The organism is Roseateles sp. SL47 (genome assembly GCF_026625885.1).
GTDB lineage: Bacteria > Pseudomonadota > Gammaproteobacteria > Burkholderiales > Burkholderiaceae_C > Roseateles.
In genome coordinates, this window is record NZ_CP113068.1 from 1539225 (window position 1) to 1596895 (window position 57671).

The following is a 57671-nucleotide window of genomic DNA, read 5'->3' on the forward strand; positions in this document are numbered from 1 at the left end:
GTCACCCGTCTGATCGCCGACCTGGAAGAGCATCTGGGCGCACGGCTGCTCAACCGCACCACTCGCCGCCTCTCGCTCACCGACGTGGGCGAGTCCTATCTGGAGCGCTGCCGTCGCATCCTCACCGACATCGAAGAAGCCGAGGCCCTGGCCTCGGCGGCGGTGAATGAGCCGCGTGGCAACCTGCGTGTGCTGATGCCACCCGCCATTGCGGTGCACCAACTGGCGCGCCACATGCAGCGCTTTCATGCGCGGTATCCGCATGTGAGCCTGGAACTGGCCGTGCCGGGCCCAGTGAGCGCCCTGGACGAAAGCTTCGACCTCACCGTCATCAGCACCCGGGCCGAGCTGCAGGGAGACTTCATCGCGCGGCGGCTGGCCCGTACCGAGGTGATTCTTTGTGCTGCGCCGGAATACCTGGCACGGCATGGACGGCCGGAGCATCCCTCCGAGCTCAAGCAGCATGCGCTGATGCTGCCGCCCATCCATGAGATGTCCCGGGGGGTGACCTTCGAGCGCTGCGGCCTGGACGGTCAGCCGCTGGAGAGCTACTTCACCATGCCCTCCCGGCCGGTGGTGGCCACAGCCTCGACCGACACCAAATATGCCTGCGCCCTGCATGGGCTGGGCATTGCCGGGCTGCCGTCCTTCGTGGCCGGTGACGCACTGGTGGAACACGCGCTGGAACGGGTGCTGCCCCAATGGCGGCTCTACAGCTTCACCTTGTGGGCCGCCATGCCCAGTCGCAAGTTCATGCCGGCCCGCACGCGGGCGTTCATGGACTTTCTGCTGGAGATCTTTGGCGGCAAGGATGAAGACCCCTGGCTGGCCGCAGCCGGTTGCCCCACCTCGCGCCCGGCGGCGCCGGAGGCGGATGCTGCGGCAGCCGTGCCGAGCGGCGATTGAGCCCCCACCGCCACCGCTGCCCTCACCGCAGCCCGTAGAAGCCGTTCAGCGCAGGCTGAACCCCGTCTGCAGCAACTGCGGTTGCAGGTCTTCCATCAAGCGCAGCAGCGGCGACAGCTCCACATAACGGGTGGCCGTCTTCACCACGTAGGCATAGAAGCGGGGCAGATCTTCCGCATAGTGCGGCTTGCCGTCCCGATGCTTCAGGCGGCAGAAGATGCCCAGGATCTTGAGATGGCGCTGCAGCACGGTCCATTCCAGCGCGCGCCAGAACAGTCCGAAGTCCAGGGCCATGTCGTGCGGGTCTTCGCCGTTGGCATCCATGCCAAACAGGCCGGCGCGACGCGCCCCCTCCCAATACCGCACCGCCCAGTCGAGCTCTTCAGCCTCCTCCCAGGAGAGGAAGGCATCCCGCAGCAGCGATCCGATGTCGTAGGTGATGGGGCCCAGCACCGCATCCTGGAAGTCCAGCACCCCGGGGTTGCCCTGGGTCGCATCGCAGACCATCAGGTTGCGCGCCATGTAGTCCCGGTGCATGGGCACCACCGGCTGCGTGGCGATGTTGGCGGCCAGCGCGGTGACGGTGCGGTCCCAGTAGCCTTGTTGTTGGGGTGTCCACTGCTTGCCGTGGTGGGTGACTACGCACCAGTCCACAAAAATCTGCAGTTCGCGGCGGACAAACGCCTCATCGAAGCGCGGCAGGTCCGGGGCGTTCCCCGCCTGGCCGCAGGACTGCCAGCGCAGCAGGGCGGTGGTGGCATCGCGCATCAGGGCCTGGGCGGCGGGCAAGTCCTGCGCTTGCTGGGCCTGGCGCAAGGCCTGCAAATAACTGGTGCTGCCCAGGTCTTCGAGCAGGGCAAAACCCAGTGCCTCGTCATGGGCGTGAATGGTGGGCACATGCAGACCACAAGCCGCCATCTGGAGACCGACCGCCACAAACGGCGCCACCTGATTGGGGGTGGCAGGCGCATCCATGATGATGAAACTGTGGCCGGCCTGCGCCTGGATGCGCAGATAACGGCGGCTGCTGGCGTCGCTGCTGGCGCAGGCCAAGGTCTGCGGCAACAGGCCGTGCGGGCCCACCAGCGGGGCCAACCACTGCTCAAAGAGGGTGGCGCGCTGCGGGTCTGGCCAGATTTCCGGTGGGGCGGAATGTGTCATCGAGGAAAAGTTCAAGCGTGAGGGAGGGCGCTGCCACCGATACCAGCGTAGTCCCGTGCCGGCGCGGCCGCCAGCCTCGTGGATAATGATTCTACAAACCCTGGGCAGCGCCTCGCGTTCCGCGTGGCTGCCTGACTTTCGCAAGACGCCGCCCTGCTTGATGCGCTCAACGGTTTTTCGACTCCGCCCCTTGCCCCTGGCAGCCCTGCTGGCTGTGGCCCTGCCCGCAGCGCCCAGTGCCTTTGCGCAAGAATCCGCCGGCGAACCGCTGGCGCTGAAGCCGTCCAAACAGCTGAACCAGACCCGCCGCAAGGATGTGCGTCCGGCGATGGCGTTGCAGGCGGATCGCATCACGTCCGAAGTGGACCAGCTCTCCACCGCCGAAGGCGATGTGCAGCTGCGTTACGGCGGCATCCTGCTCAAAAGCCGCACCCTGCGCTATGACCATGAGCAGGATCTGGCCACCGCCGAAGGCAATGTGGAGCTGAGCCAGAACGGCGCCTTGCTGCGTGGCCCGTCCCTGAGCCTGTTCGTTGACCGGTTTGAAGGTCAGATGGACAGCCCGAACTATTTCTTCTCCACCACCGGCGGCAGCGGCAGTGCCAAGGTGCTGCGCTTCATCGGCGAACAGCGCATGCAGGCCGATGAGGCCACCTACAGCACCTGCCCGGTATCGGAGGACGGTGAGCGCAAGCGGGATTGGGTGCTGATCACCAAGAGCCTGAAGCTGGACTTCGAGGCCGGTGAAGGCGTGGCGACCGGCGCCACGGTGCAGTTCCTGGGCGTGCCGATTCTGGCGGCCCCCTCGCTGAGCTTCCCGCTGGGGGATCAGCCGAAGTCCGGTTTGCTGCCGTCCAATGTCAACATCGACAACCGCAGCGGCTTCGAATTCGGTCAACCGTATTACTGGAGCATCGCGCCCAACCGCGACGCCACCTTCACCCCCTACGTGATGACCAAGCGCGGGGCCGGCATCGACAGCGAGTTCCGCTACCTGGAGTCAGAGCATCGCGGTTCGATGAGCTTCGCCTGGCTGCCCAAGGACCAGGTGGCCGGTCGCTCGCGCTGGGACCTGCGCCTGCTCAACCAGGGCGATCTCACCGACACCTGGCGTTATGAGATCAATGCGGAGCGGGTGTCCGATGAGGACTACTGGAAGGACTTCCGGCGTCGCATGAGCACCCAGACGCCGCGTCTGCTGCAACAAGACTTCAAGACGCAGAAGGACTACACCTTCGGCTGGGGCGACGTGCAGACCTATGCCCGTGTGCAGCACTGGCAGGCATTGCAAGTCCCGGAAGCGGACGATCAGTTCAGTTCCCCCTATCAGCGCTCGCCACAGATCGGCATGCGGTTGCAGACCGGTGCGGATGATTCGGTGCTCGCGGGTTATCTGCCCACCGGCCGCCGTGCGCGTCTGGAAGGTGGGGTGGAGGTGGAATACAACCGCTTCGATCTGCCCACCGGCTCCTTGTCCACCCAGACCCAGACCGGTGAACGGGTACACATGCTCGGCCACGTGAGCCTGCCCTTCAGTGGTGCGGCCTGGTGGCTGATCCCGAAGGTCTCGCTCAATGCGGCCAGCTACCGCACCGACCAGCCGCTGCTCAATGGTGAGCGGTCGATCAGCCGCACCATCCCGACCTTCAGCATCGACCACGGCTGGATCCTGGAGCGTGACACCACGCTGTTTGGCCAGAATGCGCGCCAGACGCTGGAGCCGCGCCTGCTCTACGTCAACACACCGTATCGTGACCAGTCCAACGTGCCGAATTTTGATTCGGCGCCCAAGGACTACAACTTCGATTCGGTGTTTGCCGAGAACCAGTTCTCCGGTGTGGACCGCGTCAGCGATTCGCACATGGTGGCCTTCGGGGCCACCACCCGCTGGATCGAAGACGAGCGCGGCGAGGAGCAACTGCGCCTGGGCATGGTGCAGCGTTATCTGCTGCGCGACCAGAAAATCACCCCGGACGGCACGCCGCAGACCCACCGCCTTTCCGACGTGGTGCTGCTGGGCTCCGCCCACCTGAACCAGGCCTGGTGGACCGACAGCACGCTGCAGCTGAATTCTTCTGACGGCAAGGTCGAACGGACCGTGCTGCGCCTGCGTTATTCCCCCGGCCCGTTCCGCACCCTGAGCGCCTCGTATCGCCTGGCGCGTGGGCAGAGTGAGCAGCTGGAGCTGGCCTGGCAATGGCCGCTGTTTGGTCCGGACCGCAAGGCGGTCAGCGGCGGGCCGGGCTGCCAGGGCGCCTGGTATGGCGCCGGCCGTCTGCAATATTCCATGCGTGACAAGCGCTTCACTGATTCCGTGGTGGGCGCGGAATACGACTCCGGTTGCTGGATTTTGCGCATGGGGGTGGAACGTGAAGCCACCGGCCGTGCCGAAACCAACACCCGCCTGATCCTGCAGTTGGAGCTCGTTGGCCTGTCGCCGCTGGGCTCCAATGCGCTGAAGGTGTTGAGAGACAATATCCCTGGTTACCGTTCGCTGAGCTCGGAACGCTCGGCCTTTGGCACTTATGACTGAACTGCGTTCGATGCGAAAACTGAAGCCTTTGGCCGCTGCCACTCTCCTCTGTCTTGCGGCCACCGCCGGATCCATCGCCTATGCGCAGAGTGGCGAATCCGCCGCAGCCAAGGCGGCGGCTCGCGGGGCGGCTGCCTCGGCGCCTGCCGCTGCCGCGTCGGAACCGGCGGCACCGGCCTCTGCCGTCCAGCAGGCAGCCGCGCGTCCTCCTGTTGAACAGCGTACGCTCAAGCCCGGCGACTACATCGCGGCGGTGGTCAACTCCGACATCGTGGCGGCGTCTGAGGTGGTTCAGCGTCAGGAGCGCATGAAGGAAGAGGCCCGTCGCCGCAACGAAACGCCCACCAGCGAACTGATCCACAAGCAGGCGCTGGACAGCCTGATCGACGAGCGGGTGGTCACCACCTACGCTCGCGAAAATGGCCCGCGCGTGGATGAACCGGAACTGGACCGGGTGGTGGCCAACGTGGCCACGCAGAACAAGCTGACGATGGAAGAGCTGCGCAAGCGGCTGGCGACCGAAGGCATTGATTTCAAGCGCTTCCGCGAGAACCTGCGCGACCAGATGCTGAGCGAGCGGGTGCGTGAACGTGAGGTGCAGGGGCGCATCCGCGTGACTGACGGCGAGATCGACAAATATCTGGACGAGCGCCAGGCTGCTCTGCAGGATCGTGCCCAGCTCAACATCGCCCAGGTGCTGGTGCCCGTGCCCGAGAACGCGCCGGCGGCGGTGGTGGAAGAACGCCGCGCCCGCGCCGAGGCGGCGCTGCAACGCATCAAGAACGGTGAAGAGTTCGGCAAGGTGGCTCGTGAGGTGTCCGAGGACGCCAACAAGTCCAAGGGCGGTGAGATCGGTCTGCGGTCGGCCGACAAGCTGCCGGATGTGTTTGTGGATGCGGTGCGGGACCTGAAGTCCGGTGACCTGCGCCCGACGCTGCTGCGTTCGCCCGCCGGTTTCCATGTGCTCAAGCTGGTGGAGCGCCAGGCGGGCAAGGCCTCCATCAACACCATTGTGCAGACCCATGCGCGGCACATCCTGCTGCGGCCGTCCGAGCAACTGACGCCGGACCAGGCGGCGCGTCGCCTGTCGGAATTCAAGCGTGCCATCGAAGCCGGCCGCGCCACCTTCGAGCAACTGGCCCGTGCCAACTCGGAAGACGGCAGCGCGCAGGACGGCGGCGACCTCGGCTGGGTCGGCCCCGGCAGCTTCGTGCCGGAATTTGAAGAGGCGATGGACCAACTGCCGCTCAACGGTATTTCCAACCCGATCGCCTCCCGTTTCGGTATCCACCTGATCCAGGTGCTGGAGCGCCGCGACGTGGTGCTGGACAGCAAGCAATTGCGTGACCAGGCCCGCATGGCCCTGCGGGAGCGCAAGTATGAAGAAGCCTATTCGGACTGGATGAAGGAACTGCGCGCACGCGCCTTCATCGAGACCCGCGAATGGCTGGATTGATCGGCTGACATGGCACACATTGCGCGGAAGCGCTTCGGTCAGCACTTCCTGACCGACAAGGCTGTCATTGACGCCATCATCGATGCCATCGCCCCTGGTGAAGACCAGGCGATGGTGGAGATCGGCCCCGGCCTGGGCGCCATGACGCTGCCGCTGCTGCAGCGGCTCCCGGCCAGCAGCCAGCCGCTGACGGTGGTGGAGCTGGACCGCGATCTCGCCGCCCGCCTGCGCAAGCGGGGCGACCTGACGGTGGTGGAGTCCGACGTGCTGAAGGTGGACTTTGGTGCGCTCGCGCAGGCACGGGGCCAGCGGATCCGGGTGGTGGGCAACCTGCCCTACAACATCTCGTCGCCCATCCTCTTTCACCTGCTGCAGTATGTGGACCAGGTGGTGGATCAGGTCTTCATGCTGCAGAAGGAAGTGGTGGACCGCATGGCGGCCGGCCCGGGCGGCAAGGACTATGGGCGCCTGAGTGTGATGCTGCAGTGGCGGTATGACGTCGAGGCCTTGTTTGATGTCCCGCCGGAAGCCTTCGACCCGCCGCCGCGGGTGGATTCGGCCATTGTCCGCATGACCCCCTGGGCCACACCGGCGGCGCTGGATGAACAGCTGCTGAGTGAGCTGGTGCAGTCGGCGTTTTCGCAGCGCCGCAAGCTGCTGCGTCACAGCCTGGGCCGCTGGTTGGAAGCGAGGGGCTACACCGGTGATTTCGATCTGCACCGCCGCGCCGAAGAAGTACCGGTGGCGGAGTTTGTGGCGCTGGCGCAGTCGCTCTGAGCGTTGGATGGCCGTGATGGCCGGGAACCCATAAAAAAGGCCTTCCGTTTCCGGAAGGCCTTTGGTTTTTTAAAGGGCTGTGATGGTCACGCCCTGTGCAGCGTCAGGCTTCGTGGGTCACGCGGCGTTGAGCCACATGGACGTGTCGAAGGCGCTACACATCATCGGCATGTTCATGCCGAAGTTGGGGTTTGGATTGGTCTTGGTGCTCTTGAGCACCGGCTTCTCTGCGGGGGCCACCTCAGTCGCCCGCTCCCATGACCCGATTTCTTGGGAGCGGGCTACTGAAAAGAATAAAAACACCGGAAGGGGATTTTGCGTTCTCCCCAGAAGTCAGCCGCTTCGCGGAAGACGTCGAGCAATTGTTCGCGGGCTTCGCGGTCGAACCGGGCGTGGTCCGGCAGCTGATCCAGCACCACCACGAAACCGGGCTGGCTGCCTGATTTGTGGACCAGGTCCGTCATGCAGTCGTAGAGCGCATCGAGGTTCTTGCCGAAATGCGCCGGGAACAGGAAGGCGCTGGCGATCATTTCCAGCACGTCCTGCTTGGTGTCCGCTGCCGCCAGGCTGGCGTACAGGAAATGCTGGCCGGCATCCTGAGCAGCCTGCATCAAGTCCTCTACCCGGTAGGCTCTGATCGCCTGCACGATGTTGGGACGGACTGTCTGCAATTGCATGGTCGCGTTCCTCCTAGATGGTCACAGATTGCGGTTCCGCCGGGTCACGGCGTGATCTTCGAGAAGCTCACGTAGTGGTCGTCGGTGTAATAACAAACATCAGGTTTCGTGGGGGGCTCACCACCACAAACCAGGCGCCTGGCACCGCGATTGCGGGCCTTGGGCTTCTGGACGGTGTATTCGCGGTAATAGCCGCGAGCCTTGGCGGGCAGTTGCCGCTCCCGATTCCCGAAGACGGTGCCGTCCTTCTCGTAGGGGAAGGGGCCACCTGACAGCACACGCTGATAGGTCGTCTGGGCTTCGGCCGGAAGCGCCTGCAAGGCCACCGTGTCTCCCCACCGTTCGCGGGTGGTGGAAGCGTTGTCGCGGGCGAAGGCGGCATTGGCACCCAAGAGTGCCGCTGTCAGCGTGGCGGTAGCTGCCATGGCTGACCAGACGGAATGCCATCCTCGGCGGAGCCCTTGGACGCGTGTGGAGCGAGGTGCGGGCGTTTGCCCGGAAGGCTCACTCACCGACTGCCCGACCACCGCGCCAGGCGCTCCACTGCGCCTTTGATTGTGCGAAAACACGGGTTTACCCTGAATCCTGAAGCCGAAATGGTACAGAAAGGGCCATCAATGCTCAAGCCAGGGTCTGCCGCAATGCCTGAAAAAGCGGCATTGTTGGCACGTGCTCACATCCAACAAGATCATTAGCCAGCCTCAGTTTCATTGGCTTGTTATCTGGTGGTGAGCCTCTACAAACTTTTTCTGAAGGGCGATCCCCGATTTCCCCGTAATACCCTTAAAAGGGCATTCCCATGCCCATCCCGGGCTCCCGCCGCGCGCGCGGCCTCGCTCACCGCACCTTGCGGCACGCAGTCGCACGAACCCGCGCAGCGCCGTTCAAGCGGGGCTGCTGGTGAGCGCGGGGGGGCCGAACGCCGGGCCGCCCCAAGTCGGCCCATTGCCCCGTCGGGGGGGCGTATTTGATGCGCCTTAGGCGCATCAAACCGGGGGCCCACACCTGATCCCCTTCACGGCTCCTGGCGGCACCTAGTCGCATGAACGCGCGCAGCGCCGTTCAAGCGGGGCTGCTGGTGAGCGCGTGGGCCGAACGCCGGGCCGCCCCAAGTCGGCCCATTGCCCCCTCGGGGGGCGTGTTTGATGCGCCCTAGGCGCATCAAACCGGGGGCGCACCTAGTCGCATGAACGCGCGCAGCGCCGTTCAAGCGGGGGTCTCACTGAGCGCGGGGGCCGCCGCCGGGCCGCTCCCAAGGCGGCCCTTGCCCCCTCGGGGGGCGTGTTTGATGCGCCCTAGGCGCATCAAACCGGGGGCACTCTCACCGTGCCGCGTTCGCGTCCGCCACCACCATCGCGGTCATGTTCACGATCCGACGCACCGTGGCGCTCGGCGTCAGCACATGCACCGGCTTGGCGGCGCCCAGCAGCACCGGTCCGATCGCAATGCCGCCACCCGCAGCCGTCTTCAGCAGGTTGTAGCTGATGTTGGCCGCATCGATGTTGGGCATCACCAGCAGATTGGCTTCTCCGCTCAGCGTGCTGCTGGGCATCAACTGCTGGCGGTAGTTCGGGTCCAGCGCGGCATCGCCATGCATTTCCCCATCCACTTCCAGCCACGGAGCCGTCTCCTGGATCAGCGCCAGTGCCTCCCGCATCTTCACCGCCGACGGGCAGTTGCTCGATCCAAAATTGCTGTGCGAGAGCAGCGCCGCCTTCGGCTTCAGACCAAATCGCATCATTTCCTCGGCGGCCATGATGGTGATTTCGGCGATTTGCTCGGCGGTGGGGTCGTAGTTCACATGCGTATCCACCAGCATCACCTGGCGGCCGGGAAGAATCAGCCCGTTCATGCAGGCAAAGTTCTTCACCCCGGGGCGCTTGCCGATCACCTGATCGATGTACTGCAGGTGCATCGCCGTGTTGCTCCAGGTGCCGCAGAGCATGCCGTCCACTTCCCCCTTGTGCAGCAGCATCGAGCCGATCAGGGTCAGACGGCGGCGCATCTCGATCTTGGCCAGTTGCTGGGTCACACCCTTGCGCTGTGTCATCTCGAGATAGGTCTGCCAGTAGTCGCGATAACGATGGTCAAACTCGGTGTTCACCACGTCGTAGTCGCGGCCTTCCTGCAGGCGCAGGCCAAAGCGCTCGCAGCGCTGGGCAATCACTTCCGGACGGCCGATCAGGGTCGGCCGTGCCAGGTTCTCGTCCACCACCACCTGCACCGCACGCAGCACCCGTTCTTCCTCGCCTTCCGCATAAGCGACACGCTTGTGCATCGCTTTCTTGGCGATCTGGAAGATCGGCTTCATGGTCGTGCCGGAGGCATACACAAAGCTCTGGAGCTTCTCCAGATAAGCCGTCATGTCCTGGATGGGACGCTGGGCCACGCCCGAGGCCTCCGCAGCCTTGGCCACGGCCGGCGCGATCTTCATCATCAGGCGCGGGTCGAACGGCTTGGGAATCAGGTATTCCGGGCCGAAACTCAGGTTGGCCCCGGCATAGGCCGCAGCCACCACCTCGCTCTGTTCCGCCTGTGCCAGCTCGGCAATGGCATAGACGGCGGCGATTTCCATCTCGTCATTGATGGTCGTCGCGCCGCAGTCCAGGGCTCCGCGGAAGATGTAGGGGAAGCACAGGACGTTGTTGACCTGGTTGGGGTAGTCCGTCCGGCCCGTGGCCATGATGGCGTCATCCCGCACCTGCTTGACCTCTTCCGGCAGGATTTCCGGTGTCGGATTGGCCAGTGCGAAGATGATCGGGTTGGGCGCCATCGAGCCGACCATGTCCTGCTTCAGCACACCACCGGCGGACAGGCCCAGGAAGATGTCGGCGTCCTTGATGACGTCGCGCAGGCTGCGGGCGTCGGTCGGCTGGGCGTATGCGGCCTTGTCCGGATCCATCAGCTCCGCACGGCCCTGGTACACCACGCCGGCCAGGTCGGTCACCCAGATGTTTTCGCGGGGCAGGCCCAGCTTCACCAGCAGGTTCAGGCAGGCCAGCGCTGCCGCACCCGCACCGGAGGTCACCAGCTTGACCTTCTTAATGTCCTTGCCCTGCACCTTCAGACCATTGATGAGCGCAGCGCCCACCACGATGGCGGTGCCGTGCTGGTCGTCGTGGAACACAGGGATCTTCATCCGCTCGCGCAGCTTGCGCTCCACGTAGAAGCAGTCCGGCGCCTTGATGTCTTCCAGGTTGATGCCGCCGAAGGTGGGCTCCAGCGCGGCAATCACATCGACCAGCTTGTCCAGGTCGTGCTTCTCGTCGATCTCCAGGTCGAACACGTCGATGCCGGCGAACTTCTTGAACAGCACCCCCTTGCCTTCCATCACCGGCTTGGACGCCAGCGGGCCGATGTCGCCCAGGCCCAGCACGGCGGTGCCGTTGGAGATCACGGCCACCAGGTTGCCCCGGGAGGTGTAGCGGAAGGCATTGGCCGGGTCGGCCACGATTTCCTCGCAGGCGGCAGCCACACCCGGCGAGTAGGCCAGGGCCAGGTCACGCTGGTTGATCAGCTGCTTGGTGGCCGCAATGGCCACTTTGCCGGGCGTCGGAAACTCGTGATACTCAAGAGCGGCCTTGCGCAGTTCAGCGCGTTTTTCTTCGGACGTGGACATGAAGGACTCGGTCTGGTTGGGGCCTCGACGCCAGGTCTCGATACATCTCGAAAAGCCCGGCCGTAGCTGATTCAGCAATGGGTTGGGTGGGCGATTGTAGGAGCCCGCCCGCGCACGTTCACGACGTACTATGCATATCCTGCATGCAAGCGTGCAAGCAGCAGATACGCGAAACCGCGCATCCGCCAGGGCTGCAGCGGGCGCATACTGCCTGCCTTCCTCAGGCAGGCCTCGGGGAGGAAGCGGCTTTTTGCGCCCATCCGAGCGGATCGTGCCCCTTCCTGCCCGTTCCTGACGCTTCCTGGCCACTTCCTGCCGTTCATGCCGTCCACCTTGTCCCCCACCAGTCTGTCGCCGCCGGTGTCCCGGCCGCGTCGCCGGCGCCGCGCTTTGCTGTGGGGAGCGCTGGTTGCATTGCTGCTGATCGCACAGTCCTTGCTGCTGGCGTTGACCCTGAGCCACGAAGCCTCCCGTGCCCAGGAGGCAACCGAGCAGGCGGCAGCGGAGGTGGCGGCGCGAGGCAAGCAGTTGCTCAGCCGGGATCTGCAGGGCTTGCAGGGTCTGATGTGGGCCCATGAAACCGAGTGGCGCGGCAATGCGGCCGAGCTGCTGCGGCAGACCCGGGTGATTCTGCGCATCGAGTCGCGCGATGCGCAGCGCCGCATCGAACGCGTGGCGGAGTCCCCCTACCTGCCGCCGCTGTTTGCGCGCCTGGGCCGCGAGCAACTGCAACTGGAGACTGAACTGGCCTGCGCGGGCGCCCTGCGCCAGGGGACGCCCCTGTTCTCACGGTCGTACTTTGTGCCGCTGCCCGGTGGGGAAGGGCTGGAAGTGACCGACCTCTGCCTGCCGCGGGTGCGTGCCGGGGAGCCGCCGTCCTACGTGGTGGCCACGGTCGGACTGCGCGCGCTGCTGGAAGAGTCCACCTCCCAGGAGCAGGTCCGGCAGTTCGAAATGTCCTTTGTGGAGGGGGACGGCACCCGACTGGCCCGCACCGGCCTGATCCGGGGCAGCGGCTTCTACATGGCCGAGCGTCTGCTGGATCTGCAGGGCATGAGCCTGCAACTGCGGGTGGACAGCGGCTCCGGCAAACCCAAGCTGATCCCCAACCTGGCCACGGCCCTGGTGCTGGGTCTGTCGCTGGCGTTGCTGGCGCTGGTGCTGATCCTGGCTCGGGATGGCCGCCGCCGTGCGCAGGCAGAGCATGCGCTGGCGGAAGCCCTGGCCTTCCGGCAGGCGATGGAGAACTCACTGATCACCGGCCTTCGGGCGCGGGATCTGGACGGCAACATCAGCTATGTGAATCCCGCTTTCTGCGCCATGGTCGGTTATGCCGCCGAGGAATTGGTCGGTACCGGCCGACCGCCGGAGGCGCCGCCCTACTGGCCGCCCGAGTTCACCGAAGAATACTGGCGTCGCCATCATGACCGCGAAGCCCGATGGGAAGCGGGCCTGCCGCCGCGAGAGGGGTTCGAGACCGTCTTTGCCCGCAGCACGGGGGAACGTTTCCCGGTGATGATCTACGAGGCCCCGCTGCTGAATGCGGAAGGCCAGCAGACCGGTTGGATGAGCGCGGTGCTGGACCTGAGCGCTCAGCGCAAGGTGGAGGAGCTGTCGCGCCAGCAGCAGGAGCGGCTGCAGGCCACGGCACGTCTGGCCACGGTCGGCGAGATGGCTTCGCTGTTGAGCCATGAGCTGAACCAGCCGCTGTCGGCCATTGCCAGCTATGCCACCGCGTCGCTCAACCTGATGGTGCGCGAAGCCGACGATCCGCAGACGCCCGACATGGTGCGCCAGGCCGTCACCCGGATTGCCGAGCAGGCCGAGCGTGCCGGCCGGGTGATCAAGAGCGTGCATGACTTCGTGCGCCGCCGCGAGCAGTCCCGCGAGTGGGTGAAGGTGGCGCAGCTGATGGATGCCGTGTTGCCGCTGGTGCGGCTGCAGGCGCGCAAGAGCGGTGCGCGCATCGAGCTGGACCTGCCGGACTCGGTGCCGCGGGTGCGTTGTGACCGCACGATGGTGGAACAGGTGCTGCTCAACCTCACCCGCAATGCCATCCAGGCCATGGACGGACCCACGCCGCTGGCCGAGCGCTTGCTGGTGATCCGGGTGCGCCCCCTGCAGCCGCGCTGGCTGAGCATGTCGGTGATCGATCGTGGGCCGGGCATTCCGCCCGAGGTGGCTCGGCAACTGTTCACGCCCTTCTTCACCACCCGTACCGAAGGCATGGGCCTGGGTCTGAGCCTGTGCCGCACCGTGGTGGAACAACATGGGGGCGCGATGGACTTCGACAGCCGCGTAGCGCCCGACACCCCCACCGGCACCGAGTTCCGCTTCAGTCTGCCGTGCGAGGATACGGCCGGTGGACATCGGTCCACGCTCAAAGGAGAAACATCCGCATGAAGCCGCAGTCCCTGCCGATGGTCTATCTCGTGGATGACGAGGATGTGGTGCGCGACGCGCTGTCCTGGCTGCTGCGCTCACGTCGTCTGCTGTCGGAAGGTTTTGGCAGCGCCGAGGCCTTTGAATCCATGCTGGACGCTTTGCCCCGCCAGGGGGTGGACTGGCCGAACGCGCCCAGTTGCCTGCTGCTGGATGTGCGCATGCCAGGCATGAGCGGCCTGGCCCTGTTTGAGCGCTTGGTGGAGCGCGGGCTGCTGCGCACGCTGCCGGTGATCTTCCTGACCGGTCATGGGGATGTGCCCACGGCGGTGGCGGCGGTGAAGCAGGGCGCCTACGACTTCGTGGAGAAACCGTTTTCCGACAACGCGCTGGTGGACCGGGTGGAGCAGGCGCTGGCCCGCAGCGCTGAGGCCATCGACGCACGCGGGGTCAAGGCGGCACTGGGGCATCGGGTGGGGGAACTCACCGAACGCGAGCGGGAGGTCATGCAGCTGGTGGTGCAGGGCCTGCCCAACAAGCTGATTGCGGACCAGCTCAACATCAGCGTCCGAACGGTAGAAGTCCATCGGGCGCGGGTGTTCGAGAAGATGGATGTGAAGTCGGCGGTGGAGCTGTCCAACCTGCTGCGAGGCGATGGGGCGGCCTGACGCGACGGGCGCCTTCATCGCCCAGCCCACAGGCAACTGATCAGCCAGCCCACCGCCACGGCGGCCTGCACCGGGTCGCTCAGCAGCGCGTCGCCGGGCGACTCGCCCTGCTCCTGGATTTCCACCAGCTGCCAATAACGGAAGAGTCCGAACAGGGCGAATGGGAAACTCACCGCCAGTGCGGGCCGTTGCGTCAGGATGTAGAGGGCATAACAGGTCAGGGCGCTGGCGGCGCTCAGTTCGGCATAACGCACCAGCAGCGCATCGCTGTAGCCGCTGAGCACCTCTCTGGCCAATGAACCGTAGCGGCGCAACTCCCGCAGCCGCTTGAGGCTGCAGAGAAACAGCGCCAGGCTCAGCACCGAAATCCCCATCCAGGCGGACAGCGTCAGCCCCAAGGCCGCGCTTCCCACCCACGTGCGCAGCACAAACCCGCTTGAGAGTGCAAAGAGATCCACCACCGCGACCCGCTTGAGCCAACGTGAGTAGGCCAGGCTCAGCACCAGATAGGCCCCGAGCCCCGCCGTGACCCTCCACTGCCACGCGGATGCCGCGATCAACACGCTCAGCAGCACCAGGCCCAGCCCCACGGCCTGCGGCACGGTGAGGTGACCGGCGGCGAGGGGGCGCTTCAGGCGCTTGTCCGGGTGCCGTCGGTCGTTCTCGATGTCATGCAGATCGTTGATGACATAGCAGAGCGACGCCGCCACGCAGAACAGCGTTGTGGCAATGCCGACAGTGAGCAGGTCGTCCCAGTGTTTCCAGCGCCCGGAGAACAGCACCGGCATCATCACCAACAGGTTCTTGATCCACTGACGGGGGCGCGCCAGGCTCCATAGCGCACGCATCACGCCAGGTCGAACCACCGGATGGGCAGTGATGCTCATCGTGCGTAGCGTTCCGAGACCGGGCAGACACCGTGACGCAGCAGGCCGGGCAATTGATAGAAGCGCGTCAACACCTGGCTCAGCACCTCTTGCCGATAACGCTCGTATCGGAAGCCCTGCCCGCGCAGCACCGGATATTGCAGACCCTGGTGGGTGATCGATTCCATGTGGATGTTGTCGAAATACGGGGAGAGCGGGGCGAGATCCTGGGGACGTCCGGGCTTGGAGAGGATCAGGAGGTCCTGGCCGGCCAGGCGGCGGAAGTCGGTGTCCAGATCATCCTGGCGCGCATGGAAAGAGCCGGTGCCGAACACGATCACCGGGCGATGCGTGTGATAGGCCAGCGTGGCCGACTGGGCATAACTCAGTGTGGCCAGGGTGGCCGTCGGTCCCAGGCGGGAAAGCGCCTGGGCCAAGGGTGGGGTGTCCAGATACAGCGCCAGGGACGGAAACTGCGCCAGTTCCCGCCAGGCGCTCATGGGCATGAGCAGCACCAGGCTCACCACCACCCCATGGGCCATCGCCAGGCCGGCCAGAAAGAAGCGCCAGGTCCGAAATGCCGGCCGCCCGTGCTGCAGCAGTGCCAGCAGTGCGAGGGGAAGAAAGGCCAGCACCCAATGCAGCCCCACGGGCTTCACCAGCGACAGCAGCCCGAAGGCGGCCAGGGGCACCACCGCCAGCACTTGCAAGGTCCGAGGTGCCTGCGGGCCTGGACGCGGCGCCACGCGGGGCAGTAGCGGGGCCACGGCCAGCGGGGTGAGGCTGTAGAGCAGCACGCCGACATAGGCGACGGGATGTTGCCAGCCGGGGCCGATGTCCGCATTGCGGTTGATGAAGTTGAACATCAGGTTGGGCCAGCAATGCTGGCTGTTCCACCAGCCCATGAGCAGAAGCGGCGGCACGCAGGCCAGGCTGACCGCTGCCAGCGCGCGCCACGGCTTGCGGCCCTGCGTGGTGAGCGTGTCCACCACATAGGCCAGCCACAGCAGCGCAGCGAAATACTTCGAGAGCACGGCACCGGCCAGGCCGACCGCCGCCAGGGCCAGCGACAGGTGGCCCCCCCCTGCGCGCACACGCAACCAGGCAAGGCCGGACAGCACGCTGAAGTAGATGAGCGGTGTGTCGGTGGTGATGAGCACATTCCAGACATTGCTGGGAAGCAGGGGGACGAGCAGGGCTGCCGCCTGGTAGCAAGTGCCGCCAGCGGCATCCGCCGACGAGCGCCCCACCGACGAGGCGTCCGCCCGTCGGCCCGCCACCAGCAGCATCAGGCTCAGCACAAACGGCAGCAGCACCGCGCTCAGTCGCAGCCACAGGGGATGGTCGCCCAGCGTCAGCTGCGCGGCGAGCCACCAGCCGACCATCGGTGGATGGTCGTAGAAGCCCCAGTCCGGATGCCGGCCCCAGCCGATGAAATAGGCTTCGTCGCCGGTGATGGGCAGGGTGGCGGCCACCCAGCAGCGCCAGAGCAGCAGGGCCGTCAACAAGCCGGCCATCAGCGTCATCTGCAGCTGGCGCGGATACGGGGCGGAAGCTTGCCGCTGTCGCCGGAACCCGGCGATACAGGAGCGGAGGAAAGGTGTGGGCAAGGAGACCGGCCTTCGGCGGCATTGCCGTCGTGAGATGGAAAGGCGCTCGATTCTTCTCACGGCCCAACGGCCGACAATCACCGAGACCTGCACGGTCAGCGCCCCTTGCACAAAGGGGAGTCAGGCGCCCCTCACCCTTGTGGCATCCCGAGGCGGCGACAATGCGACCCATGGGTGAATTTGATCTGATCGCACGTTATTTCACGCGTCCGGCACCTGCGCCCGGCCACACGGTGGCCCTGGGGGTGGGGGACGACTGTGCAGTGCTGACACCAACACCGGGCCACCAATGGCTGGTGTCTACCGACATGCTGGTGGAAGGGCGGCATTTCCTGTCGACCGTGCAGCCGCAGCGCCTGGGCCACAAGGCCCTGGCGGTCAACCTGAGCGATCTGGCGGCCAGCGGCGGCACGCCCCGCGCCTGTTTCCTGTCGCTGGCGCTGCCGCGGCTGGACGAGGCTTTTCTGGCCGGTTTCTCAGAGGGCTTGTTCGCCTTGGCCGATGCTCATGGACTGGTGCTGGCGGGCGGGGACACCACGGCCGGCCCCCTGAACATCAACATCACCATCATGGGTGAAGTGCCCCAGGGGCAGGCCCTTCTGCGTTCCGGTGCCCGGGCGGGGGACGACCTCTGGGTCAGTGGCACCTTGGGGGATGCCAGACTGGCGCTGGAGGTCTTCCGCGGCCATGTGTCGCTGCCGGGCGATCAGTTCGACTCGGTGCGCCTGGCGATGGAGCTGCCGCAGCCACGTGTCGCCCTGGGCCGTGCGCTCCGCGGTCTGGCCAGCAGCGCCATCGACGTTTCCGATGGCCTGGCCGGTGACCTGGGTCACATCCTGCATCGTTCGGCCGTGGGGGCCCGTCTGCATCTGGCCGACCTGCCACGCTCCGCTGTTCTCGGCGCCATGCCGGAGGACCTCCAGCGGCTGTGCCTGCTGACCGGGGGCGACGATTACGAGCTGGTCTTCACCGCCCCGGCCGAGGCCCGGGACCGCGTGCTGGAGGCGGGCCGCCAGTCGGCCACCCCGGTCTACCGCATTGGCCGCATTGAGCCGCAGCCCGGCTTGCGGCTGGTGGATGGGGAGGGTCGCGAGCTGGATCTCGCGCTGCAAGGTTTTGATCACTTCAAGTCATGAGCCATCCGTCTACCGATGCTTCCGAGGGAACGCCCGCTGCTCCGACCGCGCCACGCCGCGCCACCCTCGCCTTCATGGTGCGCCACCCGGCCCGCTGGCTGGCATTGGGCTTCGGCAGTGGTCTTGCACCCAAGGCCCCAGGCACCGTCGGCAGTCTGTGGGGCTGGGCGGGCTTCCTGCTGATCAACCCCTGGGTGACGCCCCTGCAGTGGGCGGGTGTGCTGGTGGTGGGGTTGCTGGTCGGCTGGTGGGCCTGCACGGTGACGGCGCGTCACCTGGGCGTCTGCGATCCGGGTTCGGTGGTCTGGGACGAGATCCTCGCCATGTGGATCATCCTGTGGCTGCTGATGCCGGCCAGTCTTTGGTGGCAGGCCGCTGCCTTTGGCGTGTTCCGCTACTTCGACGCGGTCAAGCCCGGCCCGGTGCGCTGGGCCGACAGCCTTTTCAAGTCACCGCCGGGCGCCCCCGTGGGTGCGCGCCAGGGCTTCGGCATCCTTTTTGACGATCTGGTCGCGGCCGGATGTACGCTGCTGGTGTTGGCGGTGGCGCGCCATCTGCTGCATTGACCCAGGAGATCGACATGGTGCTAGCTGAAGAATCCGAGCTGATCCAACGCATTGCCCTGGCCCTGATCCAGCGGCGCGAGCGCATGGGGACGGCGGAGTCCTGCACGGGCGGCCTGATCGCAGCGGCGTGCACCAGCCTGGCGGGCTCCAGCGAATGGTTCGAGCGCGGCGTGGTCAGCTACAGCAACCAGTCCAAGACCGAGTTGCTGGGGGTGCCGGCCGCGATGATCAGCCTGCATGGCGCCGTCAGCGGCGAAGTGGCCGAGCAGATGGCCCGCGGGCTGGTGGCGCATTCGCCGGTGGACTGGGCGCTGGCGGTCACTGGCGTGGCCGGCCCCGGTGGCGGCAGTGAGGCCAAGCCGGTGGGCACGGTGTGGCTGGCGCTGTTGCATGGCCGCACGCCGGTTCGGGTCTGGAAAGAGCTGTTCAGCGGGGATCGGCATGCGGTCCGTACCCAGACTGTGCGTGTGGGCCTGCAGGCGCTTTGCGACGCTCTCGAGGATCGTGATAGCTGACTGTTGGCTGCTGACTGCGGAGCCCCCATCCCCTCGGCGTTGAACCGCCGGCCCCAGGCTCAGAGCCCGGCCAGCACCGTATTGGCCACCGCATCCCCCAGGTCCGGCGGCTCCCAGCCGCGCAGCCATTGCGCGAACTGGTCGCCCGGCATCGGCCGGGCCAGGAAGTAGCCCTGGGCCTGATCGCAGCCCAGGGTCTCCAGCAGGGTCCAGGCCTTGCCCGTCTCCAGGCCTTCGGCCACCACCCGCAGGCCCAGGTTATGGGCCAGCTCAATGGTGGAGCGGACGATCTTGGCATCGTCCAGGTCCCGCTCCATGCCCATCACGAAGCTACGGTCGATCTTGAGTTCATCCACCGACAACTGCTTCAGGTAGGCCAGCGACGAATAGCCGGTGCCGAAGTCATCAATGGACAGCTTGAAGCCGAGCGCATGCAACTGCTCCAGCGTCTGCAGCGCCCGCTGCGGGTCGTCCATGATGGCGCTTTCGGTGATCTCCAGGCACAGCGCCGACGGCGGCACGCCGGCCGCCAGGTCGGCAATCTTGATGGGCAGGTCCTGGTCCATCAGGTCACGTGTCGACAGGTTGACGCTGATGGGGACGGCCAGCCCCTGGCGTTGCAGGTCCAGCCAGGCCTGTGCAGAGGCCCGCAGCATCCAGCTGGTGAGCTGGCGGATGAAGCCGGTCTGCTCCGCAAACGGAATGAAGTCCATCGGTGGCACCAGACCCCGCACGGGGTGCTGCCAGCGCACCAGCGCTTCGGCCCCACCAATGCGTTGTGTGGCCAGATCCACCTTGGGCTGCAAATACAGCCGCAGCTCATTGCCGTCGATGGCCTGCCGCAATTCGCTGATCAGCGACAGCGATTCCTGGCTGGCCGCATCCATGCTGGGCGAATAAATCTGGAAGCCCGACTGGCTGCGCTTGGCCGCATGCATGGCCAGCTCGGCATGCCCCATCAGCTCGCTCATGTCGCGCCCATGCTGCGGATACAAGGCGATGCCCAGGCCGGCGGACAGGTCCACCGTCTGGTCGTCGATGGTCAGCGCACGTTCGAAATCCCGCTGGATCCGGTGGCAGACCGCCTCGGCCCGCTGCGCGCCGGCCCCTTCCACCAGCAGCACAAATTCATCGCCGCTCAGCCGGGCGATCAGCCGGGCATGGTCCTTCAGCAGCGCCTGCAGCCGCTCGGCCAGGGCCCGCAGCAGCCGGTCCCCAAAGGCTCGGCCCAGCACATCATTCACATGCTTGAAGCGGTCCAGGTTGAGCATGATCAGTGCAAAGCGGTCCTCGCTCTCCGTCATGCGACGGCTGAGGGTCTGGCTGAATTGCTCCCGGTTGGGCAGGTCGGTGAGCGGGTCCCAGAAGGCCAGGCGGTGTACCTGCTCCTGGCGCTCGCGAATGCCGACCCGCATGGCCTCGAAGGCCTCGGCCAGATCGCCGATTTCATCACGCGAGGGCCGGGCGACCGGCTGCGCATAGTCGCCGCGGCCGAGGCGCTGCGCTTCATGCGCCAACCACTTCACCGGGCCGCTGATGCGTCGTGCCGTGAGCACCGCTCCCAGCGCAAAGACCGCCACGCCGGCCAGACTCAAGCCCAGCAGGGACCATTGCAGTTGCCGGTAGGGCGCACGGGCCTCATCCACCGACCGCAGCAGCAGGGAGGCCATGGTCTGGCTAGGGTCACCGCCGTGCTCCAGCCTTTGCAGACGCGCCTGGTATTGCTCGCCGCCCAATTGAAGGTGGAAGGTGATCGGGGCCTCCCCCAGACCGTCTGGCAGCGCCGCCAGCAGGGTGGGATGGACCGATGCCTCCAGCACGCTGGACAGCAGCTGCCAACGGCCGCCGGTGCGTGCCAGCAGCACGCCCTGGATATGGGCAATGCGCTCCAGCTCGCGCAACTGCTCCTGGCGCAGCTCAAATCCCATGAACACCCAGCCGCCCAGGCCGGCTGCACGCATCGGCGCCACGACCACTTGATAGGCCTTGCCGTCCAGCAGCACCAGTTGGTTCTGGCTGTGGCCCCGGCCCTCCTGTGTGATGCCGGGCAGCATCGGGGCGACCTGTCGGGCCAGCGGGGCGGTGGCGGTGACAAAGCGGTAGCGGTCGTCGGCATAACCGATGAAGCTGGCCTCGCCGCGTTCGCTCAGATTGGTGAAGACATCCTTCAGCGTGGCCGTGAGCTCATCACCGCTCACCCCTTCGGCCAGGGCCCGGCGCAAGCCGAAATCCGACTGCAGCAGATCGGCCACCAGGCCACGCTGTTCAGCATCCTGCCGCAGCAGCTGGTCGAACACCCGTTCGCCGGAGGCCAGTTCTTCCCGCACCGAGGCACGGGCATTGCGATCAATGCCTTGATTGAGCAGCAACAGGCTGATGCATTGGACTCCCAGCAACAGCGCGAGGAACAGCGCAACGATGCGCCCTTCCAACCGCCGAAGGTTGAGGAAGTCCGGCCAGCGCATCAGTCACGCAGCTCCAGGGCCAGACCGCCGGGCGGGCCGGCAGGCACGACCAGCGACTGTTGACGCGGCGCATCATTGCCCAGCCGGGCGTGCCAGAGCGCCACCTGGTGTTGACCGGGCGGCAGGTCCAGCTTGGCTTGTCCTTGGGCGTCTGTGGTGGCGAAAAGCGGGGTGTCCACCACGATGATGCGGGCGGTCATCTTGTCGTGAATGTTGCATCCGAGCTGTGCAACGCCCGGCTTGTCGAAGACTACCGGCTCTGCGGGCGTACCGGCGTACAGCTTCAGTTCGAATCGACGGATTGGCGAGAACGAATACACATGGTGTCGAACCGTGTCGAAATTCGGGAAGCTGACCGCCGTGCCAGTCTGCACCACCAAGGTGCCGGGCTGGAATTGGCGGTCCCGCTGAGCCATCTGGGCGACGGTGCCGGGCGCCGCCTGGCTGGGTTGCCCCTTGAGCTCCACCGCCACCACGGCACCGGCCAGCGGGGCGCCGGCAGCGTCCTTGACCTGGAGTGTCCAGGGCGCCGCGGAGGCGGCAAGTGGGCTGAGAAGAGCGGTGGCTGCCGAAGCAGCAAGAAGAAGGGCTGCAGACGGGCGGCGGGAGCGCATCGGTGTGGGCCTGGTGGTCTCGTCAGGCGTCAACCATAGCGGGTTTTGGGGGCGGATGGGGGGGCGGGGCGGAGGGCCTGTTCCAGCATCAGGGCCAGCCGGCCCAGGGCGTCCCAGGGGTCGGCCGGCCAGTCCGGATGTTTCAGGCCCTTGACGATGCCGTCACACACCTGGGCGGCCACCAGCAGGCGCGACAGGGCGGCGCCGCCAAGTTGCGGGACCAGGCGCTCAAACAACCGTTCCTTCGGGCCCCAGACCCGGGCTTCCCGCAGGGCCATCGGCAAGGGCTTGCCGCTGGCCACGGCGTCATGCACCCGCTTGAGGGCGCGAATGTCCTCGGACATGGTCCAGTGGACCAGCACGGCGGCTTCGCCTTCGGCTTTCAGGCCTTCCAGCATGCGCAGCACCCGGGCGACCTTGCCGCTGAGCAGGGCCTCGCTCAGCTTGAAGACATCGAACCGGGCCACGTCCAGCACGGCCGCTTCGATCTGTTGCAGGCTCAGTTCCCCCGGGGGATGCAGCAGCGCCAGCTTCTGCAGTTCCTGATGCGCCGCCAGCAGATTGCCTTCCACCCGGTCAGCAAAGAACTCCAGCGCCTGCTGCCCGTCCGGGCCGGCCGAGACCGACTGCCCTTGTTGCTGCAGGCGCCGCGCGATCCAGGCGGGCAGTTCGCGGCGTTCCACCGGGTCCACCCGCACGGTGACACCGGTGGTGTCCAGGGCGGTGAACCAGGCGCTGGAGAGCTGGGTCTTGTCCAGGCGGGGCAGGGTGACCAGCGTCAGCACATCCGGGGGCGCGCCTTCGCAATACCGTTGCAGCGCGTCCGAGCCTTCCTTGCCGGGCTTGCCGTTGGGAATGCGGATTTCGATCAGCTGCCGCTCGGCAAACAGGCTCATGGCCTGTGAGGCGGCAATCACCGGCCCCCAGTCGAAGTAGGCGCCGGTGACGATGAACACCTGGCGCTCGCCATAGCCCTGCCGGCGCGCTTCCGCGCGCAACAGGTCCGCCGCCTCCTGGGCGAGCAAGGGCTCGTCGCCATGGACGGTGTAGATCGGCTTCAGGCCTTTGGTCAGATGGCCCGGCAGTGCCTCCGCTTTGATCTGCATCGCTCAGGCGGGCAGGCGCACGGCCGCCAGGCGGCGTAGCAACAGGCCCACCGCTTCCACCTGCATGGCCTTCTGCAGCGAGGCTTCCTCCTGCTCCTTGGCCAGGGCGGCGCTTTCGCTGTAGTTCATGTCGCGGGTCAGGCGCAGTTCGGTGCGGGCCAGCAGCACTTCGCCACCGGCCGTGCGCAGCGAATAGTCCAGTTGCAGGCGCAACTGCCATTCGGTGATCTGACCGGCGGTGGTGGTGGCCACCGAGGTCTTGTCGCGCACTTCACGCTCCACTTCCAGGATCACATCCGCGCGGTTGGCGTCTTCCAGCAGCTTCAGCGTGCTGCGCTGCACCTGCCGGGTGAGTTCCTGGCTCAGCGGGGAATGGGGAATGAACCCCTTCAGCGCCAGCGTCTTGAAATGGTATTCGGGCTCCTTGCGGAGCTCGAAACCGCAACCGGACAGCAGCGCTGCGGTGCCGCCAGCGGCACCCACAGCACAGGCCTTGAGCAGATGACGGCGATTCATGGGATCAGACCACCAGGTTGACGAGACGGCCGGGCACGATGATGACCTTCTTGGGCTGCTTGCCCTCCGAGAATTTCTCGAAGTCCGGGCTGGCCAGGGCGATCGCTTCGATGGCGGCCTTGTCGGCGCTGGCGGCCACCTTGATGGCGCCGCGCAGCTTGCCATTGACCTGCAGCATCAGCTCGATCTGGTCCTGCACCAGGGCGCTTTCGTCCACCGCCGGCCAGGCCGCATCGAGCAGGTCGCCCAGCTCGGCGGCCAGGCCCAGTTCCACCCACAGGGCATGGGTGATGTGCGGGCAGGCCGGGTAGATCACGCGCAGCAGCACCGAGAAGCCCTCGCGGATGACCGCATGGTCGCCCGGCGTGGTGCCCTTGAAGCCTTCCAGCGCATTAAGCAGCTTCATCGCACCGGACACGACGGTGTTGTACTGCATGCGCTCGTAGTCATAGCTGACCTGCTTGAGCACCAGATGCACTTCGCGGCGCAGCGCCTTGGCGTCGTCGCCCAGGGCGGAGAAGTCCTTGCCGGCCGCCTTGATGGCGTCGGCCTGCTTCACGCCGAAGCCCCACACCCGCTTCAGGAAGCGGTGGGCGCCTTCCACGGCCGCATCGTTCCATTCCAGCGTCTGCTCGGGCGGCGCGGCGAACATCACGAACAGGCGGGCGGTGTCGGCACCATACTGGTCGATCAGGGACTGCGGGTCCACGCCGTTGTTCTTCGACTTCGACATGGTCGTCATCTCGTACTCGAGCGGCAAACCATCCGCCTTGAGCGTGCCGCCCACCGGCTGGCCATGCTCGTTGCGCAGCACGTCGACGTCGTGTTCCCAGTAGTAGTTCTTGCCGGCTTCGGGCGGCTTGCGGAAGTAGGCGCCCTTGAGCACCATGCCCTGCGTCAGCAGGTTGGTGAAGGGTTCATCGAACTTCACCAGGCCCAGGTCGCGCATCACCTTGGTCCAGAAGCGCGCATACAGCAGGTGCAGGATGGCGTGCTCGATGCCACCGATGTATTGATCCATCGGCATCCAGTAGTCGCTGCCCGCGCCCACCATGGCCTTGTCATTGCTGGCGTCGCAATAGCGCATGAAGTACCACGAGCTGTCCACGAAGGTGTCCATCGTGTCCGTCTCGCGCTGGGCCGGTTTGCCGCAGCTGGGGCAGGTGCAGTTCAGGAAGTCGGCGCGCTTGTTCAACGGATTGCCGCTGCCATCCGGGATGCAGTCTTCCGGCAGCACCACGGGCAGGTCCTTTTCCGGGACCGGCACCGGGCCGCAGCTGTCGCAGTGGATGATGGGGATCGGCGTGCCCCAGTAGCGCTGGCGGCTCACGCCCCAGTCGCGCAGGCGCCAGGTGGTTTTTTTCTCGCCCAGGCCCTTCTCGGCCAGCAGGCGGGCGACCTCGTCCACGGCGGCCTTGTAGGTCAGGCCGTCCAGCGCGCCGGAGTGGATCGTCACGCCGCGCTGCTTGTCACCGTACCACTCGGCCCAGGCCTGGTCGGAATAGGTTTCACCTTCCACGGCCACGACCTGCTGGATGCGCAGACCGTATTTGCGCGCAAAGGCGAAGTCGCGCTCGTCATGCGCGGGCACGCCCATGACGGCGCCGTCCCCATAGCTCATCAGCACGTAGTTGCCGATCCAGACCTCCACCTGCGCGCCGGTGAGCGGATGCGTCACGAACAGGCCGGTGGGCACGCCCTTCTTGTCCTGCGTGGCCAGTTCGGCCTCGGTGCTGCCGCCTTGCTTGCATTCCTCGATGAACGCGGCCAGCTCCGGCTTCAGCGAAGCGGCATGCGTGGCCAGCGGATGCTCCGGCGCCACGGCGCAGAAGGTCACCCCCATGATGGTGTCGGCACGGGTGGTGAAGACATACAGCTTGCCGTCCTGGATGAGCTGGCCGTCGGCGCCCTTGATCTCGTGCGGGAAGGCAAAACGCACGCCTTCACTCTTGCCGATCCAGTTCTCCTGCATCAGCCGCACCCGCTCCGGCCAGCCGGAGAGGTAGTTTTTGTCGGCAGGGTCCGCCACGGCGGCCAGCAGTTCGTCGGCGTAATCGGTGATCTTCAGGTAGTAGCCCGGGATCTCGCGCTTTTCCACCACCGCGCCGGAGCGCCAGCCCCGGCCGTCGATCACCTGCTCATTGGCCAGCACCGTCTGGTCGACCGGGTCCCAGTTGACCACCTGGGTGCGGCGCACCGCAATGCCCTTGTCCAGCATCTTCAGGAAGAGCCACTGGTTCCAGCGGTAGTAGTCCGGCTTGCAGGTGGCGATTTCGCGCGACCAGTCGATGGCCAAGCCCATCGACTGCATCTGCTTCTTCATGTAGGCGATGTTGTCGTAGGTCCAGGCCGCAGGCGGGACCTTGTTCTTCATCGCCGCGTTTTCCGCCGGCAGGCCGAAGGCATCCCAGCCCATCGGCATCAGGACGTTGTAGCCCTTCATGCGCAGCTGACGGGTCAGCATGTCGTTGATCGTGTAGTTGCGCACATGGCCCATGTGCAGCTTGCCGCTGGGGTAGGGCAGCATGGAGCAGGCATAGAACTTCGGCTTGCTCGCGTCCTCGGTGACGCGATAGGCGTCCGCGGCATTCCAGTGATCTCGGGCGGCCTGTTCGACCTCGCTGGGGGCGTATTTCTCGTTCATAGATGCTCGATGGGCGAATCGGCCCATTGTAGAAGGCTGTGGGGGCGGGCCGGTCGGGCTGGCCGTGGGGTCAGCGGGGGCTGTTGTCCTTGTCCGAGACAAAAGCAATGCGGTTCAGATGTGCCGCCTGGGCCCAGTCGATCAAGGCGGCCACCTGGCCGTAGGGGACGTTGCGGTCCGCACTGAGGCGGAGTTCAGCGTCCGGCCGCTGGGCGGCCAGCGATTGCAGCCGGGCTTTGAGTTCGGTCGGCTCCATCGGTTCGTCACCCAGGAAATACCGGCCCTCGGCATCGATGCTGATGGCCACGACCTGCTGGCTGGCGGTGCCCGGCGTCGCCATCTCGGCCTTGGGCAGCTGCAGCTTGAGCGCGCTGGCCATCAGCGGGGCGGCGATGATGAAGATGACCAGCAGCACCAGCATGACGTCGATGAGCGGCGTCATGTTGATGTCGCTCATCGGTGGGGCGGCTTCCCGGCGTTCGAGGCGGCCGAAGCTCATGGGGGCGGTCCTGGTGAAGGCGGGGCGTCTGGCCGGACGCGCCTCAGGGCGCGGAGCGCAGCTCGCGCAGATCGTGGGCGAAACCTTCCAGTTCCGCTTCGCAGGCTGCGACCCACTTGCCAAAGAGGTTGTAGGCCAGCACGGCCGGAATGGCGACGGCCAGGCCGGCGGCGGTCATGATCAGCGCTTCGCCGACCGGGCCGGCCACTTTGTCCAGGCTGAAGTCGCCCGCGCCGGCCATGCTCTGCAGGGCGTGATAGATGCCCCAGACGGTGCCGAACAGGCCGATGAAGGGGGCCGTGCTGCCCACCGTGGCCAACACCACCTGGCCGCGATTGAGCGCGGCCAGCACCAGATGCAGGGCGTCCCGCAGGCGGCGGGTGAGCTGGGCATGGGGGCGACCGGCGGCACCCAGGCTGCCCGGCGCGCTGTCGCTCAAGGCGGCATCGACCAGCGGCACCATCAGCCCCTCACGGTCCAGATGCAGCAGTTGCTGGCGGCCGGCGGTGATGTCGGCCGCCGCCCAGAACAGCGGCAGGCCACGTTGCAGATCCCGACGGGCCCGGGTGAGCATCCAGGCGCGCCAGAGGATCAGGACCCAGCTGCTGATGGACATCACCAGCAGCAGCAGGGCCACCAGGCGGGCCACGCCATCCGCTGCCTGCCAGTGCAGCCCCAGGGCCGAAAGCGACTGCATCGGGTCGGGTCGGGTCAGGCCAGGCCGAGCACGGCGTTCATGTCGAACAGGCCGGTGCGGTGGTGGGCCAGGAAACGCGCCGCGCGCAGGCTGCCCTGGGCGAAGGTGGCGCGGCTGGAAGCCTTGTGGCTGATCTCGATGCGTTCACCAATGCCGGCAAACAGCACGGTGTGGTCGCCGATGATGTCGCCGCCGCGCACGGTGGCAAAACCGATGGTGGACGGATCACGTTCGCCGGTCACGCCTTCGCGGCCATACACCGCGCAGGCCTTCAGGTCGCGGCCGAGCGCATCGGCGATCACTTCGCCCATCTTGAGCGCGGTGCCGCTGGGCGCGTCCACCTTGTGGCGATGGTGCGCCTCGACGATCTCGATGTCATACCCTTCGGCCAGCGCCTTGGCGGCGCTTTCCAGCAGCTTCAGCACCAGGTTCACCCCCACGCTCATGTTGGGGGCCATGACGATGGCGGCCCGCTCGGCGAGGGCCGCGATGTCGGCCTTTTGCGCGTCCGTGAAGCCGGTGGTGCCGATGACGGTGCGCACCCCGAGTTCGGCACACAGCGCCAGATGCGCCAGCGTGCCTTCCGGGCGGGTGAAGTCGATCAGGACATCGGAGCGGGACAGGCCTTCCCGGACGTCACTGGTGATGGCCACGCCGGTCTGGCGGCCCAGGAAAGCGCCGGCATCCTGGCCGAGGCTGGAACTGCCGTCCCGGTCGAGGGCGGCGGACAGCTGGCAATCGGGAGCGTTCAGCACCGTCTCGATCAGCATGCGGCCCATGCGGCCGGACGCGCCGGTGATGGCAATGCGCAGCGGGGCGGCGGCTGGGCTGCTCATCGACGAGCCTCCAGCGGCGGGTAGTCGCGCACCGGGCCGATCGGCTCCGGCGTCACGGCGGCCTGCTTGACCGGCGGCGGCAGCGCCTTGCGCTCTTCCTCGGTCATCTCGAGCTTCGGTGCCGCACTCTTGACCTTGGTGGTGTCGATGGCGGCGATGAATTCCTTCTCGGAGGGAAGGTCTTCCGGCGCATCGATCTTGGCCAGCTGGTCACCGTCGAAGGTCAGCAGGATGCGGCGGTTCTGAGGCGCCGCGCCCTGGCGGCGGATGGTGAAGACGTAGTCCCAGCGGGCGTCGTGGAACACGTCCGTCAAGAGGGGCGAGCCGATGGCATCACGCACCTGGGCGCGGGTCATGCCGGTTTTTACCAGCTGCATCTGCTCCTTGGTGACGACGTTGCCCTGGACGATCTCGACGCGGTAGGGCTGGACCAGGCCGAGCACCTTGTCTCCGCTCACGGAGAAGACGTCCATCTTCGGCATCTGCGAGCAAGCGCCCAGTGCCGCGAGGCTGGCCGCAGCGGCCGTGCATCGCGCGATCAAGGCGATTTGGGAATTCAATGACATGGCAGGGCTTCGCAGAAGTGCTAGGGCTATGATGGCGGGAATTCTAGCGGGAGGCTTTCACCGTTCCGCAGGCGCAAACCCCATGAACAGGTCAGACGAAATCAAGAACAGCGGGCTCAAGGCCACGCTTCCCCGCATCAAGATCCTCGAGATCTTTCAGAAGGCGCAGCAGCGCCACATGACGGCGGAGGATGTTTACAAAGCTTTGCTCGATGAGCGGGCGGACATTGGCCTGGCCACGGTCTATCGCGTGCTCACCCAGTTTGAGCAGGCCGGGCTGCTGTCACGCAACCATTTCGAATCCGGCAAGTCGGTCTTCGAACTCAACGAGGGGCATCACCATGACCACCTCGTCTGCCTGACTTGCGGCCGGGTGGAAGAGTTCTACGACCCACAGATTGAAGAACGTCAACGTGCCATTGCCGAAGAGCGGGGTTTTGCGCTGCAGGAGCACTCCCTGGCCTTGTACGCGTCTTGCGTGAAGACGGATTGCCCGCACAAGAACAACCGTTGAAGCGCGGGCGGGGCTCAGCCGGCGGCTGAATCGTTGAGGCCTTCTTCGATGGCGCGCTGGTGGCGCTCAACGAACTCGCGGTAGGTATCAATGCCGCGCAGTTGCAGGATGGTGTTGCGCACCGCCGCCTCGACCAGCACCGCCAGGTTACGGCCGGCATCCACGGCAATGACCACCTTGCGCACCGGCATGCCCAGCACGTCCTCATACAGCGGCTCGTAGGGCAGGCGCTCGAAATCGCGCTCCATGGTTTCCTTGCGAACCAGATGCACGATCAGCTTCAGCCGCATCTTGCGGCGCACCGCCGTCTCCCCAAAGATCGCCTTGATGTCCAGCAAGCCGATGCCCCGCACTTCCAGCAGGTTCATCAGCAGCTCGGGGCAGCGGCCCTCGATGGCAGTCTGCGCGATGCGGAAGAAATCCACCGCGTCATCCGCCACCAGCCCATGGCCGCGTGAGATCAGTTCCAGCCCCAGTTCGCTTTTGCCCAGGCCGGATTCGCCGGTGAGCAGGACACCCAGGCCCAGGATGTCCATGAAGACCCCATGGCGCGTCGTGCGATTGGCGCAGACATGGGCCAGGTAGGCGCGCACCAGGTCAATGACGTGACCGGCTGATTCGGCGGTGGTGAACAGCGGGATCTCGGCCCGGTCGCACATGGCGATGAGGCGGTCCGGCGCGGTTTGTCCGTCCGCCACGATGATGACCGGCGGCTCCAGCGTCACGATGCGGGAGATGCGTCGGTCCAGCACATCGCCGGAAGCCTGGCTCAGATAGGCCACTTCCCGCGTGCCGACGATCTGGACGCGGTAGGGATGGATGTAGTTGAGGTAGCCGACCAGATCGGCGGCGGACTGGGCATCCAGCAGCGCGGCTTCATCAAAGCGGCGTTCCGGATGCGCGTGCCCGGCGATCCATTCCCAGCGGAGGGCTTCGCGGTGCTCTTCAAAGAGCCGGTCCGCGCTGATGGAGGTGGGTTTCACGAAACCGAGGCGCTCAGGCCACCGACTTCAGCGGTTCCCAGTCGGCGATGAGCCGATGGACGACGCTGGCATCGGTTTCGGTCTTGAGCCGTTCACGCAGTTCACGGTCCGAGAGCATCTCCGCAATTTCGGAGAGGATTTCCAGGTGGCGCTGGGTGGCCGCCTCCGGCACCAACAGAAAGATGAGCAGATTGACCGGTTCGTCGTCCGGGGCGTCGAAGCCGATGGGCTGCTGCACACGCAGCACCGCCGCCAGCGGATTCTTCAGGCCCTTGATCCGGCCGTGGGGGATGGCCACGCCATGACCCAGACCGGTGGAGCCCAGCCGTTCACGGGCGAACAGATTGTCCGTGACCGCAGCCCTGGCGATGGCATGGTTATTCTCGAAGAGCAGCCCGGCTTGTTCGAACACGCGCTTCTTGCTGGATGCGTCCACATCGACCAGCACATTGCTGGCGGGAAGGATGGCGGCGAGACGGTTCATCGGGCAAATGCGCCAGTAGGTCAGAGACGACCGGGATTATAAGAACCCCGATGGGATCAGGGGGTAGGGCAATGCGACGCCTCGTTGAAAACAACGGTATTGGTGTTGCATCGCAACATTATGCGGCGAACTCGGAAAAGCAAAGGCGGCCATCGGGCCGCCTCCCTTGGCTGCGTTAAGGGAAAACCCTGGGGCAGCCATCGCGCTGACCGAAGTCAGCCGCCGAAATCAGTGATTGAGATCAGCCACCTTGTGCCGGAATGTCCATGCGCTTGGCAGAGGCATGGTGATGATCCTGCACGCGGTCCTTGTGGCGGCACACCTGCCGATCCAGCTTGTCCATCAATTCGTCAATGGCCGCATAGAGGTCTTCGCTGGAGTTTTCCACGAAGATTTCGCGGCCCTTCACGTGCAGCGTCACTTCGGCACGCTGCCTGCGGTCCTTCTCCTTTTGCTTTTCCACGGTGAGCAGGACGTTGACGTCCACGACCTGGTCAAAGTGTCGCAGTACCCGGCTGAGCTTGGTCAGCACGTACTCGCGCAACGCGGGGGTGACTTCGAGATGGTGGCCGCTGATGGTCAGGTTCATAAAGCCTCCTTTCACAGGGCTGGTCGGAAACTGCGCCCTTGGGCGCCGTGAGAAATCGGGAACGCTGAAGATGGATGGAATCGCTGGGTCTTGATGAGGGGGTCAGGGGTGGAGAAATCGGTAGGCCCGATGGGGGCGATCTTGGCGGTCTATCAAAAGTAGCGGATTTGAAGCGGCGGAACCAAAACCAGCCGGCGCCAGTGTGCAAAACGACTCAGAAAAAACACTGGAGCGATTCGGATGTGGAAGGCCTGCGGTAGCTGCAGTCCGGGAGCGGGCATCCGGGCGGGCCGCACAAGGCGGCGCCGCAGGGGCGCGCGGCTGAAGGAGTGGCGTTGGAGGGCTTGGGAATGTGTCTGCGGTAAGACTCTTCGTGTGGCCTGGACGAGCCCAGTCTGCGCGCGTTCGATGGCGAAGACAAGTGATCAAAAGCAAGGTTTGGGGGTGAATCTTTCCGCCTTGCGCATCGGCAGGGACCGTGCTGGAATGCTGGGTGTTGTCGCTGCCGCCGCAGCCTTGCTGGCCACATTCCCACAGTGTGATAATTCAGCGTCCCCATCACTGGAGTCCCACTTGGACAGCGACCACCCTCGGTGGCCGTCCACTCCAGCGTCAAACCGCCGCAGCTGAAGGTCGCCAGTCGCCAGTGCCGTGCCAGTGAGGCTCGTCAGAGGTGTCCAGCCGCCGCTGTGCCGCTTGTCCGGAGTGAGACGGGCCCTATCCGCCCTGAACCCGCCCTGATCCGCCCCCATTGAGCCCCTTCCGGACGCGCTTCCTCGCGTCATCAAAGAGGCCGTTCCCCAGCGACCCCGCGCCTGACCCTCCTGCCTCGTCAACGCGCCATCCTGCTCGAGCGTTCGCCTTGAAGCGCGCCGACGCAGACGAAGGACCTGCATGCTGAATGTGTTCACTCTGGACAATGGCCGCCTCAAGGGCGGGATGGTTCAGGAAGAGATCTCCACCGCTGCCGAACTGAGCGCGGTCACCGGCTCCGAGCGTCAACCGATCTGGGTGGACCTCGAATCCCCGAGCGCGGAAGAAAAGGACTGGATCCGGGAACGCTTTGGCCTGGTGATCCCCGAAGACATCGTGGACGAGGATCTGGAGGAATCGGCCCGGTTCTACGAGGAGGACAACGGCGAGCTGCATATCCGCTCCGACTTCCTCATCGACGACATGGAAGCCCCGCGCAACGTGCGGGTGGCCTTCATCCTTTTCAACAACGTGCTGTTCTCGGTCCACAACGAGGACCTGCCGGTGTTCCGGCTGTTGCGCCTGCGGGCGCGGCGCATCCCGGCGCTGATTGAAGATGCCAAGGATGTGCTGCTCAAGCTCTATGACGCCGATGCGGAATATTCCGCGGACGTGCTGGAGGGCATCTACGACAACCTGGAGAAGGTCAGCGAGCGGGTGCTGAAGAAGGATGTGAACGACACCGAGGCCGGGGAAGTGCTGGCGGCCATCGCACGTGAGGAAGACTTGAACGGGCGCATTCGCCGCAATGTGATGGACACCCGCCGTGCGGTCAGCTTCATGATGCGCAGCCGGATGCTCAATGCGGAGCAGTTCGAAGAGTCCCGCCAGATCCTGCGGGACATCGACTCGCTGGACAGCCACACCGCCTTCCTGTTCGACAAGATCAACTTCCTGATGGATGCGACCGTCGGCTTCATCAACATCAACCAGAACAAGATCATCAAGATCTTCTCGGTGGCAAGCGTGGCGTTGCTGCCGCCCACCTTGATTGCCAGCGTCTACGGCATGAATTTCCAGGCCATGCCGGAATTGCACTGGGAATACGGCTACCCGTTTGCGCTGGGGCTGATGCTGGCCTCGGTGGTGGCGCCGTTTGTGTATTTCCGGCGCAAGGGCTGGTTGGCATGACGCGCTGGCACGGGTGGCCGAAGAGTGGGCCACCTCCCTACAACGTGCAGATCAGAACCTGACGCCTCCACCCTGAGCCGTCGGTAGACACCAAGGGCCGCCGCCGAGCGGCCCTTGTTCTGTCTGTGTGCCGCCCCGCACGCCCGGCCTCCGCGCCGTTCTCGACCGCCAAGCAAAAAGGGCTTCCGCCAATGCGGAAGCCCTAGGGCAGAAAAGTAGCCTCAAGACGCCCCGTGGCCAACGAGGGAGGGAGGGAGGAGGAGGAGAAAGGCCTCGGGATTGCAGCTTGCGAACAAGCAGGTCTTGCGGCTGAAAGCGTGAACGAGTGCTGTGAACTTTACTCCCATCAGCTTCCGGGTTGGTAGAAACCCTAAAAGCCCTCGTTGGATCTCGGTGTTTAGACACTAACTGGCAACCTTGCCGGTCACCATCCACCGTGGTGGCAAGCTGCGTGCCTGGTGCGCCCTGCAAGTCTTGCCAATCAAGCCGTGCCACACCTTGCACACCAAACCTTGCACACCAAACCTTGCGCACCACACATTGCACACCACTCCTTGCGCACCACCCCTTGCACACCACACCAGCGAATTGAGCCTTCCGAACTGGCGAGGCCCAAACTGACTGCACACGGGCCACACACCGGCCATCGACTGCAGATCAATGAGCGGTGGCAGAGCGGCTGGCGACCGATCGCGAAGCGCTGCACTGATGTCTATAGTGCAATGCAAGCGACCCGTTGTCATCCCGATTCCGTGGGAAAAAGTGAGCAACTGTCACTGCTGTACCGGCTAGCCGGGACAGCTTTTGGCAGGCCCAAAGTGGGTCCGCCAATTGCCGGTGACGGGGTCCCTGCGGGCCAGTGCAGCACTCGAAACACCGGTCACACCGGCGCTTCAACCTCGTCAGTTCTGCTTCAGCAACTTCTCCAGCGCCTTGGTGAATTCTGGGCCTTCGGGGTCTACCTTGGAGCCGAAGCTGAGCACCTCTTGCCCATCACGAGAGATCAGGTATTTGTGGAAGTTCCACTTGGGGGACTGACCGGTACGCTTGGCCAGGTCGGCGAACAGCGGGTTCAGGTCAGACTTGCCGGCTGACACACTGCTTTTGCTGAACATCGGGAACTTCACGTTGAAGGTGTTCTCGCAGAACTCAGCGATCTCCTTGTTGCTGCCGTATTCCTGATTTCCGAAGTCGCCCGAAGGGAAACCCAGGACGACCAGCTCCTTGTACTTGATCGAAAGGGCTTCCAATGCCTTGTATTGCGGCGTAAAGCCGCAGAAGCTTGCGGTGTTGACCACCAGCACCACCTTGCCGGCGTACTGACACAAAGCTTGGGGCTTTTCATCTTGCAGGCGCGGAAACTGCCGTTGGAGCAGGTCCGGGCAGTTTGCTGCTGTGCTGGTGGGGGCTGCTGCGGTGGCGCTGGCGGCGTGGGCAGCCAAGGGCGCACAGGCCACTACCAGCACCAGCGTGAGGCGCCGGAACAGGGTGGAAAAGGAAGGCAGACTCATGGAACGCTCCTGGGCGGCATCGGTGGATGCCGTGAGATGTGACAACGTCAATTAGGCCAGAAGCGAGCCGCGTAAGGGTTTGTCATCTTCAGACCGATAAAATGCACTGAGTTATCCAAGGAACGTCACCATGCTTTACCCCGAACTCTTCAAGCAACTCGAAGCCGTGCGCTGGAACATGGACACCGATATCCCTTGGGACAAGTTCGATGCCGCCAAGTTGACCGACGATCAGGCACGCACCATCAAGATGAATGCCATCACGGAATGGTCGGCACTGCCGGCCACCGAGATGTTCCTGCGTGACAACAAGGACGACAGCGACTTCTCTGCCTTCATGAGCGTGTGGTTTTTCGAAGAGCAGAAGCATTCGCTGGTGCTGATGGAGTACCTGCGTCGCTTCCGTCCGGACATGGTGCCCACCGAAGCGGAGCTGCATGAAGTGCGCTTTGAATTCGACCCCGCGCCTGCGCTGGAAACACTGATGCTGCACTTCTGCGGCGAGATCCGCCTGAACCACTGGTACCGCCGTGCGGCTGAATGGCACACCGAGCCGGTGATCAAGGCCATCTACGAAACGCTGTCGCGCGATGAAGCCCGCCACGGCGGTGCCTATCTGCGCTACATGAAGCGAGCCATGGCCAAGTTCGGTGATGAGGCCAAGGCCGCCTTTGCCAAGGTCGGCGTGCTGATGGCCAGCGCGCGCCGCACGGCCCAGGCGCTGCATCCGACCAACCTGCATGTGAATGCCAAGCTGTTCCCGCGTGACACCATCCAGAGCCGCCTGCCGGATCCGGAATGGCTGGAGCGCTGGCTGGACAAGCAGATCCAGTTCGACAGCGTCTGGGAAAACAAGGTGGTGGATCGCATCCTCCACAACATGAGCCTGCTGATGGAGCGCAGCTTCGCCAGCGTTCAGGAACTCAACCGCTACCGCAAGGAAATCACCCAGCGGGTGGCTGCAGCAGCACAGCAACCGGGCGGGAGCGACCTGTCCCCGCAGGGCCACTGAAACCTGCACGCTGGAGTCAATCAGAAAGCCCGCTTCGGCGGGCTTTTGTATTGGTGGCTACATGGCTACATGGCTACATGGCTACATGGCTACATGGGTTTTGGGTAATGGGTGACGAGTGATGTCAGTTCGGCCGCACAGCACCGACACCACCCCGCAGCGGCATGCGCACAAGCCCCGACACGTGCAGGCAGACCGAGGCGCAGCCACAATGCACTGAACGATTCCAGTCGAGGGGTGGTCTCCGGGACCACCCGCCTTGACGCCCCGTCTTCCCACCTCTTTGGTCAATCCTCATGAAATACCTGCACACGATGGTCCGCGTGACCGACATCGAAGCCTCCCTGAAGTTCTACCGCGACGCGCTGGGCCTGCAAGTCGTGCGCCGTTCCGAGCATGAAGCCGGGCGCTTCACGCTGGTCTACCTGGCGGCGCCCGGCGACGAGGACGCGCAGATCGAACTCACCTACAACTGGGATCCGGAGCCATACACCGGCGGCCGCAATTTCGGCCATGTGGCCTATGCGGTGCCCGACATCTATGCGGCCTGCCAGCGTCTGATGGATCACGGCGTGCTGATCAACCGCCCGCCTCGGGACGGGCGCATGGCGTTTGTCCGCTCGCCTGACAACATCTCGGTGGAACTGCTGCAGGACGGTCCGGCTTTGCCCCCGTCAGAGCCCTGGATCTCCATGCCCAACACCGGCGCGTGGTGAGCTGAGGTGGCCCCAGGGGCCGGGCAAGGTCGCAGGCTTTGCCTGGGGCGTGAGGACACGTGTGAGGACACGTGATTCTTCCGCTGGTCAGGTGATGCATCGGGCCCTGATCCCCCAACATCATTCAGTTGCGAGTGTGCTCGCAGACATCAGGTGCGACGAGGAGGGCGTGATGCTGCAGGACATGGTGCGTAGCGTTGATGCCGGGGCGGCGCTGAACGCAGCACTGAAGGGCGCACTGAATGCAGCGCCGAATGTGACACCGAATGTGACACCGAACCCGGCACGGAATGCGACGCCCAAGGTGGCACTGACGAATGCAGCGCTGAACGTGGCGAATCTGGCGGCGCAGGGGGCCGACTTCCACGTCTTGCGCTGTGCGTCTGCCCACTCGATGCATTGCGCTGATCCGAGTGCAGGCCATGGCGCCAGCCACCACACCGAACCCATGCAGGGCACGCGTCAACCCAACCCGCCGTTGCCTCTTGTGCCCGCAGGGCTGCTGGCGTTTTGTCCTGGGGTCATCCGGCAGCCGCTCGCGACAGCGACGGCCACGCTGGCGACGGTGATGATGAGCTTGGGCTGTTGGCAGGTCGCGGCGGCTCAGTCGTCCGGGGTTGCAGGCGAGCCTTCGATGTCATCTTCCGCCGCGTCTTCCGCCACGAGCACCCGCAGTGCCACCGCCACGACTACAGCTGGGGCCGCAACAACCTCAGCCACCACTTCCTCCTTCCCGCCACCCAAAGGCAAGCTGTTGCTCACTGGTGGTGTCAGCAGCATCGACGGCGCGGCCGGTGGTGGGCTCACGCCCTGGGCGTTGACCGGCAGCTATGCCACCGAAGGCCAAATCGGGGCCACGGCGTATTACACCCGCCTGCCGACCCAGGACTACGGACTGAGCGGCTATGGCGCCCTGGTGGCCTTTGGCGAGCGAGCCGAACTCTCGATTGCACGGCAGGACTTTTCCGCCGGCGGCACGGGCGCTGCACTGGGCCTGCCGGGCCTGCATCTCAAACAGACCCTCCTGGGCACCAAGCTGCGGCTGGGCGGCGATGCGGTCCTGGATGCCGACACCTGGATGCCGCAACTGGCGCTGGGGCTGGAATACAAGTGGGTGGATGCGGAAGGGCTGAATCCAACCCTGTCCGCCCTCGGGGCCAAGCGCCACGGCGTGGATGTGTACCTCAGCGCCACCAAGCTTTTCCTGGCCCAAAGCACGCTGGTGAATCTCACGCTGCGCGCCAGCCGGGCCAATCAGAATGGCCTGCTGGGTTTTGGAGGGGCGGCGAGCCGCCGTTATTCATTGCTGCCTGAAATGTCGGTGGCCTATCTGCTCAATCGTCACTGGGCGGTCGGCGTGGAATACCGCATGAAGCCGGACAAGCTCAATCCGTCGGTGCTGGGCGATGCCTTAAAAGAGCAGGACTGGAAGGATGTGTTCGTGGCCTGGGCCCCGAACAAGAACATCTCGCTGACGGCAGCTTATGTGGACCTGGGCCAGGTGGTGCCAGGGATCCAGCCGCGCCGGCAGCGCGGGGTGTATGGATCGATTCAGTTGGCCTATTGAGGCAATTGCCCGGCAGACCTGTTGAGCTGGTGACCCGCTGCACGGTGGCCCTGTCGAAGACCGGCCGACCGCATGAGGAGACTTCCATGGCCCGACCTTCCCGTGTTGTTCCGCTCGTCCGCCTGATGAAGCTGATGAGCTTGATGAACCTGAAGAGGCCGAAGAGTCTGAGGCGCCTCTTCCGGGTACTGCGCAGCCCTGGGGTCATCCTTCTGATGGGGGCTATGCTGGTTATCGCGCCAGCCCGCGCCGCCGACGATTCGCTGTTCCAGGCGCTGGGTGGTGACGAGGGGGTTGCCCGAATCAGTGCCGGGCTGGTGGAGCGTGCTTATGCGGATGAACGCATCAAGCACCTGTTCCAGGAGACGAATCCGCGCTTTCTCACGGAGCAACTGCGCAAGCAGTTTTGTGAATTGTCCGGAGGGCCTTGCAAGTACGACGGGGAGACCATGAAGAACTCCCACGCCAAACTTGGCATCAACAAGGCCCACTTCAATGCGTTGGTGGAAGATCTCCAACTGGCCATGGACGCTCAGGGTGTTCCGTTTGCGGCGCAGAACCGTTTGCTGGCCTTGCTGGCACCGATGTATAGGGATGTCGTCACACGGTGAGCCGTCACTGCTGAGCGGGGGCGCGCGGCTTGATGATGGCCCATGTCGATGCGCCAGACGACTTCTCGTTGCGGGACGCCTCGATGGCGGCCATGGCGTCGTTTCCTCTCAACACATAGTTGCGACCTGTGTTGTTGAATTGCTGGCCCCACCGCTCCAGGGTCATGGCGAACAGCTCTCCCTTCTGGTCGCGGCCCACCAAGGCGCCCTCGGTGCCGGGAAGAATGAACAGGGCGAGCTGATCGGGCTTCAGGCTATTGATGACCGGGTCCACATGCTGGCCGAACAACCACTCCTTGGTGAACGACTTTCCGGAGAAGGGAACGAGATCCACCCCCCCAGGGGCGAGTTTGTCCTTTCCTCGATTGCTGGCGTCTGCCTCTTGAAGGAGGTGTTCCTGCAACCCCAACTGCAAGGTGACGTGCGCACCGCCCGCCTTGAGCTGCAGTACTCGTTCGGGCCAGGAGTGCTGCGACTGCGCCAGTTGCGCCAGTTGCGATGAGGTGTGGTCCGGCCTTGTGCTGGGGGCATAACGGAGCAAGGCTTCTTGATAGAGGTCTCGACGCCCGGTGCTCAGGAGATCCAACATGACCATCAAAGCGTCTGCGCCAGGGCACTTCAACTCTCGCAGGGTACTGAACATGCTGTTGGCATGTATCAGTGCCACGTCTGTCACGCCCGGCCAATCGGTGTCCGTCGAAGCGGCGCTGGTCGGCGTAAGGGCTGAAGTGGTGGTCGATGTTGTCGGCGATGTGACCGACGATGTGGCGGATGACGAAGGCCTGTGCTGCTGGCTGGCGGTCGCAGCAGCCTGTAGCGCCGGTTCGGAATCCTTGGCGGCGGCCTTCGCTAACGGCCCGGCGGGAGCTTGGAGACCTGGCGCTTGGAGATCTTTGCGAGTGATCGCCTCGCTCACGGAGGCGTGGATGGGTTGAATGATGGCCCAAGGACTGCTGCGGGCCCATGGCATGACCTTGGAGGAATGAATCGCGGTGTCAAGCGCTTGGACTCCGTGCTGAATGTAGCTATGGCGCACGTTGTTGAAATGCGGGTCCCATCGGTTTGAACTCAAGGTGAAGAGTTCGCCATTGGCGTCCTTTCCGACCAGGGAGGGGTGGGAATTCGGGAGGAGGAACACGGCGACCTGATTGGGTGCCAGGTGAGCCAGCGTGGGGTAGATATGGTCCTTGAAAGCCTGGTCCTTGGCGGCGCGGGAATCGGTGATCGGAACCTGTTCGAACGAACCCGGCGGTAGGCGTTCATGGCCACGATTGTTCTGGCCGGCCAAACCATCAAAGACGTCCTTCTTCATTGCCACCACCAGCTTGGCGTAGGCGCCCGCGTCTTGCAAACGCAGGAATTTCTCGGGCAAAGAGCTGCCCGGGCCGAATGTCTGGGAGGAAGCCGCTGGTCGGTGGTCAGGGCGTGCCGAACTGGCGGGTGACTGCGTCGGCTGGCTGGGCGCAGCGGCGCGAAGGGCCTCGTTGAAACTATGCTCCGACCCGGTGGACAGGTAGTCAAACATGATGACCAGCGCGTCGATCACATCCGGGCCTCCCGGGCTTTCGCAGTGCAACTGGCGCAGGACGCCAAACATCCTGCTGGCTTGGGTGAGCCGCTCTGCTGTGAGCGGGCCCGCCCCGGTGGCGGTGGTCGTGGCCTGCGTCCGAGGCTTGGCTTGTGGGGTGGCGGCGGCCAACGCGGTGCTCTGAGGTTCAGCCGTCAACGGCGCCGGTTCGTCGTAGACGGCTCGTAGGACACCGTCGGGCAGTTGGACGTCGGTGGGCGTGACAAGCGTCCAGGCCGCTCCGTGGAGCGCCGAAGACTGGAAGGCCATTCGCTGCAGGGAGGTGGTGCAATCAGCATCCTGAACCAGGACGAGCCTGTGATCTGCCGCCCCCGTCGCCCACGGGTCGGTCGTCAGACCGAACGGCCGCCCGTGGTGGTCCTGACCGATCACCATGGCGTCGCCAGCCGGCGTGCTCAGGAGGGCCGTCTGATTGGGCTCGAAGGCGTTCTGCAGCGGCATGATCGCGCTTTGGATGAAGCGTTGCTGCGATTGGGCCCATCCGTGCGGGCGGGCGATGCCTTGGGCCTCGGAGTTCATCAGCTTGACGGTCCGGTAGCCAGAGTCGTCAAGGGCTTCACTGGCGGTGTGATGGGACACGGGCGCTTCCGTGCCGGCATTCAGAGAGAGGAAGGCCGCTCGCATCGCCAGGTCCGCACGGCCGGAGCTCTCCAGCGTGGCCCGGGCCTGGGCTTGTGCGCGCTCGAGCTCGCCCACGCTGATGCGGCGGCTGGCTGCGGGGGATAGGGAATCTGCGGCGGGATTGGGATGAACGTCCTGGCTGGCGGAAGCGTTTGAACTTGGGGACACAAACATGTCGAAGCTCCTCGTCGGCACATGCCGAGGTGAAAACTCAGTGACAACTCACCGCAAACTGTTCATGCCTCAGGGGCTCTGAATGTTGGTGGCCAAGGGCGGAATCGATCCACCAATACGCGGATTTTCAAAGGGCATCTGCGCGCGAAGCGTTACATTCTCCACGCGCAATAATCAACCAAATCAATCACTTACGGTGAAATCAACCGCAATCAACCGCAATCAACCGCAGCCATTGGCGCTCGATACCTGTCGCGTTTTCCAGAGGAGTGCCAGAGGAGTGCCAGAACCCTGCGCCCGCCAATGTCGCGACGGACAGGGTGTCGCAAGCGGCGACCCGAGCTTCGGACGTCGTGCTCGCGGCTCTTCGGTTGACGCCCGCTCAGGCCGGTGTGACGCACGACCGTCAGTTGTTTCGGAATTTGATGAATTTCGGAATTCAAGAAATCGGCCGTCTGGGCATGGCCCGACCCCGCGTGGCAGGTAACGCCCCATTTGGTTGTCAACGAACACTTCTGCATGTCCCTGGCCTGGCACATGGGGCTGCCCGTCGCGGCTGCTCAAACGCGAGGCCACGCGGCTGGCGAAGCGGCCAAGATAAAGACACCCCAAAAGATGCCTCGACCGCGCCTATCGCGCGAGCACCAAGACCGCAGTCATGCGCAATCAAGTGCGCGCTGAGAGCGCTTGAGGAAGTGGCCGCCTGACGCGATGGCCCGATGTGCGCCAGAAACGGCACGCCACAACGCCACAACGCAAAACGGCGACCACTTTCGTAGTCGCCGTTTTCGCAAAGTCATTGAATTTCAACAACTTTCTGTCTTGGTGGCCAAGGGCGGAATCGAACCACCGACACGCGGATTTTCAATCCGCTGCTCTACCAACTGAGCTACTTGGCCATCTTTATCTTCGTTGCCAGCTGCGCTGAGCACCGAAGACCGTGACTATAACACTAAATTCCGCCTCCGCGCTTGTTCCGCGAAAGATCAACACCCAATTGCTTCAGCTTCCGATACAGATGGGTGCGTTCCAGCCCCGTCTTCTCGGCCACCCGGGTCATCGAGCCATTTTCCTTGGCCAGGTGGAACTCGAAGTAGCTCTTCTCGAACGCATCACGCGCTTCACGCAGCGGGCGGTCCAGTTCAAACAGCTGCTCCGACGCCATTCCCTGGTGCTGGACCGGCGCCGGGGTCACCAGGCTGGGCACCCCGCCCGACAGCGACACATTCGCCGGCATCACCGGCAGCGCTTCCGGCCGCACATAGCTGGGCAGACCCACCACAGGGGCTGGCGGTGCCGGACGCGGAGCGGTCTTCACCAACGCCTGTTCCACCGCCCGTAGCAGTTTCTGCAAGGTGATCGGTTTCTCCAGGAAGGCCATGGCGCCGAACTTGGTGGCTTCCACCGCCGTGTCGATGGTGCCGTGGCCGCTCATCATGATCACCGGCATGGTCAATTGCCCGGTGCTGCCCCATTCCTTCAGCAGCGTCACGCCGTCCACATCCGGCATCCAGATGTCCAACAGCACAAGATCCGGACGAGAACGCTCACGCGCGGCGCGAGCCTGCTGCGCATTCTCAGCCAGTTCGATCGTGTGCCCCTCGTCCGAGAGGATTTCTGACAGCAGGGCACGAATGCCCAGTTCGTCGTCAACAACAAGAATGGTTGCCATGTATGCCTACTGTTCACGCGGGCCGAGGCGCGTCTGGCGCAGGGCTCGGTGCAGTCGCGAGTTTTGAAAATGATAACGAAACTTGCGCGCCTATCGGGGCCTGATCGCCGTCGCCTGGCGGCTGAAGATTGATCAAACGGATGCGGGCCCCGTGCTCATCCGCAATTTTCTTCACCACGGCCAGCCCCAGGCCGGTGCCTTTGGTCTTGGTCGTGACGTATGGCTCGAACGCCCGGTTCAGCACCTTCTCCGCAAAGCCGGGGCCGTTATCCGTGATGACCAGCCGCAGGGCTCGCAATTCGCCCAGCTCGTTGCTGGCCTTTTGGGTGCGCACCACCACGCGCCCATCCGGCCGCTCACTGACCGCATCCAGCGCGTTTTGCACCAGATTGTGAATGACCTGACGCAGTTGCGGCGCATCCCCCAGGATGAGGGGTGGCTCCTGCGCCAAGTCCGCCACCAATCGCCCAGCTTCCTGTGCTTCGGCATAGAGCGTCAGCACTTCGGCCACCAAAGCATTCACGTCCAAGGGGGCCAGCTTGGCGGCAGGCAGCCGAGCATAGTCCCGGAATTCATTCACCAACTGCTTCATCGCCTGCACCTGGTTGACGATGGTGCCCACGGAGCGCACCAGCATCGCCTGGTCCGTGCCTTCGAGCTTGGATTCCAGTTTGAACTGCAGCCGCTCAGCGGACAGCTGGATCGGCGTCAGCGGATTCTTGATTTCATGGGCCAGGCGCCGCGCCACCTCGCTCCAGGCCGCCGAGCGTTGGGCCGAGACCACCTCGCTGATGTCGTCGAACACCACCAGACGGGCCTCATGCGGCAGCGCCGCGCCCCGCACCAGCAGCGTCAAGGTGATCTGCTCGGTGAGGCGCAGCTCAAAGGAGTCCTGCCAGTGGTCGCGTTCTCCCGCCTCCGGGGTCTGCAGTTCAAAGCGCTGCCAGATGGACCTGGCGAACTCCTCCAGCGGCTCCAGTTCTTCCAGCCGTCGGCCCACGTAGGCCGACAGCGGCAGCCGCATGATGCGGGTGGCGCCCGGGTTGACCGACTCGATGCGCCGGTCCGCGCCAAACACCATCACGCCGGCGGTGAGGTTGTCCAGGATGGTCTGCAGGTGGGTGCGGGCGCTTTCCAGCTGGGTCACGCTCAGGTCCACCTGCGCGCGTGCATCGGCCAACTGTTCGGTCATGTCGGCAAACGAGCGGGTCAGCCCCCCCAGTTCGTCCCGGGAGCGGAAGACCGGCTTGGCTTTCAGATCGCCGGTGGCCACTTCCCGCATGCCCTCGGCCAGCAGCAACAGCGGCTGCACCAGTTGATTGGACAGCGCCACCGCCAGCAGCAAGGCAGCAAACACCGCCAGGATCAGCACCAGTGTGAGCGTGCCCAGATACATGCGCCGCAGCCCGTCCCGCAGCAGCGACCGTTGCAGGTATTCCTGGTTGGCCGTCTGCACGTTCAGCGCATTGCTCACCACCTTGCCGCTGATGTTTCGCACCACCATGAGGTAGCGGTCGCTGTTGCTCAACTGCAGGACGCTGCTGGGCAGCAGCGCCACGGCGCGGATGCGGGCCTCGCCCAGGGCCGCCTGCTGCTCATCTTCCAGGCCCTCCAGCCGCGACGACACCCCGTTGGCCCGCGCCTGACTGAGCATGGTGGAGGTGGGGCGGTCGGGGATGTTGTCCGTCTCGGCGCCGGCGGTGAGCAGCACCTGGCCGTTGCTGCCCAACAGCGCCACGCTGCGGGCCGACAGCTGGTCGCGCAGACGCTCCAGCGCCAGAGGGGCGAGCGCCCCGTCTTCCCAGCGCTCGGCGGCGCTGCGCGTGCGGGCGCTGAGCTCGCTGCGGGCGTTGTCCAGCGTGTCCTGCCCCAGTGCCAGCCCGGCTTCCAACGCACTCGCCAGCCGCTGGTCAAACAGGCTTTCGATGCTGCGGTTCACGAATTGGTAGGAGACGGTGTAGATCAGCACCCCCGGCACCACACCAACAAAAGCGAAGATCCAGGCCAGCTTGAGCAGCAGCCGGCTGCCGAAACGCCCCCGCTTGACCCGCAGCGCCAAGCGCGCACCGGCCACCCCGATGACGATGATCAGCGCGGTGGCCACGGCCACGTTGACCCAGAACAGCCAGAGGTAATGGCGCTCCAGGAAGCCACGCTGAGCGGTGGTGCTGATCGACAGCAGGAAGGCCAGCATGCCGCTGGCGCCGGCGATGGCCGTCACCGAAACCAGCCAGGCCAGGCGTGCCGCTTTGGTCACAGGATGCAGTCCTTCAGGGTCAGGTCCACTGGGGTGGGAAGACGGTCAGGGCAGCGGAACACAGGAGACAAGGGGGCGGGTCCGATCAGGGCTGCGGCCGGTTGGGCGGCGGCGTGGCGGGCAAGTCCAGGTTGAGCTGCATGTAGCGCTCCACCGAAAGGGCCCAGCCCTGGCCGGCGCCCAGGCCGATCTGCATCGGACGCGGCAGCTGGCTGGTGTCCAGCTTGTAGCTGAACTCCAGGTAGTAGCTGCCATCGTCCTCGATGTCCTTGGCATCGGCCACACGCCAGCCGGAGACGCCGCGCAGCGAAGCCACCGCCTCACCCAGGCTGTCGAAGCTCTGATGCAGGCCCCCGGTGCTCACCCGGTACTGACGGGTCAGGGGTTGCCAGGTGAGGCGCCAGGTGCGGCTGGCCTGGGCCACGCGCGCATCCCTCCAATACCAGCGGTTGCGCAACACCTGCACTTCCGCCACGAAATAGATGGCAACGCCCTTGAGCAGAGCGTCTTCCGCCGGTTTCGGCAACTCGAAGCGACTGCTGAAACTCAGCGCCAGTCCGTCCTCCACCCGTTCCGCATGCAATTGCTGCAGTGTCACCCCCTGGGCCACTGCCCAGGCGTGCAAGGCCAGCAGCGCGCCGACCAGGGTCAGGCGCCGCGACCAGGAACGCAGCAGAACGAACGGACGGAACAAGCTCACGCGGACGGCAACTTCTGGAGCAAGGCGTAGAAGAAGCCGTCGGTGACGGCGGCGCCTCGCGGTGGTTCTTGCGAAGCATTGTCAGCGAGCGGGAGGAGGTGACCGGCTCCACGCGTGAACTGACGCCACCGTGCATCACCATGGCGTTGCAAAAACGCGTCGATTTGATCCTGGCCTTCGGCTTTGAAGACCGAGCAGGTGGCGTAGAGCAACCGTCCGCCGGGCTTCAGCAGCGGCCACAGGGCCTCCAGCAATTCTGATTGGATCTGGGCGAGGGCCGGAATGTCCGTGGCGCGGCGCAGCCACCGCACGTCCGGATGGCGGCGCACGATACCGGAGGCGCTGCAAGGGGCATCCAGCAAGATGCCGTCGAACGGGCGGCCGTCCCACCACGCCTGGGTGTTGCGGGCGTCGGCCGGTGTCACCCGGGCCGTCAGTTGCAGCCGCTCCAGGTTCTGCTGGACCCGTTCCAGCCGCTTGGCGTCGGTGTCCAGCGCCAGAAGATCCAGGCGGTTGCCCGCTAATTCCTGCAAATGCGCGGTTTTGCCGCCAGGCGCGGAGCAGGCGTCCAGCACATGGGCGCCTGCGCCCAGCATCGGCCAATGCTCACCCGGGGCCAGGTCTTGCGGCGCCATCGTTCCCAACAGCAGCGGGGCGGCCAGTTGGGCGGAGGCGTCCTGCACCGAGGCATCCCCCTCAGCGAAGCCGGGCAGGGCCTGGACCGGTCGGGGTTCGTCCAGCACCAGGGCCTGGGGCCAGAGGTCTCCTGCCGGATGGGCGGCAATACCCGCTTCGGTCAGGCGGTCCAGGTAGTGCGAGGGGCTGCCCTGGGCCGGGTTGACGCGCAAGGTCATCGGCGGGCGTTGCTGATTGGCGGAAAGCAGGGCCTGCCAGTGGTCGGGCCAGTCCCGTTGCAGTTGCTCCTGCCACCAGCGGGGATGGTTCCAGGTGGCGATGGGATCGTCCTGCAAGGCGGCCACCAGGGCCTCCCGTTCACGCAGGAAGCGGCGCAGCACGGCATTCACGAAGCCCGCGTTCTTGGGCGCGCGGCGGCGGGCCGCTTCCACGGCCTGGTCCACCAGAGTGTGTTCGGTATAGGCGGTTTCACCCGGCCACAGCAGTGCCAGGGCCGTCACCAGCAAGGCATCCACACGAGGTGGCGGGGCCTTGGGCGCCAGCCGGGCCCGCAGCGCCTGCACGGCACCCAGGCGCCGCAGCACGGTGAAGCTCAGGGCCTGGGCGCCTGGGCGCACATCGGCCGGGCAGCGGGTCAGCCACTCGGTCAGCGAATGCCCGTCACGAACGGCCTGGACGGCGTCGGCACCAGCGCTCAGCAGGCGATGCAGCGGGGGAGAGGAGGGATGGGGGGTAGACACTGGCGGAGTTTAAGGGGTGGTCGTTGGGGCCACGTACGCTCTGTACGCCCTACGGTTCACAATGACTTCCCCCCGCTGGGAGAATATCCAGGCAGACTCTCGCACCGGCGGGGCTTCCCCCGTCTCCCTTGACCGTTTTTTACCTTCGGGACACGGTATGCCGTGCCCCCAACCTCCATGACAGGCACCCCCACCTTGAGCGCCGAGGCCCTGGCGGCCCTGCCCGCATCCGAGCGCATTCGCTACCGGCTGGTCCATGCCCGCAAGCGCTATCACGCCAACGACAACATCGCCGACTTCCTGGAACCGGGAGAACTGGAACAGCTCCAGGCCGAGGTGCAGGTGAAGATGCAGGAGGTGCTGCAGTCGCTGGTCATCGATACCGAGAGCGACCACAACACGCAGGAGACCGCCAAGCGTGTGGCGAAGATGTTCCTGCGCGAGGTGTTTGCCGGCCGGTACAACGCCGCGCCCGCCGTCACCGAATTCCCGAATGCGGAACGGCTCAATGAGCTGATGATCGTGGGCCCGATCACCGTGCGCAGCGCCTGCTCCCACCATCTGTGCCCGATCATCGGCAAAGTCTGGATTGGCCTGCTGCCCAATGAGCATTCCAATCTCATCGGCCTGTCCAAATACGCGCGCCTGACCGACTGGATCATGAGCCGTCCGCAGATCCAGGAAGAAGCGGTCACCATGCTGGCCAATGAGCTGCAGGACCGTGTGCGTCCGGACGGCCTGGCCATCGTGATGGATGCCGACCACTTCTGCATGCATTGGCGTGGTGTCAAGGACATGGAGTCCACCATGATCAACAGCGTGATGCGTGGGGCCTTCCTGAAAGATCCGAATCTGCGGCGGGAATTCCTGTCGCTGGTGCGCAGCAAGAGTTGATCGTCCACGGAAAGATTCCAGGAGTCCCCATGCTTGTTCGCCTCGTTTATGCAAGCCGCGCCTCGCGCGACCTGAGCCCGCAGGACCTGCAGGACATCGTGCGCCGCTCCCGTCAGCACAACACGCAGGAGGGCATCACCGGCCTGCTTTGTTACACCGAAGGCATCTTCATCCAGGTGCTGGAGGGGTCACGGGAGTCGGTGAACACCCGCTACAAGCGCATCGTGGCGGATGAGCGGCATGTGCAATGCACGCTGATGGCCTATGAAGAAATCGCGGAACGGCGTTTCTCGGGCTGGTCGATGGGGCAGGTGAATCTGCACCGGCTCAATCCCGCCATGGTGCTCAAGTACAGCGAAACCCAGAAGCTGGACCCGTTCCGCATGACGGGTACCGCGCTGACCCAGCTCTTCGATGAACTGGTGGCGGCCGGCGCCATTGAATGCAGCTGAGCGGACGGGCGGTTTCAGCCCAGCATGTCGCTCCACAGCGTGCGGGCCCAGTGCCAGGCATAACGGGCCTCCAGGGCCGTCGGCCCGTCTGAGACGCCACCAGAGCCCGGCACGGTGCGGTAGGTCTTCTCCTGCGCCAGGTAGCGATGCACGCTGGCCACATGAATCACCTGCTGACCGTCCACATGGCTGTAGCAGGTGTTGGTCAGCATCGGCTGGTCATCCGGCGGCAGGCCGGCCAGGCTGCTGAGCACCGCCGCTGCCGCCACCTTGGCATGGGCATTGGCCATATGCCCGCTCTTGGGCATGGCCGGTGCCACCTGAATCGCGTCGCCAATCACATGCACGTCCGCCGCCAGGGGGGAGGCAAAGGTCTGATAGTGCACCGGGCACCAGCGGCCTGGGGCAGGGCCTGAACCGGCCAGGCCGGTGGTGCGCGCCAACGGGCCCGCATGCATCGCGGGCAGCACATTCAAAACATCGGCGCGTTCCGGCGATTGCAATTCAAATCGCACCACACCACCGGCGCTGCGTCCGGTTTCAACCGCCACCGCCTTGTGCAGCGGCCGGTATTCAATCAAGCCGGCATAACGCTCCGCCCACACCTTCTTGAACAGCGCGGCCTTGGAGGTGATGTCCGGATTGGCATCCAGCACCAGCAGCTTTGACCGCGGCCGAGCCTGCTTCATCCACGCCGCCACCACGCTGGCGCGTTCATAAGGGCCGGGTGGGCAGCGGTAAGGGGCTTCGGGAATCGTCAGGGCAAAGACGCCGCCATCCGGCAGGGCTTCCAACTGCCGACGCAGGGCGAGGGTTTCCGGGCCGGCCTTCCAGGCTTGCAGGATCTGGCCGGACTGATGGGCGTCGCGCAGGCCCTGCACGCTGCTCCAATCCAGATCAATGCCGGGGGAGACGATCAGCTTGTCGTAACGCAGCGGGTCGCTACCGGCCAGCAGCACAAGACGCCGCTCGGTGTCGATGTGGGTGACGTGGTCCCGGATGCGGTGAACGCCTTGGGCATCCAGTGCATCCATGGGGCGGCTGAGGGCCTCCAGCGTGGTGAAGCCACCCAGCACCAGGTTGGACAGCGGGCAGGACACAAAGGTCGCCTGCGGGTCGATGAGCACCACCTCCAGCTGGTGGTCGGACCACAGCCGCAGGTAGCGCGCAGCGGTGGCGCCACCGATGCCGCCGCCCACCACCACCACACGGGCGCGTCGCCAGCTCGGCTGGGCGCGGACTGTCGCACAGGCGGTGAGTGAAGCGCCGGCCAGGATCCAGTCGCGGCGGCGCATCATGGTTGGGTTCCGCTGCTACCGTCAGAATCGCTGCCGCTGCTGCTGCCGCCGCGAGAGCCGGCGATGCCAGTGCTGCGAACGGTTGCGTCTGCTGTGCCGACTTGACCCGTGGAGACGCTCTCCGAAGGCTGCCGCGAGCCTTGGTCTCGCTCGGAGAGAGAACGAGTGTGCTTCGTCTCGCGCTGCGGATGTGATGGCGATGGCGACGACGCTGCCGGCGATGGTGGGGTCGCGCGCTGGGCAGCGAAATAACGGGCAAGGCGATCGATCTGCCCGACGTCGTATCCTTTGATCAACTGAGGCATGACCGTGCCGGGGCGCTCGCCGGACTTGAATGCCCGCAGCAGCGCGGCCAGTTCGTTGGCGGGGCGTCCGGCGAGCCCGGGTATGGCGTTGTCGGCAGTGGAGCGGCCGTCCGTGCCGTGGCACGCCGCGCAGGTGGCCGCCAGCGAGCGAGCCTGCCACCGCTCAGACCCGGTGGCGCCGGGCAGCGATGACGGGGCGGCGGGCAAGGGCTGGCCCCAGCACACGGACGCTGATGCCATCAGAGAGAGCGCCGCGCAAAAGTGTCGTGTCAAGTGACGTGTCAAGTGACGCGTCATCAGGCCCATGGGCCGCGGCCTCTGCCATCGCCCCCGCTTCAGCCCAGGTTCCGCTTGCCGCACCATGACCGCTCCCAGCGGCCACGACGCGGGCGCTGCCGCCCCAGTGTAGAAAAACCCGTCGGCCGAAGCCAGCGCGTCAGAGGCTGCGGGATTCGGAGAATCCGAAGAAGCTCACCAGCACCCGGGTGGGGAACTGCCGCACGGCCTCGTTGTAGTTCTGGACGGACTGGTTGAAGACCTGCCGGGCAAACGCGCGTTGGCGGTCCACCAGCTTGAGCTCGTCGACAATGCCGTACAGCTCCGCATCCGACACCAGTTCCGAATGATGTTCCACCAGGGAGATCAGTCGGGTGAGGGCGGCACCATGCACCGCCGAGGTGATGGCCAGTTGCGCGATGGGGTCCGCCGCATGTGGCTTGGCCCGCACCCATTGGGCCGCTGTCGTCGCGTCCGCCTGCGCAGCGGCCAGTGCGTCGATGCTGGCCTGTTCACTGGGCAAGCGCTCCCGCAGGTGCAACAGCAGCGATTCGCCCAGCGTCGCGCGGCGGGTCAGGGCCTCATCCAGCTGCGCAAAGGCCTTGCCAATCTCATTGCGCAGCAGCATGACGCGGTTGTAGGCGCCAATGCCCCAGAAGAGCACGATGGCACCAATCACCCACAGGCTGCGTTCCCAGATGACGGTCACGATGGCGTCCTCAGGCGCGGGCCCGGGCCTGCGTGAACTCTTGATAACCCCTGGCGCGCAGTTCGCAGGCCGGGCAGTGGCCACAGCCCCAACCCCAGGCGTGGCGGGTTTCGCGTTGGCCGAGGTAGCAGGTGTGGGTGTGCTCGATGATCAGATCGTTCAGCGCAGCACCACCGAGGGATTCGGTCAGGGCCCAGGTCTGGGCCTTGGTGAGGAACATCAGCGGTGTGTCCAGCGTCATGGGCGCGTCCAGACCCAGGCTGAGCGCCACCTGCAGGGCCTTGAGGGTGTTGTCGCGGCAGTCGGGGTAACCGGAGAAATCGGTCTCGCACATGCCGCCCACCAGCACCGAGGCGCCTCGCCGATAGGCCAGGGTGGCGGCAAAGGTCAGGAACAGCAGGTTGCGGCCCGGCACGAAGGTGTTGGGCAGCCCATTGGCCTGCAGTTCGATGGCGCGCTCCTGGGTGAGGGCGGTGTCGGAAATCTGGCCCAGCAGGCTCAGGTCCAGCAGATGGTCCTCGCCCAGCTTGGGGGCCCAGTGCGGGAATTGGGTGGCCATCTGCTGGCGGACCGTCTGGCGGCAGTCCAGCTCGATGCGGTGACGCTGGCCGTAATCAAAACCCAGGGTCTCGACTTCGGCAAACCGGTCCAGCGCCCAGGCCAGGCAGGCCGTGGAGTCCTGGCCGCCAGAAAACAGCACCAGCGCCTTGCGGCTGGAGGCAGTGACGGCGGGCGGCAGAGTCTGGGGCAACGAAACGTCGGGCATGGAGGCAACTCGAGGGCGGGAGCCCCGATTTTAGCGGTTGCCCTCTGAGGCGCCTGCCGTGCAGGGCCAATCGCCCACCTGCCTTCCGCCGACCGGGGGCCGACCCACCGCCGCCCCACGGGCGGCTCAACGCGTGGCTCAACACGTGGCTCAACGGGCGGCTACTGCCAACCTTACGGCCAACCTCACTGCCGAATTTCGCCCTGACCCAGCACCACCCACTTCATGGACGTGAGCCCTTCCAGGCCAACCGGCCCACGCGCATGGAACTTGTCGGTAGAGATGCCAATCTCCGCACCCAGGCCGTATTCAAAGCCGTCCGCAAAGCGGGTGCTGGCATTGACCATCACGCTGGCCGAATCCACCTCGCGCAGGAAGCGCAGGGCGTTCACGTGCAGCGTGGTCAGAATCGCATCGGTGTGGTGGGAGCCGTAGCGGTTGATGTGGGCGATGGCTTCGTCCAGGCTGTCCACGACCTTGATGCTGATGATGGGCGCCAGGTATTCGGTGCTCCAGTCGTCTTCCGTGGCGGCGACCAGGCGGGCGTCCTGCACCTCCAGCAACGCCGCGAAAGCACGTTCGCAGGCGCGCATTTCCACGCCCTTGGCGGCAAACACGCGACCGATGCGCGGCAGGAAGGCGGCGGCCTGGTCGGCATGCACCAGCAGCGATTCGGTGGCGTTGCAGGGGCTGTACTTCTGGGTCTTGGCGTTTTCGACCACCACCAGCGCCTGCGCCAGGTCCACCTGGGCATCGACATAGCAGTGGCAGTTGCCGTCCAGATGCTTGATGACCGGCACACGTGCATCGCGGCTGATGCGTTCAATCAGGCCCTTGCCACCGCGCGGGATGATGACGTCCACGAATTCGGGCATGGCGATGAGCAAACCGACGGCGGCGCGGTCGGTGGTGTTGACCAGTTGCACCGCGTCGGCGGGCAGGCCGGCTTCCTCCAGGCTTTGCGCCACCAGTTGCGCCAGGGCCAGGTTGCTGTGCAGCGCTTCGGAGCCGCCGCGGAGGATGCAGGCGTTGCCGCTCTTGATGGCCAGCGACGCTGCTTCGATGGTGACGTTGGGACGGCTCTCGTAGATCATGCCGAAGACCCCCAGCGGGACGCGCATCTGGCCGACGCTGATGCCGGTGGGGCGGCGCTTGACGCCGGTGATTTCGCCGATGGGGTCGGGCATGGCGGCGATCTGCTCGCAGCCCAGGGCGACGGTGTCCAGGGTCTTGGCATCCAGGCGGAGGCGGTCGACCAGAGGGGCGTCAAGACCGGCGCTGCGGGCGGCCTGGAGGTCGCGCTCGTTGGCGGACGACAGGGCTGGGCCGCTCTCGCGGAGGCGGCGGGCCAGCGCCAGGAGCGCTTGATTCTTCGCAGCAGTGGGCGCGGCAGCCATGAGCGTCGAAGCACGACGCGCGGCGCCGCCGACGCCATTCATGTAGGCAACTAGGTCGGTCATCGACATAGTTTAATGGGGCCCCCGGTTTGATGCGCCTAGGGCGCATCAAACACGCCCCCCGAGGGGGCTTGGGGCCGCCTTGGGAGCGGCCCGGCGGCAGCCCCTCGCACTCAGTGAGAGCCCCGCTTGAACGGCGCTGCGCGCGTTCATGCGACTCGGTGCCGGTAGGAGCGGTGAAGGGAGGGGGGCGGGGCGCCCCGGTTGAGGGGCGCTGGCGTGGGGTCAGGGCTGCGGGGCGCCGGGGACCGCCGGGGGCAGGAGGGCGCCGTTGATGTCGCGGATCTCGAGAGGCTTGCGGCCCCAGCTTTCCAGTTGCGGCAGCACTTTGGCCTTGTCACCCACGGCCACGACGATGAGGCCGGTGGGGTCTACATAGGTCCGGGCCGCTTGCAACGCGCTCGCCGCCGTGACGGCGTTGTACTTGCGCGGTAAGGTCGTGATGCTGTCCAGCGGCTGGCCCACCGCCCATTCGCTGGCATAACTCGAGGCCACCACTCGGTTGGTGTCAAACAGCCCCGGCAGCGCCAGCAACTGAGCATTGCGCACACGGTTCAACTCCGCTGAACCCATGGGCTTGGCCCGCATGCCGTCAATCTCCTTGAACATGTCGCTCAGCGCCGGCCCCGTCACGTCCGTGCGCACACTGCCCCGGATGCCAAAGGTGCCACTGTCCCGGTTGAGCGAGAAGCCGGAATACACCCCATAGGTGTAGCCCTTGACCTCACGCAATTGCGTGTTGATGCGGGACGTGAACAGGCCGCCCATGGCTGCATTCATCACCTTGATGTCGGCCGAGGCCGGCACCCCCACCTTCGGCCCGGGCGACACCACCGCCAGCGCCGTCTGCGGCGAGCCCGGCTTGTCCACCAGCACCACCCGCGCCGCCACCGGCTTCGGCGCCGCCGCATTCACCACCGGGGCCGCTGCAGTCGGCTTCACCCAGCCGCCAAACAGCTTGTCGACCAGCGGCTTGAGTTCGGCTTCCGTCAGGTCACCCGCCACCACCAGCGCCGCCTCATCCGGCCGGTAGTGCGCTTGCCAGAACTGCCTCAGCACCACCGGATCGCATCCGTTGATCGAGGCTTCCGTGCCCAGGCCGTTGGCCGCAAGCGGATGCCCGTCCCCATACACCACGCGGTTGCCCACCAGCGAGGCCACCGCCGGAGCCTGCTCGCGCTGCTGCGCCAGCGCCGCCAGACGCTCACCCTTGAGCCGCACCACCTCACCTTCGGCAAAGGCCGGGTTCTGGGTCACGTCCGCCAGCAGTGCCAGGCTCTGCGCAAAATTGCGCTTGAGACTGCTCACTTCCACCCGCGCTTCGTCGCGGCTGGAGCTGCTGGTGAGGGTGGCCCCCAGGCTGCCGGATTCGTCCGCAATCTGCTGCGCACTGCGCGATTGCGTGCCCTGCTGCAGCATCGCCGCCGTGAAACTGGCCAGCCCCGGCTTGTCCTGCGGATTGGCCGTCTGCCCCGCCCGCACGACGAGGGTGGCACTGACCAGCGGCAGCCCCGGGTTGGCAACATGGATGACCGTCATGCCGTTGGACAGCGTGAAGCGATGGCCATCCGGCAGCGACAGCGGCTTTGCCTTGCCCCCCTTGGGCTGCTGGCGACGCCAGGCCGCATCCGCATTCAGGGATTCACGTTCACCCTTGGCAGCCTTCGTGGGCATCGGCGGCGTCGGGACTTCCGCTGCCAGCTTCTGGTCTCCCGGCGTGGCGTAGAGCACCACCCGCGATTGCTTCTTGAGCTGTTGAGCCACCACATCGCGCACCTGCGCGCCAGTCATGCCCTGGTAGCGGCCCAGGTCCTTGGCGATGTAGTTGGGGTCGCCCGCTTGCTGGTTGTAGTAGTTGATCTGGTCCGCCAGCCCCTGCAGTTTCTCCAGGTGGGTCAGCAGGCCGGTTTCAATGGCCGCGCGGGCACGGGCCATTTCTTCCGGTGTGGGCGGGTTCTGCGAGAGGTCGGCAATGGCGTCATCCACCAGCTTCTCGATCTCTTCCAGCGATTTGCCCGGCCGAGCCACGATCTCGATGTTGAACACCGAGCCCAGCGACAGCGAATACTGCTGCACCGATACCGACTGGGCCAACTGCTTGTCATAGACCAGCGTCTTGTACAGGCGGCTGGACTTGCCTCCACCCAGCACATGTGAAGCAACATCCATTTCTGCATCACCCGGCTGGAAGACGGCCGGCGTCTGCCAGGCCATGTTCAGGCGCGACAGCTCAATGCGGTCGGTGACAGCAATGCGCTTTTCTTCAGTGATCTTCGGTTGCGCAACTTCCACGGGCGGCACGGCCTCGCCGGCCTTGAGCGGACCGAAATACTTCTCCACCAATTGGCGGGCTTGCGTCGGATTGAAGTCTCCTGCCAGCACCAGGGTGGCATTGTTGGGACGGTAGTAGCGCCGTGCAAAGGCCTTCACATCGGCCAGCTGGATGGACTGGATGTCCGCATGCGAGCCGATCACCGATGCGTAGTAGGGATGGTCTTCCGGATAAAGCGCATGGAACAGCGCCTCTTCCACGATGCCGTAGGGCCGGTTCTCCACCGACTGGCGGCGCTCGTTGCGCACCACATCCTGCTGGTTGGCCAGCGCGACCGAGTCGACCTCGTCGATCATGTAGCCAAGCATGTCCGACTTCAGCCACAGGCCCAGTTCCAACTGGTTGGACGGCAAGGTGAAGAAGTAGTTGGTGCGGTCGAAATCGGTGGAGCCGTTGGAGTCGGTACCCCCGGCTGCATCGATGATCTGGTCCGCCTGGCCACGCGGGATGTGACGGGTGCCGGCAAACATCAGGTGTTCAAACAAGTGGGCAAAGCCGGTCTGGCCCTTGGCCTCGTTGCGAGGCCCCGCATGCACCCACAGGTTAAAAGCCACCAGCGGCAGGCGGTGGTCTTCCACCAGGATCACCTCGAAGCCATTGGCCAGCTTGACCTTCTCCAGCTTGACCTGCAGCGTGCCGCCGTCGGTCGAGATGGCGCTGCCCGCTGCGGCAGGGGGCGCCGCCCAGGCGGATGCCGCGCCCAGGCCGCCAACGTTCAGGGCGGCCCAGACAGCCAGAGTCAAAGTCTTGATGCGCATGACAGGTGTCCCGTGGGAGGAGGAAAAAAAGTTGAAGGACGCACCCTACACAGGGTCAGGGCGGCCCACAAGTGCGGGAAGCAAGGCCTCGGGGGGGCGGTGGGCGGCGGTAAGGAGGAGTGAGGGGGCACAGAGGGATCAAGGGATCAAGGGGGCACAGGGGGGCAGGGCCCGCGTCAGGTCGAACGCAGCATCCAGAGCTGATGCAGCGGCAGCGGCTGGGCGCCCAGTTGCCGCAGGGCCTGCCCGCCCAGGTCGTCCCGCTGCAACTGGGGCACTCGCAGCCGCCGTTGTGGGTAGACCTTGGCCAGGGCCTGGACCAGTCGGGCCGCGTCCCGTGTATCGGGGGCGATGAAGCTGTTCACCATCACCGTCTCGTCCGGCAATGTGAACACCACCTGGGCCTGGCCGCACTGCCACGCGTGCGGCTCCGCCAGAGGCTGCAGGGACGCCTGTGTCACCTGCAGGGGAAGATCCGGCCAGCGGCGTTCGGCCTCGTCCAGCCAGTTCAGGGCGGTGGACATATCCACCGCATGAGGCGCCGGGTGGCCAGGATGCTGGTTCTCCCCAGCGTGTGCCGCCGGATCGGGCAGAGGGCCTGGACCCGTCGGCTGCCCAAGCGCCATCAGGGGCGCCTGCCACCCGTGCAGCACATGCACCGTCTCAAATCCGCGGCTTTCGTACAGCCGCCGCGCCCGCTCATTCTGGGCAAACACCTCCAGCTCCACCGCCTGTTGGCCCGACTGCCCCGCGCGGAGGATGAAGTCGTCCAGCAGCGCAGCGGCGGCACCTGTGCCGCGGGCCTCAGGCCGGGCGCCCATGGTGGCCAGCCGCCAGCGCCGGTGAGTCGGCCGTGCCGCGACCAGTGCAAAGGCCAGCGGCTGTCCGTGTGCCCCCAAGGCCACACGGGACAGCGAAAGGTCCACTCCTTGTCGCGCCAGAAAGGTCGGCCATTGGACCCGCGGGACTTCGAACGGCCCGATCAGATAGTCGGCGAATGCGGCGCGAAAGGCCTGATGCAGATCAGCCTCCGGACACGCATCGGCAGCCACCCGCTGCAACTGTGACGCAGCGAATTCGGCCGATTCAGCCGTTGCGGGATTGGCGAGCATGGGGGACATCCTTCTCATCCTGTGGGTTTCTCCATCCGCAGACCACCGGCAAAGCGCCCTTCAGCGCCATTCAGCGCCATTCAGCCCCTTTCAGCGCCCCAACCCCACCGGCAAGGCCAGCCAGACCGGGGCCGTGAGCGCAAACAGCAGGGTGGCCACCACCACGGCGCCGGAGGCCTCACCCTCCAGCGTGCGGTAGCGCTGCGAAAACATCATGGCGTTGGAACCGGGCGGCAGG

Annotated in this window: 48 protein-coding genes and 1 tRNA gene (2 of these 49 cut by a window edge); 17 read left to right on the top strand and 32 right to left on the bottom strand. The window is 65.4% G+C overall.

Annotated elements, in window-relative coordinates:
* Positions 1–906, top strand: the 3' portion of a protein-coding gene (locus OU995_RS06720) for a LysR family transcriptional regulator (protein ID WP_267834768.1). The gene continues 96 nt to the left of window position 1, outside the view; only the last 906 of its 1002 coding nucleotides appear in the window; the start codon falls outside the window, past its left edge; the stop codon is at positions 904–906.
* A 45-nt stretch (positions 907–951) separates the two neighbouring features.
* On the opposite strand, the gene OU995_RS06725 is transcribed toward OU995_RS06720, so the two are convergent.
* Positions 952–2067 carry an aminoglycoside phosphotransferase family protein gene (locus OU995_RS06725; protein WP_267834769.1) on the bottom strand — a complete coding sequence of 372 codons (1116 nt, stop codon included), beginning with the start codon at positions 2065–2067 and terminating at the stop codon, positions 952–954.
* A gap of 190 nt (positions 2068–2257) precedes the next feature.
* Between OU995_RS06725 and OU995_RS06730 the strand changes: the two genes are divergently transcribed.
* From OU995_RS06730 to rsmA, 3 genes are read left to right on the top strand one after another with little or no spacing between them, the layout of a single operon-like run.
* Positions 2258–4600: an LPS-assembly protein LptD gene (locus tag OU995_RS06730; protein WP_267834770.1), complete on the top strand. Its 2343-nt coding sequence runs from the start codon at positions 2258–2260 to the stop codon at positions 4598–4600.
* 10 nt (positions 4601–4610) lie between these two features.
* Positions 4611–6056 carry a peptidylprolyl isomerase gene (locus OU995_RS06735; RefSeq protein ID WP_267834771.1) on the top strand — a complete coding sequence of 482 codons (1446 nt, stop codon included), beginning with the start codon at positions 4611–4613 and terminating at the stop codon, positions 6054–6056.
* Positions 6057–6065: 9 nt separating this feature from the next.
* Positions 6066–6833 (top strand): 16S rRNA (adenine(1518)-N(6)/adenine(1519)-N(6))-dimethyltransferase RsmA, encoded by a 768-nt coding sequence (gene rsmA, locus OU995_RS06740; protein WP_267834772.1) that lies wholly within the window; start codon positions 6066–6068, stop codon positions 6831–6833.
* 281 nt (positions 6834–7114) lie between these two features.
* On the opposite strand, the gene OU995_RS06745 is transcribed toward rsmA, so the two are convergent.
* The 3 genes from OU995_RS06745 to OU995_RS06755 all read right to left on the bottom strand — a co-directional run bounded on the left by OU995_RS06745 (position 7115) and on the right by OU995_RS06755 (position 11171).
* Positions 7115–7510: a barstar family protein gene (locus OU995_RS06745; protein ID WP_267834773.1), complete on the bottom strand. Its 396-nt coding sequence runs from the start codon at positions 7508–7510 to the stop codon at positions 7115–7117.
* 44 nt (positions 7511–7554) lie between these two features.
* Positions 7555–7935 carry a ribonuclease domain-containing protein gene (locus OU995_RS06750; protein WP_267834774.1) on the bottom strand — a complete coding sequence of 127 codons (381 nt, stop codon included), beginning with the start codon at positions 7933–7935 and terminating at the stop codon, positions 7555–7557.
* Positions 7936–8831: 896 nt separating this feature from the next.
* Positions 8832–11171 (bottom strand): NADP-dependent malic enzyme, encoded by a 2340-nt coding sequence (locus OU995_RS06755; protein WP_420714877.1) that lies wholly within the window; start codon positions 11169–11171, stop codon positions 8832–8834.
* Positions 11172–11450: 279 nt separating this feature from the next.
* Between OU995_RS06755 and OU995_RS06760 the strand changes: the two genes are divergently transcribed.
* Positions 11451–13532: a sensor histidine kinase gene (locus OU995_RS06760; protein WP_267834776.1), complete on the top strand. Its 2082-nt coding sequence runs from the start codon at positions 11451–11453 to the stop codon at positions 13530–13532.
* The gene (locus tag OU995_RS06765; protein ID WP_267834777.1) at positions 13529–14179 is read left to right on the top strand and encodes a response regulator transcription factor; all 651 of its coding nucleotides are present in this window, start codon (positions 13529–13531) and stop codon (positions 14177–14179) included. Before OU995_RS06760 ends, OU995_RS06765 begins: the two co-directional genes overlap by 4 nt.
* 14 nt (positions 14180–14193) lie before the next feature.
* On the opposite strand, the gene OU995_RS06770 is transcribed toward OU995_RS06765, so the two are convergent.
* Positions 14194–15066: a UbiA family prenyltransferase gene (locus tag OU995_RS06770; RefSeq protein ID WP_267834778.1), complete on the bottom strand. Its 873-nt coding sequence runs from the start codon at positions 15064–15066 to the stop codon at positions 14194–14196.
* Positions 15063–16562 (bottom strand): ArnT family glycosyltransferase, encoded by a 1500-nt coding sequence (locus tag OU995_RS06775; RefSeq protein WP_267834779.1) that lies wholly within the window; start codon positions 16560–16562, stop codon positions 15063–15065. Before OU995_RS06775 ends, OU995_RS06770 begins: the two co-directional genes overlap by 4 nt.
* A gap of 263 nt (positions 16563–16825) precedes the next feature.
* Here OU995_RS06775 and thiL point away from each other — a divergent pair, with 263 nt between their 5' ends.
* Genes thiL through OU995_RS06790 form a run of 3 tightly spaced genes read left to right on the top strand, consistent with a single transcriptional unit; the run spans position 16826 to position 18872 of the window.
* Positions 16826–17791 carry a thiamine-phosphate kinase gene (gene thiL / locus OU995_RS06780; protein ID WP_267834780.1) on the top strand — a complete coding sequence of 322 codons (966 nt, stop codon included), beginning with the start codon at positions 16826–16828 and terminating at the stop codon, positions 17789–17791.
* A complete protein-coding gene (locus tag OU995_RS06785) occupies positions 17788–18357 on the top strand; it encodes a phosphatidylglycerophosphatase A (protein ID WP_267834781.1) in 570 nt (189 codons plus the stop codon). Before thiL ends, OU995_RS06785 begins: the two co-directional genes overlap by 4 nt.
* 14 nt (positions 18358–18371) lie before the next feature.
* Positions 18372–18872, top strand: a complete 501-nt coding sequence (locus OU995_RS06790) for a CinA family protein (RefSeq protein WP_267834782.1) — start codon at positions 18372–18374, stop codon at positions 18870–18872.
* 59 nt (positions 18873–18931) lie between these two features.
* On the opposite strand, the gene OU995_RS06795 is transcribed toward OU995_RS06790, so the two are convergent.
* From OU995_RS06795 to OU995_RS06835, 9 genes are all read right to left on the bottom strand, one after another.
* Entirely contained in the window at positions 18932–21337 is a 2406-nt protein-coding gene (locus tag OU995_RS06795) for a putative bifunctional diguanylate cyclase/phosphodiesterase (RefSeq protein WP_267834783.1), read from the bottom strand.
* A complete protein-coding gene (locus OU995_RS06800) occupies positions 21337–21951 on the bottom strand; it encodes a methylamine utilization protein (RefSeq protein ID WP_267834784.1) in 615 nt (204 codons plus the stop codon). Before OU995_RS06800 ends, OU995_RS06795 begins: the two co-directional genes overlap by 1 nt.
* A gap of 29 nt (positions 21952–21980) precedes the next feature.
* Positions 21981–23057 (bottom strand): DNA polymerase III subunit delta, encoded by a 1077-nt coding sequence (gene holA, locus OU995_RS06805; RefSeq protein WP_267834785.1) that lies wholly within the window; start codon positions 23055–23057, stop codon positions 21981–21983.
* Positions 23058–23060: 3 nt separating this feature from the next.
* On the bottom strand, positions 23061–23573 hold the full coding sequence (lptE, locus tag OU995_RS06810) for an LPS assembly lipoprotein LptE (RefSeq protein WP_267834786.1): 513 nt from the start codon (positions 23571–23573) through the stop codon (positions 23061–23063).
* A 4-nt stretch (positions 23574–23577) separates the two neighbouring features.
* Positions 23578–26217, bottom strand: coding sequence for a leucine--tRNA ligase (leuS, locus tag OU995_RS06815; RefSeq protein WP_267834787.1), 2640 nt, complete (start codon positions 26215–26217; stop codon positions 23578–23580).
* Between the two features lie 70 nt (positions 26218–26287).
* Positions 26288–26716, bottom strand: coding sequence for an ExbD/TolR family protein (locus OU995_RS06820; RefSeq protein ID WP_267834788.1), 429 nt, complete (start codon positions 26714–26716; stop codon positions 26288–26290).
* Positions 26717–26759: 43 nt separating this feature from the next.
* The gene (locus OU995_RS06825; protein WP_267834789.1) at positions 26760–27413 is read right to left on the bottom strand and encodes a MotA/TolQ/ExbB proton channel family protein; all 654 of its coding nucleotides are present in this window, start codon (positions 27411–27413) and stop codon (positions 26760–26762) included.
* A gap of 14 nt (positions 27414–27427) precedes the next feature.
* Positions 27428–28249, bottom strand: a complete 822-nt coding sequence (gene dapB / locus OU995_RS06830; RefSeq protein WP_267834790.1) for a 4-hydroxy-tetrahydrodipicolinate reductase — start codon at positions 28247–28249, stop codon at positions 27428–27430.
* Positions 28246–28815, bottom strand: coding sequence for an outer membrane protein assembly factor BamE (locus tag OU995_RS06835; RefSeq protein ID WP_267834791.1), 570 nt, complete (start codon positions 28813–28815; stop codon positions 28246–28248). The genes dapB and OU995_RS06835 overlap by 4 nt, the downstream gene beginning before the upstream one ends.
* A gap of 82 nt (positions 28816–28897) precedes the next feature.
* Here OU995_RS06835 and fur point away from each other — a divergent pair, with 82 nt between their 5' ends.
* Positions 28898–29329, top strand: a complete 432-nt coding sequence (gene fur, locus OU995_RS06840; RefSeq protein ID WP_267834792.1) for a ferric iron uptake transcriptional regulator — start codon at positions 28898–28900, stop codon at positions 29327–29329.
* Between the two features lie 14 nt (positions 29330–29343).
* Here the strand turns inward: fur and hprK are convergent, their stop codons facing one another.
* The 3 genes from hprK to hpf all read right to left on the bottom strand — a co-directional run bounded on the left by hprK (position 29344) and on the right by hpf (position 31385).
* Positions 29344–30312, bottom strand: coding sequence for an HPr(Ser) kinase/phosphatase (hprK, locus tag OU995_RS06845; protein ID WP_267834793.1), 969 nt, complete (start codon positions 30310–30312; stop codon positions 29344–29346).
* 13 nt (positions 30313–30325) lie between these two features.
* On the bottom strand, positions 30326–30796 hold the full coding sequence (gene ptsN, locus OU995_RS06850; protein ID WP_088453381.1) for a PTS IIA-like nitrogen regulatory protein PtsN: 471 nt from the start codon (positions 30794–30796) through the stop codon (positions 30326–30328).
* 241 nt (positions 30797–31037) lie between these two features.
* Positions 31038–31385, bottom strand: a complete 348-nt coding sequence (hpf, locus tag OU995_RS06855; protein WP_267834794.1) for a ribosome hibernation-promoting factor, HPF/YfiA family — start codon at positions 31383–31385, stop codon at positions 31038–31040.
* 894 nt (positions 31386–32279) lie between these two features.
* On the opposite strand from hpf, the gene corA reads away from it, so the two are divergent.
* Positions 32280–33269: a magnesium/cobalt transporter CorA gene (gene corA, locus OU995_RS06860; RefSeq protein WP_267834795.1), complete on the top strand. Its 990-nt coding sequence runs from the start codon at positions 32280–32282 to the stop codon at positions 33267–33269.
* A 902-nt stretch (positions 33270–34171) separates the two neighbouring features.
* Here corA and OU995_RS06865 read toward each other — a convergent pair.
* Complete coding sequence (locus tag OU995_RS06865) at positions 34172–34780, bottom strand: glutathione peroxidase (RefSeq protein WP_267834796.1); 609 nt, start codon at positions 34778–34780, stop codon at positions 34172–34174.
* Positions 34781–34910: 130 nt separating this feature from the next.
* Between OU995_RS06865 and OU995_RS06870 the strand changes: the two genes are divergently transcribed.
* The 4 genes from OU995_RS06870 (at position 34911) to OU995_RS06885 (ending at position 38686) form a co-directional block, all read left to right on the top strand.
* Positions 34911–35792: a ferritin-like domain-containing protein gene (locus OU995_RS06870; RefSeq protein ID WP_267834797.1), complete on the top strand. Its 882-nt coding sequence runs from the start codon at positions 34911–34913 to the stop codon at positions 35790–35792.
* Between the two features lie 296 nt (positions 35793–36088).
* On the top strand, positions 36089–36508 hold the full coding sequence (locus OU995_RS06875; RefSeq protein ID WP_267834798.1) for a VOC family protein: 420 nt from the start codon (positions 36089–36091) through the stop codon (positions 36506–36508).
* Between the two features lie 172 nt (positions 36509–36680).
* A complete protein-coding gene (locus OU995_RS27445; RefSeq protein WP_324288720.1) occupies positions 36681–38075 on the top strand; it encodes a DUF3034 family protein in 1395 nt (464 codons plus the stop codon).
* 86 nt (positions 38076–38161) lie between these two features.
* Positions 38162–38686, top strand: a complete 525-nt coding sequence (locus OU995_RS06885) for a group I truncated hemoglobin (protein ID WP_267834799.1) — start codon at positions 38162–38164, stop codon at positions 38684–38686.
* A 4-nt stretch (positions 38687–38690) separates the two neighbouring features.
* Here the strand turns inward: OU995_RS06885 and OU995_RS06890 are convergent, their stop codons facing one another.
* From OU995_RS06890 to rsmB, 6 genes are all read right to left on the bottom strand, one after another.
* A complete protein-coding gene (locus OU995_RS06890) occupies positions 38691–41069 on the bottom strand; it encodes a hypothetical protein (protein WP_267834800.1) in 2379 nt (792 codons plus the stop codon).
* 823 nt (positions 41070–41892) lie between these two features.
* Positions 41893–41968, bottom strand: a tRNA-Phe gene (locus OU995_RS06895).
* Between the two features lie 53 nt (positions 41969–42021).
* Positions 42022–42741: a response regulator gene (locus OU995_RS06900; RefSeq protein ID WP_267834801.1), complete on the bottom strand. Its 720-nt coding sequence runs from the start codon at positions 42739–42741 to the stop codon at positions 42022–42024.
* 13 nt (positions 42742–42754) lie between these two features.
* Positions 42755–44998, bottom strand: a complete 2244-nt coding sequence (locus OU995_RS06905) for a sensor histidine kinase (protein ID WP_267834802.1) — start codon at positions 44996–44998, stop codon at positions 42755–42757.
* 85 nt (positions 44999–45083) lie between these two features.
* Positions 45084–45698 carry a DUF4390 domain-containing protein gene (locus tag OU995_RS06910; protein ID WP_267834803.1) on the bottom strand — a complete coding sequence of 205 codons (615 nt, stop codon included), beginning with the start codon at positions 45696–45698 and terminating at the stop codon, positions 45084–45086.
* Positions 45695–47074, bottom strand: coding sequence for a 16S rRNA (cytosine(967)-C(5))-methyltransferase RsmB (gene rsmB, locus OU995_RS06915; RefSeq protein WP_267834804.1), 1380 nt, complete (start codon positions 47072–47074; stop codon positions 45695–45697). Before rsmB ends, OU995_RS06910 begins: the two co-directional genes overlap by 4 nt.
* A gap of 177 nt (positions 47075–47251) precedes the next feature.
* On the opposite strand from rsmB, the gene folE reads away from it, so the two are divergent.
* Together folE and OU995_RS06925 are read left to right on the top strand one after the other, a co-directional pair.
* Entirely contained in the window at positions 47252–47968 is a 717-nt protein-coding gene (gene folE, locus OU995_RS06920; RefSeq protein WP_267834805.1) for a GTP cyclohydrolase I, read from the top strand.
* A gap of 29 nt (positions 47969–47997) precedes the next feature.
* Entirely contained in the window at positions 47998–48420 is a 423-nt protein-coding gene (locus OU995_RS06925; RefSeq protein WP_267834806.1) for a BLUF domain-containing protein, read from the top strand.
* A gap of 14 nt (positions 48421–48434) precedes the next feature.
* Here the strand turns inward: OU995_RS06925 and OU995_RS06930 are convergent, their stop codons facing one another.
* From OU995_RS06930 to OU995_RS06960, 7 genes are all read right to left on the bottom strand, one after another.
* Positions 48435–49715 (bottom strand): NAD(P)/FAD-dependent oxidoreductase, encoded by a 1281-nt coding sequence (locus OU995_RS06930; protein ID WP_267836196.1) that lies wholly within the window; start codon positions 49713–49715, stop codon positions 48435–48437.
* A gap of 744 nt (positions 49716–50459) precedes the next feature.
* Positions 50460–51008: a LemA family protein gene (locus OU995_RS06935; RefSeq protein WP_267834807.1), complete on the bottom strand. Its 549-nt coding sequence runs from the start codon at positions 51006–51008 to the stop codon at positions 50460–50462.
* Positions 51009–51018: 10 nt separating this feature from the next.
* Positions 51019–51774, bottom strand: coding sequence for a 7-cyano-7-deazaguanine synthase QueC (gene queC, locus OU995_RS06940; RefSeq protein ID WP_267834808.1), 756 nt, complete (start codon positions 51772–51774; stop codon positions 51019–51021).
* A gap of 185 nt (positions 51775–51959) precedes the next feature.
* The gene (locus OU995_RS06945; protein ID WP_267834809.1) at positions 51960–53240 is read right to left on the bottom strand and encodes a glutamate-5-semialdehyde dehydrogenase; all 1281 of its coding nucleotides are present in this window, start codon (positions 53238–53240) and stop codon (positions 51960–51962) included.
* Between the two features lie 216 nt (positions 53241–53456).
* Positions 53457–56321: a M16 family metallopeptidase gene (locus OU995_RS06950; protein WP_267834810.1), complete on the bottom strand. Its 2865-nt coding sequence runs from the start codon at positions 56319–56321 to the stop codon at positions 53457–53459.
* Between the two features lie 176 nt (positions 56322–56497).
* Positions 56498–57433, bottom strand: a complete 936-nt coding sequence (locus OU995_RS06955; protein ID WP_267834811.1) for a GNAT family N-acetyltransferase — start codon at positions 57431–57433, stop codon at positions 56498–56500.
* A 90-nt stretch (positions 57434–57523) separates the two neighbouring features.
* Positions 57524–57671, bottom strand: partial view of an AEC family transporter gene (locus tag OU995_RS06960; RefSeq protein WP_267834812.1) — the end only. It continues 824 nt past the right edge of the window; only the last 148 of its 972 coding nucleotides appear in the window; the start codon falls outside the window, past its right edge; it ends in the stop codon at positions 57524–57526.

Bases quoted from the DNA above. Each gene is read 5' to 3' on its own strand.
- OU995_RS06825 (WP_267834789.1), bottom strand. From the start codon at position 27,413: ATGCAGTCGCTTTCGGCCCTGGGGCTGCACTGGCAGGCAGCGGATGGC.
- dapB (WP_267834790.1), bottom strand. From the start codon at position 28,249: ATGAGCAGCCCAGCCGCCGCCCCGCTGCGCATTGCCATCACCGGCGCG.
- OU995_RS06890 (WP_267834800.1), bottom strand. From the start codon at position 41,069: ATGTTTGTGTCCCCAAGTTCAAACGCTTCCGCCAGCCAGGACGTTCAT.
- OU995_RS06835 (WP_267834791.1), bottom strand. From the start codon at position 28,815: ATGTCATTGAATTCCCAAATCGCCTTGATCGCGCGATGCACGGCCGCT.
- OU995_RS06820 (WP_267834788.1), bottom strand. From the start codon at position 26,716: ATGAGCTTCGGCCGCCTCGAACGCCGGGAAGCCGCCCCACCGATGAGC.
- OU995_RS06950 (WP_267834810.1), bottom strand. From the start codon at position 56,321: ATGCGCATCAAGACTTTGACTCTGGCTGTCTGGGCCGCCCTGAACGTT.
- OU995_RS06765 (WP_267834777.1), top strand. From the start codon at position 13,529: ATGAAGCCGCAGTCCCTGCCGATGGTCTATCTCGTGGATGACGAGGAT.
- holA (WP_267834785.1), bottom strand. From the start codon at position 23,057: ATGCAGATCAAAGCGGAGGCACTGCCGGGCCATCTGACCAAAGGCCTG.
- thiL (WP_267834780.1), top strand. From the start codon at position 16,826: ATGGGTGAATTTGATCTGATCGCACGTTATTTCACGCGTCCGGCACCT.
- OU995_RS06770 (WP_267834778.1), bottom strand. From the start codon at position 15,066: ATGAGCATCACTGCCCATCCGGTGGTTCGACCTGGCGTGATGCGTGCG.
- OU995_RS06745 (WP_267834773.1), bottom strand. From the start codon at position 7,510: ATGCAATTGCAGACAGTCCGTCCCAACATCGTGCAGGCGATCAGAGCC.
- fur (WP_267834792.1), top strand. From the start codon at position 28,898: ATGAACAGGTCAGACGAAATCAAGAACAGCGGGCTCAAGGCCACGCTT.
- OU995_RS06875 (WP_267834798.1), top strand. From the start codon at position 36,089: ATGAAATACCTGCACACGATGGTCCGCGTGACCGACATCGAAGCCTCC.
- OU995_RS06750 (WP_267834774.1), bottom strand. From the start codon at position 7,935: ATGGCAGCTACCGCCACGCTGACAGCGGCACTCTTGGGTGCCAATGCC.
- OU995_RS06930 (WP_267836196.1), bottom strand. From the start codon at position 49,715: ATGCGCCGCCGCGACTGGATCCTGGCCGGCGCTTCACTCACCGCCTGT.
- leuS (WP_267834787.1), bottom strand. From the start codon at position 26,217: ATGAACGAGAAATACGCCCCCAGCGAGGTCGAACAGGCCGCCCGAGAT.
- OU995_RS06925 (WP_267834806.1), top strand. From the start codon at position 47,998: ATGCTTGTTCGCCTCGTTTATGCAAGCCGCGCCTCGCGCGACCTGAGC.
- lptE (WP_267834786.1), bottom strand. From the start codon at position 23,573: ATGAATCGCCGTCATCTGCTCAAGGCCTGTGCTGTGGGTGCCGCTGGC.
- OU995_RS06775 (WP_267834779.1), bottom strand. From the start codon at position 16,562: ATGGCCGGCTTGTTGACGGCCCTGCTGCTCTGGCGCTGCTGGGTGGCC.
- OU995_RS06870 (WP_267834797.1), top strand. From the start codon at position 34,911: ATGCTTTACCCCGAACTCTTCAAGCAACTCGAAGCCGTGCGCTGGAAC.
- OU995_RS06735 (WP_267834771.1), top strand. From the start codon at position 4,611: ATGCGAAAACTGAAGCCTTTGGCCGCTGCCACTCTCCTCTGTCTTGCG.
- OU995_RS06865 (WP_267834796.1), bottom strand. From the start codon at position 34,780: ATGAGTCTGCCTTCCTTTTCCACCCTGTTCCGGCGCCTCACGCTGGTG.
- folE (WP_267834805.1), top strand. From the start codon at position 47,252: ATGACAGGCACCCCCACCTTGAGCGCCGAGGCCCTGGCGGCCCTGCCC.
- OU995_RS06790 (WP_267834782.1), top strand. From the start codon at position 18,372: ATGGTGCTAGCTGAAGAATCCGAGCTGATCCAACGCATTGCCCTGGCC.
- queC (WP_267834808.1), bottom strand. From the start codon at position 51,774: ATGCCCGACGTTTCGTTGCCCCAGACTCTGCCGCCCGCCGTCACTGCC.
- OU995_RS06795 (WP_267834783.1), bottom strand. From the start codon at position 21,337: ATGCGCTGGCCGGACTTCCTCAACCTTCGGCGGTTGGAAGGGCGCATC.
- OU995_RS06725 (WP_267834769.1), bottom strand. From the start codon at position 2,067: ATGACACATTCCGCCCCACCGGAAATCTGGCCAGACCCGCAGCGCGCC.
- OU995_RS06800 (WP_267834784.1), bottom strand. From the start codon at position 21,951: ATGCGCTCCCGCCGCCCGTCTGCAGCCCTTCTTCTTGCTGCTTCGGCA.
- ptsN (WP_088453381.1), bottom strand. From the start codon at position 30,796: ATGAACCGTCTCGCCGCCATCCTTCCCGCCAGCAATGTGCTGGTCGAT.
- hpf (WP_267834794.1), bottom strand. From the start codon at position 31,385: ATGAACCTGACCATCAGCGGCCACCATCTCGAAGTCACCCCCGCGTTG.
- OU995_RS06785 (WP_267834781.1), top strand. From the start codon at position 17,788: ATGAGCCATCCGTCTACCGATGCTTCCGAGGGAACGCCCGCTGCTCCG.
- OU995_RS06955 (WP_267834811.1), bottom strand. From the start codon at position 57,433: ATGCTCGCCAATCCCGCAACGGCTGAATCGGCCGAATTCGCTGCGTCA.
- OU995_RS06885 (WP_267834799.1), top strand. From the start codon at position 38,162: ATGGCCCGACCTTCCCGTGTTGTTCCGCTCGTCCGCCTGATGAAGCTG.
- OU995_RS06945 (WP_267834809.1), bottom strand. From the start codon at position 53,240: ATGTCGATGACCGACCTAGTTGCCTACATGAATGGCGTCGGCGGCGCC.
- OU995_RS06760 (WP_267834776.1), top strand. From the start codon at position 11,451: ATGCCGTCCACCTTGTCCCCCACCAGTCTGTCGCCGCCGGTGTCCCGG.
- OU995_RS27445 (WP_324288720.1), top strand. From the start codon at position 36,681: ATGCTGCAGGACATGGTGCGTAGCGTTGATGCCGGGGCGGCGCTGAAC.
- OU995_RS06900 (WP_267834801.1), bottom strand. From the start codon at position 42,741: ATGGCAACCATTCTTGTTGTTGACGACGAACTGGGCATTCGTGCCCTG.
- corA (WP_267834795.1), top strand. From the start codon at position 32,280: ATGCTGAATGTGTTCACTCTGGACAATGGCCGCCTCAAGGGCGGGATG.
- rsmA (WP_267834772.1), top strand. From the start codon at position 6,066: ATGGCACACATTGCGCGGAAGCGCTTCGGTCAGCACTTCCTGACCGAC.